The organism is Kitasatospora sp. NPDC101447, from assembly GCF_044767225.1.
Classification (GTDB): Bacteria; Actinomycetota; Actinomycetes; order Streptomycetales; family Streptomycetaceae; genus Kitasatospora.
The window spans coordinates 402,762-452,995 of sequence record NZ_JBIWNL010000003.1 but is presented as its reverse complement, the minus strand read 5'-3'; the positions used below and the strand labels follow the sequence as shown (position 1 = coordinate 452,995).

51 protein-coding genes are annotated in these 50,234 nt (G+C 73.3%); 39 read left to right on the top strand and 12 right to left on the bottom strand.

Annotated elements, in window-relative coordinates; translation table 11 throughout:
- The 21 genes from ACIRST_RS07060 to ACIRST_RS06960 form a co-directional block, all read left to right on the top strand.
- Positions 1 to 94, top strand: a 94-nt coding sequence (locus tag ACIRST_RS07060) for a ubiquitin-like protein Pup (protein ID WP_402800643.1), incomplete at its 5' end; no start/stop codon positions are given.
- Between the two features lie 161 nt (positions 95 to 255).
- Positions 256 to 1,098, top strand: a complete 843-nt coding sequence (prcB, locus tag ACIRST_RS07055; RefSeq protein WP_402800618.1) for a proteasome subunit beta — start codon at positions 256 to 258, stop codon at positions 1,096 to 1,098.
- Positions 1,099 to 1,129: 31 nt separating this feature from the next.
- A complete protein-coding gene (prcA, locus tag ACIRST_RS07050; RefSeq protein ID WP_350523845.1) occupies positions 1,130 to 1,885 on the top strand; it encodes a proteasome subunit alpha in 756 nt (251 codons plus the stop codon).
- A 120-nt stretch (positions 1,886 to 2,005) separates the two neighbouring features.
- On the top strand, positions 2,006 to 3,367 hold the full coding sequence (gene pafA, locus ACIRST_RS07045) for a Pup--protein ligase (RefSeq protein WP_350523844.1): 1,362 nt from the start codon (positions 2,006 to 2,008) through the stop codon (positions 3,365 to 3,367).
- Positions 3,368 to 3,503: 136 nt separating this feature from the next.
- The gene (locus tag ACIRST_RS07040; protein WP_402800616.1) at positions 3,504 to 4,490 is read left to right on the top strand and encodes an FKBP-type peptidyl-prolyl cis-trans isomerase; all 987 of its coding nucleotides are present in this window, start codon (positions 3,504 to 3,506) and stop codon (positions 4,488 to 4,490) included.
- A 203-nt stretch (positions 4,491 to 4,693) separates the two neighbouring features.
- A complete protein-coding gene (locus ACIRST_RS07035) occupies positions 4,694 to 6,007 on the top strand; it encodes an FKBP-type peptidyl-prolyl cis-trans isomerase (protein WP_396548293.1) in 1,314 nt (437 codons plus the stop codon).
- A 173-nt stretch (positions 6,008 to 6,180) separates the two neighbouring features.
- A complete protein-coding gene (locus ACIRST_RS07030) occupies positions 6,181 to 6,564 on the top strand; it encodes an FKBP-type peptidyl-prolyl cis-trans isomerase (protein WP_350523841.1) in 384 nt (127 codons plus the stop codon).
- A gap of 199 nt (positions 6,565 to 6,763) precedes the next feature.
- Positions 6,764 to 7,744 (top strand): WYL domain-containing protein, encoded by a 981-nt coding sequence (locus ACIRST_RS07025; protein ID WP_350523840.1) that lies wholly within the window; start codon positions 6,764 to 6,766, stop codon positions 7,742 to 7,744.
- The gene (locus ACIRST_RS07020) at positions 7,741 to 8,697 is read left to right on the top strand and encodes a WYL domain-containing protein (RefSeq protein ID WP_316520336.1); all 957 of its coding nucleotides are present in this window, start codon (positions 7,741 to 7,743) and stop codon (positions 8,695 to 8,697) included. Before ACIRST_RS07025 ends, ACIRST_RS07020 begins: the two co-directional genes overlap by 4 nt.
- Before the next feature lie 3 nt (positions 8,698 to 8,700).
- Complete coding sequence (locus ACIRST_RS07015) at positions 8,701 to 8,931, top strand: hypothetical protein (protein ID WP_196946782.1); 231 nt, start codon at positions 8,701 to 8,703, stop codon at positions 8,929 to 8,931.
- 30 nt (positions 8,932 to 8,961) lie between these two features.
- On the top strand, positions 8,962 to 9,138 hold the full coding sequence (locus tag ACIRST_RS07010) for a hypothetical protein (RefSeq protein WP_350523838.1): 177 nt from the start codon (positions 8,962 to 8,964) through the stop codon (positions 9,136 to 9,138).
- A gap of 192 nt (positions 9,139 to 9,330) precedes the next feature.
- Positions 9,331 to 9,609 (top strand): Sec-independent protein translocase subunit TatA, encoded by a 279-nt coding sequence (gene tatA, locus ACIRST_RS07005; protein WP_396548296.1) that lies wholly within the window; start codon positions 9,331 to 9,333, stop codon positions 9,607 to 9,609.
- A gap of 168 nt (positions 9,610 to 9,777) precedes the next feature.
- On the top strand, positions 9,778 to 10,722 hold the full coding sequence (gene tatC, locus ACIRST_RS07000) for a twin-arginine translocase subunit TatC (RefSeq protein ID WP_350523836.1): 945 nt from the start codon (positions 9,778 to 9,780) through the stop codon (positions 10,720 to 10,722).
- Positions 10,723 to 10,855: 133 nt separating this feature from the next.
- The gene (locus ACIRST_RS06995; protein WP_350523835.1) at positions 10,856 to 12,016 is read left to right on the top strand and encodes an FAD-binding oxidoreductase; all 1,161 of its coding nucleotides are present in this window, start codon (positions 10,856 to 10,858) and stop codon (positions 12,014 to 12,016) included.
- A gap of 134 nt (positions 12,017 to 12,150) precedes the next feature.
- The gene (locus tag ACIRST_RS06990) at positions 12,151 to 12,468 is read left to right on the top strand and encodes a (2Fe-2S)-binding protein (RefSeq protein ID WP_402800614.1); all 318 of its coding nucleotides are present in this window, start codon (positions 12,151 to 12,153) and stop codon (positions 12,466 to 12,468) included.
- Positions 12,449 to 13,867, top strand: coding sequence for an NAD(P)/FAD-dependent oxidoreductase (locus ACIRST_RS06985; protein ID WP_350523833.1), 1,419 nt, complete (start codon positions 12,449 to 12,451; stop codon positions 13,865 to 13,867). The genes ACIRST_RS06990 and ACIRST_RS06985 overlap by 20 nt, the downstream gene beginning before the upstream one ends.
- 187 nt (positions 13,868 to 14,054) lie before the next feature.
- Positions 14,055 to 14,918: a dihydrodipicolinate synthase family protein gene (locus ACIRST_RS06980; RefSeq protein ID WP_396548465.1), complete on the top strand. Its 864-nt coding sequence runs from the start codon at positions 14,055 to 14,057 to the stop codon at positions 14,916 to 14,918.
- Between the two features lie 81 nt (positions 14,919 to 14,999).
- Positions 15,000 to 16,004, top strand: a complete 1,005-nt coding sequence (locus ACIRST_RS06975; RefSeq protein ID WP_350523831.1) for a proline racemase family protein — start codon at positions 15,000 to 15,002, stop codon at positions 16,002 to 16,004.
- Between the two features lie 156 nt (positions 16,005 to 16,160).
- The gene (locus ACIRST_RS06970; RefSeq protein ID WP_402800612.1) at positions 16,161 to 17,525 is read left to right on the top strand and encodes an aldehyde dehydrogenase family protein; all 1,365 of its coding nucleotides are present in this window, start codon (positions 16,161 to 16,163) and stop codon (positions 17,523 to 17,525) included.
- The gene (locus ACIRST_RS06965) at positions 17,525 to 18,553 is read left to right on the top strand and encodes a proline racemase family protein (RefSeq protein ID WP_350523829.1); all 1,029 of its coding nucleotides are present in this window, start codon (positions 17,525 to 17,527) and stop codon (positions 18,551 to 18,553) included. The genes ACIRST_RS06970 and ACIRST_RS06965 overlap by 1 nt, the downstream gene beginning before the upstream one ends.
- On the top strand, positions 18,550 to 19,494 hold the full coding sequence (locus ACIRST_RS06960; RefSeq protein WP_402800609.1) for an ornithine cyclodeaminase family protein: 945 nt from the start codon (positions 18,550 to 18,552) through the stop codon (positions 19,492 to 19,494). The genes ACIRST_RS06965 and ACIRST_RS06960 overlap by 4 nt, the downstream gene beginning before the upstream one ends.
- 4 nt (positions 19,495 to 19,498) lie before the next feature.
- On the opposite strand, the gene ACIRST_RS06955 is transcribed toward ACIRST_RS06960, so the two are convergent.
- The gene (locus ACIRST_RS06955; RefSeq protein ID WP_402800607.1) at positions 19,499 to 19,825 is read right to left on the bottom strand and encodes a hypothetical protein; all 327 of its coding nucleotides are present in this window, start codon (positions 19,823 to 19,825) and stop codon (positions 19,499 to 19,501) included.
- Positions 19,826 to 19,926: 101 nt separating this feature from the next.
- Entirely contained in the window at positions 19,927 to 20,541 is a 615-nt protein-coding gene (locus ACIRST_RS06950; protein ID WP_402800604.1) for a TetR/AcrR family transcriptional regulator, read from the bottom strand.
- Between the two features lie 197 nt (positions 20,542 to 20,738).
- On the opposite strand from ACIRST_RS06950, the gene ACIRST_RS06945 reads away from it, so the two are divergent.
- The 4 genes from ACIRST_RS06945 to ACIRST_RS06930 all read left to right on the top strand — a co-directional run bounded on the left by ACIRST_RS06945 (position 20,739) and on the right by ACIRST_RS06930 (position 23,724).
- Positions 20,739 to 21,590, top strand: coding sequence for an NAD(P)-dependent oxidoreductase (locus ACIRST_RS06945; RefSeq protein WP_402800601.1), 852 nt, complete (start codon positions 20,739 to 20,741; stop codon positions 21,588 to 21,590).
- Positions 21,591 to 21,758: 168 nt separating this feature from the next.
- Positions 21,759 to 22,469 carry a GntR family transcriptional regulator gene (locus tag ACIRST_RS06940; RefSeq protein WP_402800599.1) on the top strand — a complete coding sequence of 237 codons (711 nt, stop codon included), beginning with the start codon at positions 21,759 to 21,761 and terminating at the stop codon, positions 22,467 to 22,469.
- A 101-nt stretch (positions 22,470 to 22,570) separates the two neighbouring features.
- Positions 22,571 to 23,167 carry a Uma2 family endonuclease gene (locus ACIRST_RS06935; protein WP_402800597.1) on the top strand — a complete coding sequence of 199 codons (597 nt, stop codon included), beginning with the start codon at positions 22,571 to 22,573 and terminating at the stop codon, positions 23,165 to 23,167.
- Positions 23,164 to 23,724 (top strand): Uma2 family endonuclease, encoded by a 561-nt coding sequence (locus tag ACIRST_RS06930; protein ID WP_402800595.1) that lies wholly within the window; start codon positions 23,164 to 23,166, stop codon positions 23,722 to 23,724. Before ACIRST_RS06935 ends, ACIRST_RS06930 begins: the two co-directional genes overlap by 4 nt.
- Here the strand turns inward: ACIRST_RS06930 and ACIRST_RS06925 are convergent.
- Complete coding sequence (locus ACIRST_RS06925; RefSeq protein WP_402800593.1) at positions 23,721 to 24,404, bottom strand: ABC transporter ATP-binding protein; 684 nt, start codon at positions 24,402 to 24,404, stop codon at positions 23,721 to 23,723. The genes ACIRST_RS06930 and ACIRST_RS06925 overlap by 4 nt on opposite strands.
- On the bottom strand, positions 24,401 to 25,477 hold the full coding sequence (locus ACIRST_RS06920) for an ABC transporter permease (protein WP_402800591.1): 1,077 nt from the start codon (positions 25,475 to 25,477) through the stop codon (positions 24,401 to 24,403). Before ACIRST_RS06920 ends, ACIRST_RS06925 begins: the two co-directional genes overlap by 4 nt.
- A gap of 165 nt (positions 25,478 to 25,642) precedes the next feature.
- Between ACIRST_RS06920 and ACIRST_RS06915 the strand changes: the two genes are divergently transcribed.
- From ACIRST_RS06915 to ACIRST_RS06890, 6 genes are all read left to right on the top strand, one after another.
- The gene (locus tag ACIRST_RS06915) at positions 25,643 to 26,872 is read left to right on the top strand and encodes a sensor histidine kinase (protein ID WP_402800590.1); all 1,230 of its coding nucleotides are present in this window, start codon (positions 25,643 to 25,645) and stop codon (positions 26,870 to 26,872) included.
- Positions 26,869 to 27,495 carry a response regulator transcription factor gene (locus ACIRST_RS06910; protein ID WP_350523818.1) on the top strand — a complete coding sequence of 209 codons (627 nt, stop codon included), beginning with the start codon at positions 26,869 to 26,871 and terminating at the stop codon, positions 27,493 to 27,495. Before ACIRST_RS06915 ends, ACIRST_RS06910 begins: the two co-directional genes overlap by 4 nt.
- 120 nt (positions 27,496 to 27,615) lie before the next feature.
- Positions 27,616 to 28,641: a nitronate monooxygenase gene (locus ACIRST_RS06905; RefSeq protein ID WP_402800586.1), complete on the top strand. Its 1,026-nt coding sequence runs from the start codon at positions 27,616 to 27,618 to the stop codon at positions 28,639 to 28,641.
- Positions 28,642 to 28,742: 101 nt separating this feature from the next.
- Positions 28,743 to 28,913, top strand: a complete 171-nt coding sequence (locus ACIRST_RS06900) for a hypothetical protein (RefSeq protein ID WP_402800584.1) — start codon at positions 28,743 to 28,745, stop codon at positions 28,911 to 28,913.
- Entirely contained in the window at positions 28,901 to 29,110 is a 210-nt protein-coding gene (locus ACIRST_RS06895; protein WP_402800641.1) for a type II toxin-antitoxin system RelE/ParE family toxin, read from the top strand. The genes ACIRST_RS06900 and ACIRST_RS06895 overlap by 13 nt, the downstream gene beginning before the upstream one ends.
- The gene (locus ACIRST_RS06890) at positions 29,107 to 29,436 is read left to right on the top strand and encodes a helix-turn-helix transcriptional regulator (protein WP_350523815.1); all 330 of its coding nucleotides are present in this window, start codon (positions 29,107 to 29,109) and stop codon (positions 29,434 to 29,436) included. The genes ACIRST_RS06895 and ACIRST_RS06890 overlap by 4 nt, the downstream gene beginning before the upstream one ends.
- A 28-nt stretch (positions 29,437 to 29,464) precedes the next feature.
- On the opposite strand, the gene ACIRST_RS06885 is transcribed toward ACIRST_RS06890, so the two are convergent.
- Complete coding sequence (locus ACIRST_RS06885; RefSeq protein WP_402800582.1) at positions 29,465 to 30,919, bottom strand: aminopeptidase P family protein; 1,455 nt, start codon at positions 30,917 to 30,919, stop codon at positions 29,465 to 29,467.
- 176 nt (positions 30,920 to 31,095) lie between these two features.
- On the opposite strand from ACIRST_RS06885, the gene ACIRST_RS06880 reads away from it, so the two are divergent.
- From ACIRST_RS06880 to ACIRST_RS06860, 5 genes are read left to right on the top strand one after another with little or no spacing between them, the layout of a single operon-like run.
- Positions 31,096 to 32,847, top strand: a complete 1,752-nt coding sequence (locus ACIRST_RS06880) for an ABC transporter substrate-binding protein (protein WP_350523813.1) — start codon at positions 31,096 to 31,098, stop codon at positions 32,845 to 32,847.
- A 13-nt stretch (positions 32,848 to 32,860) separates the two neighbouring features.
- Positions 32,861 to 33,823 (top strand): ABC transporter permease, encoded by a 963-nt coding sequence (locus ACIRST_RS06875; protein ID WP_402800580.1) that lies wholly within the window; start codon positions 32,861 to 32,863, stop codon positions 33,821 to 33,823.
- Positions 33,820 to 34,806, top strand: coding sequence for an ABC transporter permease (locus ACIRST_RS06870; protein WP_350523811.1), 987 nt, complete (start codon positions 33,820 to 33,822; stop codon positions 34,804 to 34,806). Before ACIRST_RS06875 ends, ACIRST_RS06870 begins: the two co-directional genes overlap by 4 nt.
- Positions 34,806 to 35,804 carry an ABC transporter ATP-binding protein gene (locus tag ACIRST_RS06865; protein WP_402800577.1) on the top strand — a complete coding sequence of 333 codons (999 nt, stop codon included), beginning with the start codon at positions 34,806 to 34,808 and terminating at the stop codon, positions 35,802 to 35,804. Before ACIRST_RS06870 ends, ACIRST_RS06865 begins: the two co-directional genes overlap by 1 nt.
- Positions 35,804 to 36,871, top strand: a complete 1,068-nt coding sequence (locus ACIRST_RS06860; RefSeq protein ID WP_402800576.1) for an ABC transporter ATP-binding protein — start codon at positions 35,804 to 35,806, stop codon at positions 36,869 to 36,871. Before ACIRST_RS06865 ends, ACIRST_RS06860 begins: the two co-directional genes overlap by 1 nt.
- Positions 36,872 to 37,050: 179 nt before the next feature.
- Here the strand turns inward: ACIRST_RS06860 and soxR are convergent, their stop codons facing one another.
- Positions 37,051 to 37,503 carry a redox-sensitive transcriptional activator SoxR gene (gene soxR / locus ACIRST_RS06855; protein ID WP_350523808.1) on the bottom strand — a complete coding sequence of 151 codons (453 nt, stop codon included), beginning with the start codon at positions 37,501 to 37,503 and terminating at the stop codon, positions 37,051 to 37,053.
- A gap of 47 nt (positions 37,504 to 37,550) precedes the next feature.
- Here soxR and ACIRST_RS06850 point away from each other — a divergent pair, with 47 nt between their 5' ends.
- Entirely contained in the window at positions 37,551 to 39,020 is a 1,470-nt protein-coding gene (locus ACIRST_RS06850; RefSeq protein WP_402800574.1) for an MFS transporter, read from the top strand.
- 67 nt (positions 39,021 to 39,087) lie between these two features.
- Here ACIRST_RS06850 and ACIRST_RS06845 read toward each other — a convergent pair whose 3' ends face one another.
- The 4 genes from ACIRST_RS06845 to ACIRST_RS06830 all read right to left on the bottom strand — a co-directional run bounded on the left by ACIRST_RS06845 (position 39,088) and on the right by ACIRST_RS06830 (position 44,838).
- Positions 39,088 to 41,460: an immune inhibitor A domain-containing protein gene (locus ACIRST_RS06845; protein ID WP_402800572.1), complete on the bottom strand. Its 2,373-nt coding sequence runs from the start codon at positions 41,458 to 41,460 to the stop codon at positions 39,088 to 39,090.
- 165 nt (positions 41,461 to 41,625) lie between these two features.
- Entirely contained in the window at positions 41,626 to 42,003 is a 378-nt protein-coding gene (locus ACIRST_RS06840) for a YrdB family protein (RefSeq protein WP_350523805.1), read from the bottom strand.
- 274 nt (positions 42,004 to 42,277) lie between these two features.
- Complete coding sequence (locus tag ACIRST_RS06835) at positions 42,278 to 42,655, bottom strand: YrdB family protein (RefSeq protein WP_350523804.1); 378 nt, start codon at positions 42,653 to 42,655, stop codon at positions 42,278 to 42,280.
- A 104-nt stretch (positions 42,656 to 42,759) separates the two neighbouring features.
- Positions 42,760 to 44,838, bottom strand: coding sequence for a prolyl oligopeptidase family serine peptidase (locus ACIRST_RS06830; RefSeq protein WP_402800569.1), 2,079 nt, complete (start codon positions 44,836 to 44,838; stop codon positions 42,760 to 42,762).
- Positions 44,839 to 44,934: 96 nt separating this feature from the next.
- On the opposite strand from ACIRST_RS06830, the gene ACIRST_RS06825 reads away from it, so the two are divergent.
- Positions 44,935 to 46,107 (top strand): aminotransferase class V-fold PLP-dependent enzyme, encoded by a 1,173-nt coding sequence (locus tag ACIRST_RS06825; RefSeq protein ID WP_402800567.1) that lies wholly within the window; start codon positions 44,935 to 44,937, stop codon positions 46,105 to 46,107.
- Positions 46,108 to 46,156: 49 nt separating this feature from the next.
- On the opposite strand, the gene ACIRST_RS06820 is transcribed toward ACIRST_RS06825, so the two are convergent.
- Positions 46,157 to 46,531 (bottom strand): ArsR/SmtB family transcription factor, encoded by a 375-nt coding sequence (locus ACIRST_RS06820; RefSeq protein WP_402800566.1) that lies wholly within the window; start codon positions 46,529 to 46,531, stop codon positions 46,157 to 46,159.
- Positions 46,532 to 46,562: 31 nt separating this feature from the next.
- Entirely contained in the window at positions 46,563 to 46,937 is a 375-nt protein-coding gene (locus ACIRST_RS06815; protein WP_350523800.1) for a hypothetical protein, read from the bottom strand.
- 310 nt (positions 46,938 to 47,247) lie between these two features.
- On the opposite strand from ACIRST_RS06815, the gene ACIRST_RS06810 reads away from it, so the two are divergent.
- On the top strand, positions 47,248 to 50,103 hold the full coding sequence (locus tag ACIRST_RS06810) for a DEAD/DEAH box helicase (protein WP_402800639.1): 2,856 nt from the start codon (positions 47,248 to 47,250) through the stop codon (positions 50,101 to 50,103).
- Positions 50,104 to 50,234: the final 131 nt, after the last annotated feature.

The following is a 50,234-nucleotide window of genomic DNA, read 5'->3' as shown; positions in this document are numbered from 1 at the left end:
CGACGTCGCCGCGGTGCTGTACGAAATCGACGAGGTCCTGGAGTCGCACGCGGAGGATTTCGTGAGGGGCTTCGTCCAAAAGGGCGGGCAATAGTCCGTCCCCGGTATTCGGGAATTCACGGTCGCGACCGTCGAGGGCGGTCGGGCGGCGTTCGCCGCCCGGCCGCCCGGCACCTCCCCTCCTCGCTCCGCCGGTGATCGTCGGGCGGGTAGGGTGCGGGCAGCGCGCGCTTCAAGCTACCTGGAAGGAATCGTGTGGAAGCCAACTTTCGTGGCACCGGGCGTCTACCGGCTGCCTTCCTGACCCCGGGATCGTCCTCGTTCCTCGACTTCCTGGCGGAGCACCAGCCGGAGCTGATCCCCGGTCGCCGCGGGCTCCCCGAGGGCGCCGTCGTCGAGGCCCCGCACGGGACGACGATCGTGGCCGCGGTCTTCGACGGCGGTGTGGTGATCGCCGGTGACCGCCGGGCGACGATGGGCAACGTGATCGCCCAGCGCGACATCGAGAAGGTGTTCCCGGCCGACGAGTACAGCGCGGTCGGCATCGCCGGCACCGCCGGCCTCGCGGTCGAGATGGTCCGGCTGTTCCAGCTGGAGCTGGAGCACTACGAGAAGATCGAGGGCACCACGCTCTCCCTGGAGGGCAAGGCGAACCGCCTCACCACCATGATCCGGGGCAACCTGGGCATGGCGATGCAGGGGCTGGCGGTCGTGCCGATCTTCGCCGGCTACGACCTGGACCGCGGCCGCGGCCGGATCTTCAACTACGACGTCACCGGCGGGCGTTCCGAGGAGCGCGGCTTCGCCGCCACCGGTTCGGGGTCGGTCTTCGCCCGCGGCTCGATGAAGAAGCTGTACCGCGAGGACCTGACGGCCGACCAGGCCGTGACCCTGGTCGTCCAGGCGCTCTACGACGCGGCGGACGACGACTCCGCCACCGGCGGCCCGGACCTCGCCCGCAAGATCTTCCCGATCGTCTCGCTGATCACCGAGGACGGCTTCCGCCGGCTCACCGAGGCGGAGGTCACGGAGGTCGCCGTCGCCATCACCGACGAGCGCCTGACCCGCCCCAACGGTCCGCAGGCCCCGCTGATCTAGCCATCACCTCACAGGAAAGGGACGACCGCCGGTGTCGACACCGTTCTACGTCTCGCCCCAGCAGGCCATGGCGGACCGCGCGGAGTACGCCCGCAAGGGCATCGCGCGCGGCCGCAGCGTGGTCGTGCTCACCTACGCCGACGGCATCGTCTTCGTCGCGGAGAACACCTCCAGAGCGCTGCACAAGGTCTCCGAGATCTACGACAAGATCGCCTTCGCGGCGGTCGGGCGCTACAACGAGTTCGAGAACCTGCGCATCGGCGGCGTCCGCTACGCCGACCTGCGCGGCTACTCCTACGACCGGGCCGACGTCACCGCCCGCGGCCTGGCCAACGTGTACGCCCAGACCCTGGGCACCATCTTCTCCTCGGTCGGGGACAAGCCGTACGAGGTCGAGCTGATCGTGGCCGAGGTCGGCCGCACCAGCGACAACGACCAGATCTACCGGCTCACGCCGGACGGCTCGGTCGTCGACGAGAAGAACTACGTGGTGGTCGGCGGCAACGCCGACTCGATCGGCAACTACCTGGGCCAGCGCCACCGCGTCGGCCTGAGCCTCACCGAGGCGGTGAAGGTCGCGGTCGACTCGCTCGCCCGCGACCCCAACGGCGGCAGCCCGCGCAGCCTCACCCCGGAGCAGCTGGAGGTCGCGGTCCTCGACCGCCAGCGGTTCCAGCAGCGCAAGTTCAAGCGGATCCTGGGCAACCAGCTCGGCCGGCTGCTCGACGGGGACCAGTCCGCCGAGGCGGACGACGAGGACAACCCGGCGGACACCGCGCCGGAGTAGCAGTGCCTGCGGAGTCCCGTACGGCGGCCGGACCGCCGACGTGCGGGACTCCGGTGCCCCTGCGGCGGCCCAGTCGTCGTGGAGGCGGTTTCGGACAGCTCCGACCAGAATGGAGTGCTCATGGACCGCCGGATTTTCGGGCTGGAGAACGAGTACGGCGTGACCTGCACGTTCCGCGGGCAGCGACGGCTGTCGCCGGACGAGGTCGCGCGGTACCTGTTCCGCCGGGTCGTCTCCTGGGGCCGCAGCAGCAACGTCTTCCTGCGCAACGGCGCCCGGCTCTACCTCGACGTCGGATCCCACCCCGAGTACGCCACGCCCGAGTGCGACGACGTGGTCGAGCTGGTGACGCACGACAAGGCGGGCGAGCGCATCCTCGAAGGCCTCCTGGTGGACGCCGAGCGGCGGCTGCACGAGGAGGGCATCGCGGGGGACGTCTACCTCTTCAAGAACAACACCGACTCCGCCGGGAACTCCTACGGCTGCCACGAGAACTACCTGGTGGCCCGGCACGGCGAGTTCTCCCGGCTGGCCGACGTGCTGATCCCCTTCCTGGTGACCCGGCAGCTGATCTGCGGCGCGGGCAAGGTGCTGCAGACCCCGCGCGGTGCGGTGTACTGCGTCAGCCAGCGGGCCGAGCACATCTGGGAGGGCGTCAGCTCCGCCACCACCCGCTCGCGGCCGATCATCAACACCCGGGACGAGCCGCACGCGGACGCCGAGCGCTACCGCCGGCTGCACGTGATCGTCGGCGACTCCAACATGTCGGAGACGACGACGCTGCTCAAGGTCGGCGCCACCGACCTGGTGCTGCGGCTGATCGAGGCCGGTGTGGTGATGCGCGACCTCACCCTGGAGAACCCGATCCGGGCGATCCGCGAGGTGAGTCACGACCTCACCGGCACCCACCAGGTGCGGCTCGCCAACGGCCGCGAGGCCAGCGCGCTCGACATCCAGGAGGAGTACTACAGCAAGGCTCTGGAGTTCGCCGACCGCAAGGGCATCAACACCGGCACGATCGCGCGGGTCCTCGACCTGTGGGGCCGCACCCTGGAGGCCGTCCGCTCCGAGCGGCTGGACGGGGTGGCCACCGAGATCGACTGGATCATGAAGTACAAGCTCATCGAGCGCTACCGCGAGAAGCACCAGATGAGCATGTCCAACCCGCGGGTGGCGCAGATCGACCTCGCGTACCACGACATCCACCGCCGCCGGGGCCTGTTCTACCTGCTCCAGGGCAAGGGCCAGGCGCAGCGGGTGACCACCGACCTCAAGACCTTCGAGGCCAAGTCGATCCCGCCGCAGACCACCCGGGCCCGGCTGCGCGGGGACTTCATCCGCCGGGCGCAGGAGCAGCGCCGGGACTTCACCGTGGACTGGGTGCACCTGAAGCTGAACGACCAGGCGCAGCGCACGGTGCTGTGCAAGGACCCGTTCCGTTCGGTGGACGAGCGGGTGGAGAAGCTCATCGCGGGCATGTAGTCCACGGTTCGTGAGCGAGGTGCCCTGATCACGGCACCGTCCGGCCCCGGTGGTGTCTACCGGGGCCGGACGCGTGCCGGGCATACGCTGTCCGTCGAGTCAGGAGAGCCGACTTCGACCGACAGTTAGGACCACCGTGCGCCGCACCGCCGGTTTGCTTCTCACCCTGCCGCTGCTGCTGGTGGTCGCCTGCAGCAGTTCCACCAAGGCGGCCGGACCGGCGACGCCGTCCGCGGCGAGCGCTGCCCCGACGGTGCCGGCGCCGGTCAGCGAGGCGCCGCCGATGCCCACTCTTTCGGGTGGCGGATTCGGCAGCAAGGCGACCATCACCATCCCCGAGGGCCAGCCCAGCGGTCAGTTCGTGGTGAACACGGTCACCGAGGGCGAGCGCCAGACCGTCAACAAGGGCGACTGGGTGACGGTGAACTACACCGCGAAGGACTGGACGACGGGGAAGGACCTGCCCAGCTCGTACGACCCGAACGGCAAGCCGCAGCTCTACCAGGCGGGCAGCGGGCAGCTGGTGCCGGCGCTGGACCAGAGCGTGATCGGCAAGAAGGTGGGCAGCCGGCTGCTGGTGGTGGCCCCGCCGGCGGCGGCCTTCGGCGAGCAGGGCTCCACCCAGCTGGGCGTCGAGAAGAACGACACCGTGGTGTTCGTGCTGGACATCATGGAGAGCCTGGCGCCGGACTCCACGCTGACCGGGACCATGACGCAGCCGCCCCCGACGCTGCCGCAGGTCAAGGACAACGGCAAGGCGCCGGTGACGATCACGATCCCGGCCGGGCAGCCCGCACCCACCGACCTGCAGCAGGCGGTGCTGATCAAGGGCGAGGGCAAGCAGGTCAAGAGCGGGCAGACCCTGGTGGTGCAGTACACCGGGGTGCTGTGGAGCAACGGCCAGCAGTTCGACTCCTCGTGGTCGCACGGCGGGGCGCAGGCGGTGCAGATCGGCACCGGCAGCGTGATCGAGGGGTGGGACAAGGGCCTGGTGGGGCAGAACGTCGGCAGCCGGGTGATGCTCGTGGTGCCGCCCGCGCTCGGCTACCAGGACAAGGCGCAGGGCGCCGTCCCCGCGAACTCCACGCTGGTCTTCGTGATCGACATTCTGGAAGCGGTCTAGGAAGTCACCCGGGGGATTCCGTACGCTTGGGCGGACGCTCGTACAACGAAGCGTCCGCCCTCATCCTGAGCTGTCATACTGCCCTCGCGCTGTGGCAGGTGCCGTCCGGCGCCGAGGTCCGGGGCGGGCGGTGCGACGGCAGGCCGGCGTTCAGCACGCCGGGCGCAGACCTGGAAGACCTGTGGCGAGATGGATGGGGAGTCATGACTGAGAAGACGCCGAGCCCGGGCGGGGCCGGCACCGCGGCGAACGACAGCTCTGCGGGTGACCCGGCCGCCTCCCGTCCCGGCGGCCCGCTTCCGGGGGACGGCGAGTCGATCGTCGTCCCGCCGTCGATCCTGAAGCAGCAGGCCGGCTGGGCGCAGCCCGGCGAGGCGCCGCGTGCCCCGGGCGGGACGACGACCGACGACACGCCGCAGATCTTCGCCTCCACCGTCCGCCGGGCCGACACCTCCGAGGCCGGGTACGACGAGAACCCGCCGAGCGTCGGCCGGCTCGGTGTGATCCTCGGCACGGTGCTGGCCGTGCTGCTGGCGGGCAGCGCCGTGACGCTGTACCTGGTCAACAAGGACGGTGGCGGCAAGGACGCGAGCGCCGCGAAGCCGGACGCCGCGACCGCGCCGCCCAAGCCGACCGCCGACCCGGTGCCGCCGATCAAGGACAGCGCCAAGGTGCTGCCGACCGTCACCGGCGACTTCGGCAAGAAGGCCGACATCCAGGTGCCGGGCGAGGCGTCGGACGGCTCCTTCGTGGTCAAGGTGCTCTCCGAGGGCTCCGGCGCCAAGGTGGACAAGAACTCCTGGACCTCGGTGGACTACACCGCCAAGGACTGGAACACCGGCAAGGACATCCCGAGCTCGTACGACGCCAACGGCAAGCCGCAGATCTTCCAGGCCGGCACGGACTCGCTGATCCCGGCGCTGGACCAGGCCGTGATCGGGAAGAAGGCCGGCAGCCGGATCCTGGTGGTGGCCCCGCCGGCCGCCGCGTTCGGCTCCCAGGGCAAGGCCGACATGTCGATCGGGCCCAAGGACGACCTGATCTTCGTGATCGACGTCCGCAACGCCAACGCGCCGGACGCGGTGGTCAGCGGCACGGTCACCCCGCCGCCGGCGGACTTCCCGCAGGTCAAGGACAACGGCAAGAAGCCGGCCGAGATCACCCCGGTGGCCGGCGCCAAGGACCCGACCGAGCTGAAGTCCCACGTCCTGATCAAGGGCAACGGGCCGAAGGTGGAGAAGGGCGAGAAGGTCGTCGTCCAGTACACCGGCGCGCTGTTCAAGGACGGCAAGGTGTTCGACTCCTCGCTCAGCAAGGGCCAGGCGTTCACCTTCCCGGTCGGCGGCGGCCAGGTCATCCAGGGCTGGGACCAGGGCCTGGAGGGCCAGACCGTGGGCAGCCGGGTCGAGCTGGTGATCCCGGCGGCGCTGGGCTACGGCGACAAGGGCCAGGGCGACATCCCGCCCGGCGCGACGCTGGTCTTCGTGGTGGACATCCTGGACGCCGGTCAGGGCTGATCCACTTTCGGGTGACAATAGTGTCTGTGTGACCTTCGGGCCCGGCCGCGTGGCCGGACCCGTACGGGCGGCGGGCGCGCGTACCGTGGTCCGTCCCCGCTGTCGGGGCGGACCGGGTGCGGGCGCCCGCCGCTTGGTCGTGTACGGAACCGCCAAATGTGAGAAGAGGGACTGTGAGCGTCAACCTCAACGAGAAGCCCGAGATCGACTTCCCGATCGGCGACGCCCCGACGGAGCTGCAGATCCGCGACATCGTCGTCGGTGACGGCGCGGAGGCCAAGAAGGGCCAGAACGTCAGCGTCCGCTACGTCGGCGTGACCTTCGAGACGGGCGAGGAGTTCGACGCCAGCTGGAACCGGAGCCCGAACGAGTTCCGTTTCCCGCTGGGCGGCGGCCGCGTCATCAAGGGCTGGGACCAGGGCGTCGTCGGCATGAAGGTCGGCGGCCGCCGCGAGCTGACCATCCCGTCGCACCTGGCCTACGGCAACCAGTCGCCGACCCCGGCCATCCCGGCGGGCTCGACCCTGATCTTCGTGGTCGACCTGCTGGCCGTCTGAGCCTGCTCGCACCGTGGGCCGGACCCCTCCGGGGGCCCGGCCCACGGGCTTGTCCGGGTGCGGAGGACACCGCGCGGGAACCGGGTGCGGGAGGCCGCTTTTGCCGTGCGTACCGCTACCGGTACGGTCGGTCCCGCCGGGTGGTGATCGCCCGGTTGGCGCACCCCGCGCGCGGCGCGGCACACCGGAAGGGTCAGCGATGGCGATCGCCAAGGCAGAGCGGCTGATGAATCTCGCCCTGTGCCTGATGAACACCAGACGTCCGCTCTCCAAGAAGGAGCTGCGGGAATCCATCGAGGCGTACCGCGAGGCCTGGCAGGGCAGCAGCGAGGACGCCTTCAACCGGATGTTCGAGCGGGACAAGGACGACCTGCGCGAGCTCGGCCTGGTGATCGACGTCGACGAGAGCGCCCTGGACGGCGAGCTGGGCTACCTGGCCCGCGCCGACCGCAACCGGCTGCCCGAGATCGCGCTGGACGCCGAGGAGGCCGCCGCGCTGACGCTGGCGGCCCGGGTCTGGCAGCAGGCCAAGATGTCCGGCGCGGCCAGCGGCGCGCTGCAGAAGCTGCGCGCGGCCGGGGTGCCGTTCGCCGAGGCCGAGGGCCGTTCCGCCCTGGAGCCGCGCATCCCCGCCCGGGAGGCCGCGTTCGAGCCGCTGCTCACCGCCGCCCGGGACCGCCGCCCGGTCACCTTCGAGTACCGCAAGGCCGGCGCCGCCGCCGTCGAGCAGCGCAGCGTGGAGCCGTGGGCGCTGGAGTGCTGGCGCGGCCACTGGTACCTGGCCGGCTACGACCGCGACCGCGGGGACGCCCGGGTGTTCCGGCTCAGCCGGATCACCGGCAGGGTGAAGGCGCGGAGCGGGGCGTTCCTGGGCACCGTGCCCGAGCACGTGGACGTCCGGGCCACCGTGGCGAAGTTCGCGGGGGAGGGGGCCACCGCCACCGCGACCGTCCGGGTCCGCCGGGGCGCCGGCTTCCCGCTGCGCACCAAGGCGCTGAACAGCACCCGGGTGGACGAGGCCTGGGACGAGCTGGAGATCCCGTACGGCAACGGGCTGGGCGCCGATCTGGCCGAGTTCGGGCCGGACGTGGTGGTGCTCGGGCCGGAGGAGCTGCGGGCGGATGTGGTCGACCGGCTGCGGGCGGTCGCGGGGCTGGACTCGGAGGACGTACGGGCATGAGCAACGCCATTGACCAGACCAGGCGGATGCTGTCGCTGGTCACCTACCTGCGCGAGCGGCCGGGGGCCGAGGTCGCCGAGGTGGCCCGCGCCTTCGGGATCAGCGAGCGCGAGCTGATCGGGGACCTCAACGTGCTGCCGATGTGCGGCACCAGCTTCCGCGGCGGCGACCTGCTCGACATCGACACCGACGGCGAGCGGATCTGGTGGCACAACGTCGACGACGTGGCCCAGCCGCTGCGGCTGGCCGCGGACGAGGCGACCGCGCTGCTGGTGGCCGCCCGTGCGGTGGCCGGCCTGCCCGGACTGCGGGCCGGGGATCGGGAGGCGCTCACCCGGGCCGTCGCCAAGATCGAGAACGCGGCGGGCGAGAGCGCCGAGGGCAGCGCCCGGGTCGGCGTGACCTTCGAGGCGGAGAGCCACGTCTTCGCGGACATCGACCGCGCGCTCAGCGAGGGCCGCCGGCTCTGGCTGCGCTACTACTCGCACGGGCGCGGCGGGATGACCGAGCGCGAGGTCGACCCGATCCGGCTGCTCACCGAGGGCCACACCTACCTCGAAGCCTGGTGCCGCACCTCCGAGGACCACCGGATGTTCCGGCTGGACCGGGTCGCCGAGATCCGTGTGCTGGACGTCCCGGCCGACCCGCCCCGGCGCGAGCCGCGCGACCTGAGCGGCGGGCTGGTCAACCCGGCGGCGGACGACCCGGAGGTGGTGGTCGAGGTCTCCTCCGGCGGCCGCTGGGTGGCCGAGTACTACACCCACGACCGGGCCGAGGAACTGCCCGACGGCGGGCTGCGGATCACCCTGCGCAGCGCCGACCCCTCCCAGCTGCGCCCGCTGGCGCTGCGGCTGGGCCGGGACGGCCGGATCGTCTCGCCGCCCGAACTGGCCGAGCAGGCGCGCTCGGCCGCGCGGGAAGCGCTGGCCGCCTACGGGGAGGGGCAGGTCTGAGCGGTGGAACCCGGGACCAGATTCAAGGTGTACTGCTCGGAGTGCCGGGAGAAGGTCGAGCTCCCGGCCGAGGAGTTCCGCCTGACCCTCGGTCGCACCCCGGCCCAGGCGCACTACAGCTTCGGATGCCCGCTCTGCGGGGCCGCGGTGCGCAAGCCGGCCGGGGAGAAGATCGTCGAGGCGCTCACCGGGGCCGGGGTCCGCACCATGCGGCTCGTCCCGGTCGAGGGATAGTGCCCGTGGTGCCCGTATAGGGTGGGGCGCATGTCCTGGATGCTCGTCGCCGCCGTCCTGCTCGCCACCGCGGGCCTGCTGGTCCTGGGGGTCCTCGCGATCCGGCTCTGGCTGGACGTGCGGGCGCTGGCCAAGGGCGTGGACACGGCCTCGCGGGCACTGGCCACGGCGGCCGAGGAGCTGGCCGCGGCGGTGCCGGGCCGGTAGCACACCGCGGACGTGGACGGTACGGGGGCTGCTGCGCGGACGTAGGGCCGGGTTACGCTCTCAGATGGCTCCCGAATCCGTGTGCCGGGGGCCGCTGTCCTGTTCGGGCGGCCGTCGTCGTGGCGTCACCCGCAGCGGTTACCATCCGCAGCGGGCGGCCCGGCGGGCCGCCATGACTGAAGGTGGTCGCGCATGCGCATCTCGATGACCGCGATCGTGGTGATCGTGGTACTCGCCATCGTGCTGTTCGGAGCCAAGCGGCTGCCGGAGGTCGCGCGGTCGCTGGGGAAGTCGCTGCGGATCCTGAAGAGCGAGGCCAGGGCGATGCGGACGGACGGCGAGTCCGAGCAGTCCGCGCGGCCCGCTCCGGCGCCGCTGGACGGCGCCGCGGGCCGGGCCGTCCCGGGAGCTCCGGGCGCGTCGGACACGGCCCGCCCGGTGGCGGAGCCGGACGGCGAACGCCCGCACTGAGCGCGGCGCGCACGTGACACACGTGACGTACGCGGTGAGCGCGACACACGCGACGCACGCGAGGCACGCGACGCACGCGACGCACGCGACACACGCGACGCACGCGAGGCACGCGACCATGGAGGCCCGTCGACCGGCGGGCCTCGACGCACGAGTTGAGGACCGGGGTTGAGCAAGCTCTCCAAGGCGCCGAAGGCGTCAAAGGATCCTGAGGGGCGGATGGCCCTCGCCGACCACCTGCGGGAACTGCGCAACCGCGTGGTCAAGTCGGTCCTGGCGATCGTGCTGATCACCATCGTGGCCCTGATCTACCACAAGCAGCTCGAAAGCCTCCTCCTCAAGCCGCTTCCGCAGTGCACCGAGGCGACCGCGGGCCAGTACCACGGCAAGTGCGCCCAGGTCTCCACCATCGGTCTGACCTCGGGTTTCACCTGGATGCTCAAGGTCGCGCTGACGGCCGGCGTGGTCGGTTCGGTGCCGATCTGGCTGTGGCAGGTGTGGGCGTTCGTGGCGCCGGGCCTGCACCGGCACGAGAAGAAGTACACCGTCATCTTCATGGTGTGCGGGGCGCCGCTGTTCCTGGCCGGTGTGGGTGTCGCGTTCCTGGTGCTGCCCGCCACGGTCGAGGTGTTGATCTCGTTCACGCCGGACAAGACCACGCCGATCCTGCCGCCGGACGACTACTTCGACATCGCCACCCGGATGGTGCTGGTCTTCGGCCTCGCCTTCGAGTTCCCGCTGCTGCTCGTGATGATGAACCTGGTCGGCATGGTCAGCGGCAAGCGGCTGCTCGGCTGGTGGCGCGGCATGGTCATGGGCATCACGGTGTTCGCGGCCTTCGCCACGCCGAGCGCCGACCCGCTGACCATGCTCGCGCTGGCCGCGCCGATCTGGGGCCTGTACTTCATCGCGGTGATCATCGCGCTGGCCTTCGACAAGCGCAAGGCGCGCCGCAACCCGGACGCCCTGCTGGACGACGAGGAGGCCTCGCACGTGGACCTCTCCGTGCAGCCGGTGGCCGGTGCGGAGAGCGTCCACGCCTCCGCGGCCCCGGCGGCGAGCAGCGCTCCGGTGCCGGCCGCGCGGCACGAGCAGATGGACGACATCACCTGAGCCGGTGGGTCCTGAGGGAGCCCCGGCCCGTCGCCAGCGAGCGACGGGCCGGGGCTTTCCGCTGGTCGGGGGCTTTTCCGGGTTTCGGCCGGGCGGTCTTGGCAGGGTGGATGGCATGTGACATATTACTGACGTGCTGAAGACCGAGAGACCTCCCCTGGACGTCGTCGTGGTCGGCGCCGGTGTGGTCGGCGCCGCCTGCGCCTACTACGCCGCCCGCGCCGGGCTCGCCGTCGCCGTCGTGGACCGCGGGCCGGTGGCCGGCGGCACCACCGGCGCGGGCGAGGGCAACCTGCTGGTCTCCGACAAGGAGCCCGGGCCCGAGCTCGACCTCGCGCTGCTCAGCACCCGGCTCTGGCGCGAACTCGCCGAGGACCTCGGCGCCGCCGTCGAGTACGAACCCAAGGGCGGCGTGGTGGTCGCCTCCACCGGCGCCGGCCAGGAGGCGCTGCGGGCCTTCGCCGCCGGTCAGCGCGCCGTCGGGGTGGTCGCCGAGGAGGTGCCCGGCGAACGGCTGCGGGAGCTGGAGCCGCACCTCGCCCCCGGCCTGGCCGGCGGCTTCCACTACCCGCAGGACGCCCAGGTCCAGCCCGCCCTGGCCGCCGCCCACCTGCTGCGCGCCGCCCGCCGGATGGGCACCGAGCTGATCACCGGGGAGACCGTGACCGCCGTCGACCGGGGGCCGGACGGCGCCGTGCGCGGCGTGCGGACCGACCGCCGGCGACTGGCCGCGCCCGCCGTGGTCAATGCGGCCGGCACCTGGGGCGGCGAGCTCGCCGCCCTGGCCGGGGTGCACCTGCCGGTGATGCCCCGGCGCGGCTTCGTCCTGGTCACCGAACCGCTGCCGCGGGTCGTCCGGCACAAGGTCTACGCCGCCGACTACGTGGCCAACGTGGCCAGCGGCTCGGCCGGGCTGGAGACCTCCGCCGTGATCGAGGGCACCCCCGGCGGGCCGGTGCTGATCGGCGCCAGCCGGGAGCGCGTCGGCTTCGACCGCACGCTCTCCCAGGAGGTGCTGCGCCGGCTGGCCGGCCAGGCCGCGGAGCTCTTCCCGGTGCTCGCGGACGTCACCGTGCTGCGCGCCTACCGGGGCTTCCGCCCGTACCTGCCGGACCACCTGCCGGCCGTCGGGGCCGACCCGCGAGTCCCCGGGCTGTATCACGCCTGCGGGCACGAGGGGGCCGGGATCGGGCTCGCTCCGGCGACCGGGCTGCTGATCAGCGAACAGCTCACCGGGAAGCAGCCGGAGCAGGACCTGGCGCCGTTCCGCCCGGACCGGTTCCCCGCGCCGTGACGCCCGGCCACCGGGTGCCGTGACGCCCGGCCACCGGGCCGCCGTGAGGCCCGGTGGGGTGGGACCCACCACCGCGCGGGGTCGCGCCGCGATCGTTCCGCATGAGATTCCGTCCTGGATTGGAGACGCCGCCGATGCGCCGCCGCACCCCCGCCGGGCTGGTCGAGGCCGAGCCCGGGCCCGCCCACCACATCGAGTTCGACGGGCGGCCCGTCCCCGCGCTGCCCGGGCAGTCGATCGCCGCCGCCCTCTGGGCCGACGGCGTGCTCGCCTGGCGCACCACCCGGGTCGGCGGCAAGCCGCGCGGGGCGTTCTGCGGGATCGGCAGCTGCTTCGACTGCCTGGCCACCGTGGACGGCCGGCCCAACCAGCGCACCTGCCTGCTCCCCGCCGAGCCCGGCACCACCGTCACCACCCAGGAGGGCCACGGCCGTGCCGACCTCGCCATCTGACCCCTCGTCCTTCGACCTCGCGGTGATCGGGGCCGGCCCGGCCGGGCTCGCCGCCGCCGTCACCGCCGCCGACCTCGGTCTGCGCTGCGTCCTGCTGGACGGCGGACAGCACACCGGCGGGCAGTACTACCGTCACCCGGCGCCCGGCCTCGGCGCGGCCCGGCCGGACCGGCTGCACCACCACTGGTCCGCCTACACCGGCCTGGCCGACCGGCTCGACGCCCACGAACGGGCCGGGCGGGCCGCCTTCCGGGCCGGGCACCAGGTCTGGGCGCTGGAGCGCGCCGCGGACGGCTTCGCGGTGCACGCCACCCGCGGGCCCGAAAGCACCGACCGGGCCACCGTCCGGGCCCGGTCGGTCCTGCTCGCCACCGGCGCGTACGAGCGCCAGCTGCCGTTCCCCGGGTGGACCCTGCCCGGGGTGGTCACCGCGGGCGGCGCCCAGGCGATGCTCAAGGCCGGGCTGGTCCTGCCCGGACGCCGGATCGTCGTCGCCGGGAGCGGACCGCTGCTGCTCGCCGCGGCGTCCTCGCTGGTCACCGCGGGCGCCGAGGTGCCCGCCGTGGTCGAGGCCACCGCCTACCTCGGGTACGCGCGGCGCCCGGGCGTGCTGGCGGGCGTCCCCGGCAAGCTGGTCGAGGGCGCCGGGCACGGCGGTGCGCTGCTGCGGCACGGCGTCCGGCTGCGCCCGCGCAGCGCGGTGGTCGAGGCGCACGGCACGGACCGGGTCACCGGTGTCACGGTGGCCCGCCTGGACGCCGACTGGCGGCCCGTGCCCGGCAGCGAGCGGCGGATCGACTGCGACGCCCTCGCGGTGGGCCACGGCCTGCTGCCGCAGATCGACCTGGCCACCGAGCTGGGCGCGCGGACCACGGCCGGACCGGACGGCGCGGTCGCGCTGGCGGTCGACGCCCGGCTGCGCACCAGCGTCCCCGGCCTCTGGTCGGCGGGGGAGACCAACGGCGTCGGCGGCGCCGACCTCGCGCTCGCCGAGGGCGAGCTGGCCGCGCACGCGGTGGCCGGGGCGCTGCCGACGGCCGCGCTGCTGCGCCGGCGCTCCCGGCTGCGGGCCTTCGCCGAGCTGATGGCCGCCGCCCACCGGCCGGGGCCGGGCTGGACCGGCTGGCTGCGCCCGGACACCGACGTCTGCCGGTGCGAGGAGGTGCCGGTCTCGGCGATCCGGGAGGCCGTGGACGAGCTGGGCGCGGGCGATCCGCGCACCGTCAAGCTGCTCACCCGGGCCGGGATGGGCTGGTGCCAGGGGCGGATGTGCGGTCCGGCCGTGGCGTGTCTGGCCGGCCCGGCCGGGGATCCGGGCGGTCCGGGGCCCGACCGGCGGCCGCTGGGCTGTCCGGTGCCGCTCTCGCAGCTGGCGGCGGGGCCCACCCCGGAGTCGTGACGGGCGCGCCGTCGAACCGGCGTCCGCCGGCGAAGCGGCGCCCGCCGTGGAACCGATGCCCGCCGGCGAACGGACGGGCCGGGGACCTTGTCTCCGGCCTGTCCGTGCTTATAAAATGTCACACCTCACCAAGGAGTTCATCGTGTCCATCACCCCCCACGACACCGCCCGTCCCTGGCGCGGCATCATGGTCGCCACCACGATCCCGCTGCGCCCGGACCACTCCGTCGACTACGACGCCTACGCCGAGCACGTCCGCTGGCTGATCGACTCCGGCTGCGAGGGCGTCGTCCCCAACGGCTCGCTGGGCGAGTACCAGACGCTCACCGCCGAGGAGCGCGCCCGGGTCGTCGAGGTGGCCGTCGAGGCGGCCGGCGACGGCGCCCGGGTCATGCCCGGCGTGGCCGCGTACGGCAGCGCCGAGTCCCGCCGCTGGGCCGACCAGGCCGCCGAGGCCGGCGCCGGCTCCGTGCTGCTGCTGCCGCCGAACGCCTACCGGGCGGACCACGCCTCGGTGCGCGCGCACTACGCCGAGGTCGCCAAGGCGGGCCTGCCGATCGTCGCGTACAACAACCCGATCGACACCAAGGTGGACCTCGTCCCCGCGCTGCTCGCCCAGCTGCACGGCGAGGGCTCGATCGTCGCCGTCAAGGAGTTCAGCGGGGACGTCCGCCGGGCGTACGAGATCGCCGAGCTGGCCCCCGGGCTGGACCTGCTGATCGGTGCCGACGACGTGCTGCTGGAGCTGGCGCTGGCCGGTGCGGTCGGCTGGATCGCCGGCTACCCGAACGCGCTGCCGGAGGCCTCGGTGGCGCTCTACGACGCTGCGGTCAAGCACGACCTGGAGACGGCGCTGCCGCTCTACAAGTCGCTGCACTCGCTGCTGCGCTGGGACTCCAAGACCGAGTTCGTCCAGGCCATCAAGCTCTCCATGGACCTCGCCGGGCGCCCCGGCGGTCCGGTCCGGGCCCCGCGTCAGCCGCTCACCCCGGAGATCGAGGCGGCCGTGCGGGCCGCCACCGAGAAGGCCCTGGCCGAAGGCCTCGCCTAGCCGTGCCGCCTCCCGGCCGGCTGCCCGCGCAGCCGGCCAGGCCCCCATCAACCACCAGAACCTGTACGGGAGTTGTGACCCATGCGCAGCCGTCACGTGTTCCACGCCGTCGACTCGCACACCGAGGGCATGCCGACCCGGGTGATCACCGGCGGCTTCGGCGTCATCCCCGGCGCCACCATGGCCGAGCGCCGGGTGCACTTCCAGCAGCACCTGGACCACTTCCGCACCCTGCTGATGTACGAGCCGCGCGGCCACGCGGCGATGAGCGGCGCCATCCTGCAGCCGCCCACCCGGCCGGACGCCGACTTCGGCGTGCTCTACATCGAGGTCTCCGGACTGCTGCCGATGTGCGGGCACGGCACCATCGGGGTCGCCACCGTGCTGGTGGAGACCGGGATGGTGCCGGTGGTCGAGCCGGTCACCACCGTACGGCTGGACACCCCGGCCGGGCTGGTGGTCGCCGAGGTGCACGTCGAGGACGGCGCCGCCAAGGCGGTGACCATCCGCAACGTACCCTCCTACTCCGTCGCCCTGGACAGCAAGATCGAGGTGCCCGGCTACGGCACGGTGACCTACGACCTCGCCTACGGCGGCAACTTCTACGCCATCCTGCCGCTCGCCGAGTTCGGGCTGCCCTTCGAGCGCGAGCGCAAGCAGGAGATCCTGGACGCGGGCCTCGCGATGATGGACGCGATCAACGCGAGCCCCGACCGGCCGGTCCACCCCGAGGACCCGTCCATCCACAGCTGCCACCACGTCCAGCTGCTCGCCCCCGGCTCCACCGCCGAACACTCCCGGCACGCGATGGCCATCCACCCCGGCTGGTTCGACCGCTCGCCCTGCGGGACGGGCACCTCGGCGCGCATGGCGCAGCTGCACGCGCGCGGGGAACTGCCGCTCGGGCAGGACTTCCGCAACGACTCCTTCATCGGCACGACCTTCATCGGGCGGCTGGTCGAGGGGACCGAGGTGGCCGGGCGGCCCGCCGTGGTGCCCACCGTCACCGGGCGCGCCTGGGTCACCGGCACCGCCCAGTACTTCCTCGACCCCAGTGACCCGTTCCCGGCGGGCTTCCTGCTCTGAACCGGTGGGCCGCCTGATCCGGCCGGGCCTCCTGCCGCTGCGGCCGGGCGGGCCTGCCGTTCCGGCCGGGCGGGCTCCCGGCTCCGAACCCGGCGGGCTCCCGGCTCCGAACCCGGCGGTCTCCTGCTCCGCACCTCCCCTGAAGGGCTGCAAGTCGTGACCATCACCTCGTACAACCCCGCCGATCCGGACGACCTCGTGGTCGCCGTCGAGGAACCCGGCGCCGAGGCCGTGCGGGCCGCCGTCGGGCGGGCGCGCACCGCGCAGGTCGGCTGGCTCGCGGCCGGCGCGGGCGCCCGGTCGGCGGCGCTCGGCCGGATCGCCGACGCGGTCGAGGCGCACGCGGAGGAGCTGACCGCGCTGATCGTGCGCGAGGTCGGCAAGCCGCTCGCCGAGGCGCGCGGCGAGGTCGCCCGGACCGCGGCGATCTGGCGCTACTACGCGCAGGCGCCGTACGCCGCCTCCGGGGCGGTGCACGAGACCGCCGCCGGGCCCGGACTGCTGCTCACCCGGCGCCGCCCCTACGGGGTGGCCGGGCTGATCGCGCCGTGGAACTTCCCGCTGGCGATCCCGACCTGGAAGGCCGCGCCGGCGCTGGCGACGGGCAACACGGCGGTCCTCAAGCCCGCGCCCGAGGCGACGGCGTGCGCGCTGCGGCTGGCGGAGCTGGCCCTCGGGGCCGGCCTGCCCGAGGACGTGCTCACCGTGCTGCCCGGTGGCGCGCAGGAGGGCGCGGCGCTGGTCGAGGCGGCGGACGTGGTCTCCTTCACCGGCTCGACCGGCGTCGGCCGGGCCGTGGTGCGCGCCGCGACCGAGCGAGGGGTGCCGGTGCAGGCCGAACTCGGCGGGCTGAACGCCGCGTTGGTGCTGCCGGACGCCGACATCGCGCAGGCCGCCGGCCACATCGCGGCCGCCATCGCCGGGTACGCCGGCCAGAAGTGCACCGCCACCAGCCGGGTGATCGCGGTCGGCGCCGCGTACGAGCCGCTGCGCGAGGCGCTGGTCAAGGCGCTGGCGGCGGTGGACGACTCGGTGTGCGGGCCGGTGGTCAACTCCGCCGCCCGGGAGCGGCTGACCCTCGCCGTCGGCTCGGCCGTGGCGGCCGGCGCCGAGGTGCTCACCGGCGGCGGGGTGCCCGAGCGGGCCGGCTGGTACGTCGAGCCGACCCTGCTCGCCGGCGTACCGGCCGAACACCCGCTGGCCCGCGAGGAGTTCTTCGGCCCGGTCGCCGTGCTGCACGCGGCCGCCGACCTGGACGAGGCGATCGCGCTCGCCAACGACACCCCGCACAGCCTCTCCACCTCGGTGCACACCCGCAGCCTGGACGTGGCGCTGGCCGCCGCCGACCGGCTGGACGCGGGCATGATCCGGGTCAACGCGCCGTCCAGCGGTGTCGACTTCCACCTGCCCTTCGGCGGGGCCAAGGGCGCGAGCCACGGCGAGCGCGAACAGGGCCAGGCCGCACTGGACTTCTACACCGTCAGCCGGACCGTCAGTGTGCTGCCGGGCGGAGGCGCCTGATGTACGTCCGCACCGTCGACTACCACACCGCCGGCGAGCCGTTCCGGATCGTGCTGGACGGCGCACCGGCGATCCCCGGCGAGACCGTCGCCGAACGGCGGGCCATCGCGCTCGGCGCGGGCGGCAGCGCCACCGCGCCCCGGCCCAGCGCGCTGGACGACGTCCGGCAGCTGCTCACCCGGGAGCCGCGCGGCCACGCCGGGATGTACGGCGGGTTCCTGGTGCCGCCGGACGACGACGGGGCGCACCTCGGCGTGCTGTTCTGGCACAAGGACGGCTACTCGACGGCCTGCGGGCACGGCACCATCGCGCTCGGCGCCTGGGCGGTGGACTCCGGACTGGTCGCGTCCCCCGAGGACGGCGTGGCGCCGGTGCGGATCGACGTGCCCTCCGGCCGGGTCACCGCGCTGGTCCACCGGGCCGGCGGGCGCACCACCGGGGTCACCTTCCGCAACGTGCCCACCCGGGTGAGCGCGCTGAAGCTGCCGGTGCGGACCTCGCGCGGCACGGTCGAGGTCGCCGTCGCGCACTCCGGCGCCTGCTACGCCTCCGTGCCGGCCGCCGCGCTGGGGCTGGCCGTGGAGCCGGCGCAGCTGGCCGAACTCACCGCCGCGGGGCGGGAGATCAGGGCGGCCCTGGCTGACTCGGAGGCGGTGGCGCACCCGATCGACCCCCGGCTGTCCGGGGTGTACGGCGTGATCCTCCACGACGAACTCCCCTCGGAGGGAGGGGTGTTGAACCAGCGGAACGTCACCGTCTTCGCGGACGGGCAGATCGACCGCTCGCCCTGCGGCTCCGGAACCTCCGCCCGGCTCGCGGTGCTCGCCGCCGAGGGCCGGCTGGCCCCGGGCGAGCCGCTGCGGCACGAGTCGGTCATCGGCACGGTGTTCACCGGCCGGGTGCTCCCGGGCGGCGACCCCCTGGGCGAGGGCGTCGTCACCGAGGTCGGCGGGACGGCCTGCCGCACCGGCGAGCACGGCTTCGTGCTGACGCCGGACGACGAACTGGGGACGGGGTTCCTCCTGTGAAGCCGACTGCCCGGCCCGGTACGGCGGTTGTGCCGCTCCAGTACGCCGTGAAGGGCACCGGCGGCGTCGGGCCCGCCGGGGCAGTGGGGGCGATCGAGCGGGTGCTGCTGGACGGGTTCGACCCGGAAGCGGCACCCGCCCGGTCGGCCGTGCCGGTACCGGCCGGCGAGCTGCTGATGATGCCGGCCGCCGCCGGGCCGTACGCGGGCGTGAAGATCGCCGGGGTGGCGCCGGACAACCCGCGGCACGGGCTGCCCCGGATCACCGGCAGCTACCTGCTGCTGGACGGGCCCACCCTGCAGCCGATCGCCCTGCTGGACGGTGCCGCGCTCACCGCGCTGCGCACGCCCGCCGTCACCGCCGCCGCACTGCGCCGGCTGGCGGTGCCGGAGGCCGCGCACCTGGTGCTGTTCGGCTCCGGACCGCAGGCGTACGGGCACCTCGACGCGCTGCTGGCCGTCCGGCCGCTGACCCGGCTCACGGTGGTCGCTCGCGACGCCGGGCGGGCCGGGGCGCTGGTGGCGTACGGGCAGCGGCTCGGGCTGGCGGCCGCCGTCGGCGGGCCGGAGGCGGTCGCGGAGGCGGACCTGGTGGTCTGCTGCACCACCGCGCGCACACCGCTGTTCGACGGGGCGCTGGTGCCCGCGCACGCGGCGGTGGCGGCGGTCGGCTCGCACGAGCCGGACGCGCGGGAGGTGGACGAGGCGCTGGTCGAGCGGGCCGAACTCTACGTGGAGGCGCGCTCGGTCGCGGCCCGGGAGGCCGGGGACCTGCTGATGGCGGGCGTGGCCGGGCGGCAGCTGTGGAACCTGGCCGAGCTGGTGCGCGGCGACGCGCTGCTGCCGACCGGGCGGCCGCGGTTCTTCAAGAGCGTCGGGATGGCCTGGGAGGACCTGGCGGTCGCGGCCGAGGTGCACAAGGCGGGTGCTGCGTTGCCGTAGCGGCTCAGTCGCCGATGAAGCAGATCCGACTCCCCGGTGTCGCGGCGCAGTTGGCGAGCAGGTTGCGCAGGTCGCGGACGGCCGCCCGCTGCGCCTCGGTGGTGCAGCGGGCGAGCAGCGCGGTGGCTTCCTCGAAGGCGGCCGCCGCGTCCTGCTCGCCGAGGTGGGTGTCGCGGTACGGGGCGATCCGGCCGAGCCGGTGGTCGGCCGGGCCGGTGTGCGCGGCCAGGGCTTCGGCGAGCGCGCCGCCGTGGTCGACCGACAGGTGCAGCAGGCCGGTGGCCCGGCCGCTGTTCGGGCGGCCGTCGTACAGGGCGATCTCGATGCCCAAGTCCGTTGCTCCTGGCGGTGGTCGGGAGTCGTGGGGCCGGAGCCGGCCCGGTGGGAAGGGATCCCCCGCCGGGCCGGCTCCTTTTGCGTGCCGCGGTGCGGTCAGCAGTAGGTCGCGAGCAGCCGGGCCAGGTGCCTGCCGCTGACCAGCAGCGGCTCCTCGCTGCGGGCGATCTGGGCGGCGAGCTCGGCGCCCTCCAGGGTGCTGATGACCGTGCCGGCCAGTTCGCCGGCGTCCTGCCCGTCGATGCCCGCCGCGACCAGGTGTTCCACCACGACGGCCCGCCAGTTGGCGAAGGCCTCGGCCACGGCCTGCTCGATCCCCGGCGCGCGGCCGACCGTTTCCAGGGCGGTGCTGCTGATCGGGCAGCCGTCCTGCCAGTCGGAGGCGCGCAGCTCCCGCGCGAGCATCGTGGTGCAGGCGACGATCGCCTCGCCGAGGTCCGCCGAGGAGCCGAGCCCGGCGCGCAGCAGGACGGCGAACTCCTCGTCCCCGTGCCGGATCGCCTCGGCGGCCAACTCCTTCTTCCCGCCGGGGAAGAAGTGGTAGACGGAGCCGAGGGTGGCCCCGGCCTCGCGGGAGATCTGCTTGATCCCGGTGCCCTCGTACCCCTGGCGCTGCAGCAGCCGGGAGGTGGCCCGGACGATCCGCTCGCGGGTGCCGACGGGGGCGGCGGTGGTCTTCGCGGGGGTCTCGGGCGCATCGGGCGTCTTCACGGCGTGATCCTAGCCGATGAAATGAATAGAGCGTTCGTTCCAGAGCTGTGTTAGCGTCGGCCCGGCGTTCTGGATAGAGCGTTCGTTCTAGCAGAGGGGGTAGCTGCATGTCCGTCGAGCGGCAGCAGAAGTCGAACCGGTCGGAGCCGTCGGGGCGGTCGGGGCCGTCGAACCGGTCGGAGCCGTCGGGGCGGTCGGTGACGGTGATCGGGCTCGGCCCGATGGGGCGGGCCATGGCCGGGGCGTACCTGGACGCCGGGTACGCCGTCACGGTGTGGAACCGCACGGCCGGGCGGGACGGTGAACTGGTGGCCCGGGGCGCGGAGTCGGCGCCGAGCGCGCGGGTGGCGGTGGCGGCGAACGAACTGGTCGTGCTCAGCCTCACCGACTACGACGCGGTGTTCGCGGTCCTGGACGCCGTGGCACCGGTCCTCAAGGGCAAGGCCGTCGTGAACCTCAGCTCGGACACCCCCGAGCGGGCCCGCGAGGCCGCCCGTCGGCTCGCCGGGCTCGGCGCCGGGCACTTGACCGGCGGTGTGCAGGTGCCGCCCTCGGGCATCGGCAGCCCCGGGTCGTCCACCTTCTACAGCGGGCCGGTCGAGCTGTTCCAGCGGCACCGGGCCGCCCTGGAGGTTCTCACCGGCGCCGACTACCGGGGCGACGACCCCGGACTGGCGCAGCTGTACTACCAGATCCAGATGGACCTGTTCTGGACCTCCCTGGTCGGCTACCTGCACGCCACGGCGATCGCCGAGGCCAACGGGATCACGGCCGAGCAGTTCCTGCCGTACCTGAGCTCGACGGCCGCCTCGCTGCCCGGCTTCCAGGCGTTCTACGCGCCGCGGATCGCCGCCGGCGACCACCGCGGGGACGTCGACCGGGTGACGATGGCGCTCGCGAGCATCGAGCACGTCCGGCACACCGCGGAGGCCTCCGGGGTCGACGGCGCGCTGCCCGCCCTCCTGGCGGACGCGTTCCGGCGGGGCGCGGAGTCCGGGAACGGCGCGGCGAGCCTGACCACGCTGGTCGGGCAGTTCCGTCGGGCATAGCCCCGACCGCAGTGGCAGATCGTGTGCCGTCGGCCGTTGTCACGGCCGACGGCCGCTGCCACCATGAGCGTCGGCGGGCTTGACGGGCCGTTCGAACCACGGACAGTTGCGCACGCAACGTAACGTGACATTGTACGCTGGTGTTCTGCACCCATCCGGAGGAACACCATGGCCGACCTCAAATCCCGCACCCTGATCTCCGTCCAGGAGCGGCTTCGCGACCAGGTCGCCCACGCACTCCGGGCGGCCCTGATCTCCGGCGAACTGCGCCCCGGCGTCGTCTACTCGGCGCCCGCCCTCGCCGCCGACTTCGGCGTCTCCGCGACCCCGGTCCGCGAGGCCATGCTCGACCTCGCCCGCGAAGGCCTGGTCGAGGCCGTCCGCAACAAGGGCTTCCGGGTCACCGAACTCACCGAGCGCGACCTGGACGACTACACCGAGATCCGCGCCCTGATCGAGGTCCCGACGGTCGGCCGGGTGACGCGCTCCGCGACCAAGGACCAGCTGGAGCGGCTGCGCCCGCAGGCCGAGGCGATCGTCGCGGCGGCGCGCAAGCACGACCTGATCGGCTACCTGGAGGCCGACCGGCAGTTCCACCTCGACCTGCTCGGCCTGGCCGGCAACGCGCGGCTGGTCGACGTCGTCGGCGACCTGCGCAAGCGCTCGCGCCTGTACGGCCTCAACCGCCTCGACGAGCGCGGCGAGCTGGTGTCCTCGGCGGAGGAGCACCTGGAGCTGCTGGACCTGATGATCTCCGGCGACGCCGAGGCGGCCGAGGCCTGCATGACGCGGCACCTCAGCCACGTCCGCTCGCTGTGGGCGGGCCAGGACGAGGCGGCCGAGCCGGAGCGCCCCGCGCTGCGCCTGCGGGCCCGGTAAGGGGCCAAACCACTCGTCCGGGTGAAGGCCGACGATCGGGCGTGGGAGGGCGCCCGGGTTCTACGATGATGCTCTCGACATCGGCAGTCAGGAGGAATTCCATGTCCGCCGCAGCTGTGGAAGAGCCCATGGAGCAGCCGACGCTGCTGCAGGCCGCCGAGCTGATCTCTCAGCAGCTGGTGGGCCACAGGGTCGAGATCATCGGAGGCCAGATCACCGTGACACCGCCTCCCGACGGGCCGCACGCGGAAACGCTCACCGACCTCATGATCCCGCTGTGGGCTGCGGGACTTCACGGTGAGACATCCCGACTGGTTCAGGGAATGGGAATGTGGCTCCCCGGAGGCGCGTCCGACTACGCGATTCCCGACCTGTCTCTTGTCGATGCCGATTACCAGGATCACCTGATCGAGCACAACTGCTATGACCCGGTGACCTTTCGGCTGGTTGCGGAGGTCACGTCGTCCAACCATCTGTCCGACGTCAAGATCAAGCCCGGGATCTATGCCGAAGCGGGAGTTCCCGTTTACGTCATCATCGATCGCAAGAACCAGAAGGTCATGGTCCTGACTGAGCCACGAGGCGGCGAGTACCGGGTGCACGCCGTCCACCACCCGGGGCAGACGTTCACCTTGCCGGAGTCGATCGGGGCCGGTGTGACGCTTGCCGTGGACGATTTGCTCATCGCCAAGAAATGACGATCCCTGTGCAGAGCAGTGCGCTCTTCATGGCCGAGGCTCTTTTCGAGCGCTTTCCCGGACACCGGGTGGAGGTGCTCGGCGGTGAGGTGTCCGTCGAGCCCGCCCCGGACATGCGGCATGCCCGAATCCTGAAGCGCGTGGTGCGCGCCTGCCACGACGCCGGCCTGGACGACGGGATCGTAGAAGTCTTCCAGCGGCTCGCGATCCGCCTGCCCACCGGCCCGGACGACTTCGCCATGCCCGATCTGTCGATCGTCGACGCCTCAAGCGACGACCACGTGGTCGCGTACGACTGTTACGACCCGAAGGTCTTCCGCCTGGTGCTGGAGGTGACGTCGGCCGCGCTGTGCAGCGACCTCACCAGGAAGCCCGCCGCGTACGCGCTGGCAGGTGTGCCGGCCTACGTGATCGTGGACCGGACCGATCGGCGGGTGGTGGTGCTGACCGAGCCCGAGGGCGGCGGGTACCGGCAGCGGGTCGTCCGTCGGCCCGGGCAGGTGTTCACGCTGCCCGGGACGGCGGTGACCTTGGACGTCGGCGGTCTGCTGTCCTAGCCGACCGCGGTCGGCAGGGTCAGCTTCCCGTCGTGGACCTCGGCGATCCGGTCGACGGCGGTCAGGTGCGTCCGGTCGTGGGTGACCAGGACGGTGGCCGTCGCCCGGCGGTGGGTGAGCTCGGTGATCAGGTCCAGGACGGCGGCGCCCCGTTCGTGGTCGAGGGCGCTGGTGGGCTCGTCCACCAGCAGCACCGTGGGGTCGTTCATCAGGGCGCGGGCGATGTTGACGCGCTGGCGCTGGCCGCCGGAGAGCTGGTGCGGGCGGCGCCCCGCCTGGTCGCGCAGGCCCACGGCGTCCAGCAGTTCCAGGGCGCGGGGGAGGGCTTCGCGGGGGGCGCGGCCGTCGAGGTGGGCCATCACCTGGAGCTGCTCGACGGCGGTGAGCGAGGGCAGCAGGTTGGCCTGCTGGAACACGATGCCGATCTTCGTACGACGCAGTGCGGTGAGGTCCGCCCGGCTGAGGCCCGCGGTGTCGGTGCCGTCGATGACGACCCGCCCCGAGTCCGGGGTGATCAGGGTGGCGGCCACCGCCAGCAGAGTGGACTTGCCGGAGCCGGACGGGCCGACGACGGCGGTGATCGAGCCCTCGGGGACGGTCAGCGAGACGTCGTCCAGGGCGGTGAGGCGGCCGTCGCCGTCCGGGTAGGTGAGGGTGATGCGGTCGAGGGCCAGGGTCATCGGGCGCTCCCCAGGGCGGTCAGCGGGTCGACGGAGGTGATCCGGCGGATGGACAGGGCCGCGCCGATCGCACCGAGGGCGATCATGACGGCGGCGGGCAGCAGGACGGTCGGGGCGTCCAGGACGAAGGGGACGGCGGAGCCGATCAGCGCGCCGAAACCGGCCGCGACCGCGGTGCCCAGCAGGGTGCCGAGTACCAGCAGCAGGACGGCCTGGCCGAGCGCGTCGCGCAGCAGGTAGCGGGTGGAGGCGCCGAGGGCCTTGAGTACGGCGACGTCGCCGCTGCGCTGGATCGTCCAGACGGTGAAGAACGCGCCGATCACCAGCGCCGAGATGGCGAACAGGAAGCCGCGCATCAGCTGCAGGGAACCGTTCTCCGAGGTGTACGAGCCGATCGCGGCGAGGGCGTCGTCGCGGGTGCGGGTCTCGGTGCCGTGGCGGGCGTCGGCGCCGGCGAGGTCGGCGCCCTTCGCGGTGGTGAGCGCGATGACGGTGGCGTGGCCGGCGCCGCCCGGGGCGAACTGCTGCCAGTCGGTGAGGCCGGTCCAGATCACCGGGGTGTGGCTGTAGGCGGCATCGCCCTCGACCGCCGCGACCCGCAGCGGGTGCCCGGCCATCGTGAAGTCGGCGCCGGGGGCGAGGCCGCCCAGGTTCTCGGCGGCGGTCTTCGACAGCACCGCCTGGCCGGGGGCGATCCGGGAGCCCTGCGGGGCGAGCCCGGAGCCGTCCGGGACGCCGAAGGCGGAGAGCGCGGCGGTGCGCTGCCCCGCGGCGGCCTTGGTGGTGGTGATGCCGAGCGGCTGGGCGGAGGTGACGCCGGGCTCGCGGGCCCAGGCCTGCCACTGCTCGGGGGAGACCTGGGAGTCCGTGAAGGACAGCTCCTGCCCGTCGGCCGGCTTGGAGAACACCAGGTGGTCGGCGGGCAGGCCGGTGATCGCGGAGATGTTCTGGCGGCCGAGGCCGGCGGTCAGACCGGACAACAGGCCGACCAGGACGGTGATCAGGACGATGACGGTTCCCATCAGGGCGAACCGCCCCTTGGCGAACCTCAGGTCCCTCCAGGCGACGAACACGGTGGGCCTTCCTCTGCACGGGTGTTTTCCGACGCTTCCACCGTCGTGGACCGGGGGGCCCGAAGGCATCGAGCCGGGGATTGCATCCTGGGCATCAAAGGGCAGAAGCGGAGCTCAACCTTTTGATTGATGCCGGGCCCGGCGGGTGGAACTTAGGCTGGAGGGATGGCGACCGAACGAACCAGAACCACCCCCGTCGCCCGCGTCCTCCAGGTCTGCCTGCACCTGCTCGTGGCGGGCCTCCTCGCACTCGCCGTCGCCCGGGCCGTCTTCGCCGACCGCGGCGGCGACCCGGCGGCGGTCGCCGCCGCGGCCACCGCGATGGCCGCCGTCTACGCCGTCGGGCCGCAGCTGGCCGCCGTCCGCCGCTCGCGCCGGGCCGCCGCGCTCTGGCTGGTCCTGCTCGGCGTCACCTGGGCGGGCGTCCTGGTCGCCACCCAGGACGGCGTCTGGCTGGCCTTCCCGCTGTACTTCCTGGAACTGCACCTGCTCGGGCGGCGCGGCGGGCTGGTGGCCGTCGCCCTGACCGCCGCCGCGGCCATCGCCGCGTGGTCCTGGCACCAGCACAGCTTCAGCCTCGCCGCCTCGATCGGGCCCGCCCTCGGCGCGGCCGTCGCCACCGCCACCGTGCTCGGCTACCAGGCGCTCTACCGGGAGAGCGAGGAACGGCGCCGACTGATCGACGAACTCACCGCCGCCCGCGCCGACCTCGCCGCCGCCCACCATGCCGCCGGAGTGACGGCCGAACGCGAGCGCCTCGCCCGGGAGATCCACGACACCCTCGCGCAGAGCCTCAGCTCCATCCAGCTGCTGCTGCGGGCGGCCCAGCGGGCCCTGCCCGAGCGCACCGAGGCCGCCGCCGGCTACGTCGAACAGGCGCGGCAGGCCGCCCAGGACAACCTCGACGAGGCCCGGCGCTTCGTCCGCGCGCTCACCCCGCCCGCGCTGGACGGCGATCCGCTGCCGGTCGCGCTGGAGCGGCTGTGCGCGACGACGACGGCGCAGACCGGCCTGGCGGTGAAACTGCACGTCTCCGGCGACCCGGTCCGGCTGCCGGCCGCCCACGAGGTCGCGCTGCTGCGGATCGCGCAGTCGGCGCTCGGCAACACCGTCCGGCACGCGAAGGCCTCGTGCGCCGAGGTGACACTCAGCTACATGGAGGGCGAGGTGGCGTTGGACGTGTTCGACGACGGGGCCGGGTTCGAACCGGCGGCGGTCGCCGGCCGCACCGGCGGGGACGGCGGGTTCGGACTGCCCTCGATGCGGGCCCGGGCCCGGGCCCTCGGCGGCACCTTCACGGTGGAGTCCGCGCCGGGGGAGGGCACGGCGGTGGCCGTGCAGCTGCCCGCCGGGCCGGCCGGGCCCGCCGTGCCGGGGCCGGAGGCGGCGTCGTGATCCGGCTGCTGATCGCGGACGACCACCCGGTGGTGCGCGCCGGACTGCGGGCCGTGCTGGAGAGCGAACCGGACTTCGCGATCGTGGCGGAGGCGGCGACCGCCGAACGGGCCGTCGAACTGGCCGCGGAGGCGGGCGTCGACGTGGTGCTGATGGACCTGCAGTTCGGGCCCGGCTCGGCCATGAACGGCGCACAGGCCACGGCGGCGATCACCGCCCGGGCGGGCGCGCCGCGGGTCCTGGTCGTCACCACGTACGACACCGACGCGGACACCCTGCCCGCCCTGGAGGCGGGCGCCACCGGGTACCTGCTGAAGGACGCGCCGCCGGAGCAACTGGCCCAGGCCGTACGGGCGGCCGCGGCCGGGCGCTCCGCGCTGGCGCCCAGCGTCGCCGACCGGCTGCTGGAACGCATGCGGACGCCGGCGGCGGCACTCAGCGCCCGGGAGACCGAAGTGCTCGGGCTGGTCGCCGACGGGCTCACCAACCAGCAGGTCAGCCAGCGGCTGCACCTGAGCCAGGCCACGGTGAAGTCGCACCTGGTGCACGTCTACACCAAGTTGGGCGTCGACTCGCGCACGGCCGCGGTGCGGGAGGCACGGGGGCGGGGACTGATCCGGTAGCGGGCGGGCGCGGCAGCTGCTTCCGGGGGCAGGCTGCTTCCGTTGGCGGGGGCCGGAGTTGAACGGGCGGGCGTAGGGTGGGAGGTCGGTCCGTACCCGCAGCAGTGTGAGGAGCCCCTGATGGCCGTGCGTCTCGACGAGCTTGCCGTGCCGGTGATCGCCGCGCCGATGGCGGGCGGGGCCTCGACCCCCGAGCTGGTGGCCGCGGTGAACCGGGCCGGCGGACTGGGCTTCCTCGCGGCGGGGTACCGGAGCGCCCCGGCGATGGCCGAACAGATCGCGCTGGTACGGAAGTCGAGCGACCGGCCGTACGGGGTGAACCTCTTCGTCCCCTCGCCTCCCGGGGACCGGGCGGCCGTCGCCGCCTACCGGGAGCGGCTGCAGCCCGAGGCCGAGCGGTGGGGAGTGACGCTGCCGGAGGAGAGCGGACAGCCGGACCGGGACGACTGGGAGGCCAAGCTCGCCGTGCTGCTCGCGGACCCGGTGCCGGTGGTCTCGTACACCTTCGGCCTGCCGACGGCGGAGGAGGCCTCGGCGCTCCGGGCCGCCGGGACACTGCAGGTCGGCACGGTCACCACACCGGAGGAGGCGCGGGCGGCGCAGGCCGTCGGGATGGACGCGCTGTGCGTGCAGGGCCCGGAGGCGGGCGGGCACCGGGGCACCCACCGGGTCGCGGACGTGCCGGGGGAGGTGCCGCTGCTCCGCCTGCTGCCCGCGGTGCGGGAGGTGACGGGGCTGCCGCTGGTCGCCGCCGGCGGGCTCGGCGACGGCGCGGCCGTCGCGGCGGCGCTGCGGGCCGGGGCGGTCGCGGTGCAGCTGGGGACGGCCCTGCTGCGCTCCGACGAGTCGGGCGCCTCGGCGGCACACCGGGCGGCGCTCACCGAACTCCCGGAGACGACCGTCACCCGCGCCTTCACCGGCCGCCCGGCCCGGGGCCTGCGCAACGCCTTCATCGACCGCCACGGCCCCTACGCCCCGCCCGCCTACCCCGAGGTCCACCACCTCACCGCCCCGCTGCGCGCCGCCGCCACCCGCCGTGAGGACACGGAAGCCATGCACCTCTGGGCCGGCACGGCCCACCACCTGGCCCGTTCCGGCCCGGCGGAGGCGATCGTCACCGACCTCTGGCGCTCCGCACAGGGGTAGTGCGCCCGGCGCACGCCGGACGGGGAGTGTCGTCCCTCGCAGGGGTGGATTGGGCGGGAAAGCACGCGGTAACGTATAAGGGACGCCTTAATTTTTCATCCATGTGGGAGATCACGCTCTTCGATGCGGTGAATGACTGGTTCCTGGACATCTGTCGCAAGGATCCGGATACGGCGAACCAGATTGCCGACGCGATCATGATGCTGGCGCGGCGAGGACCGCTGCTGGGGCGTCCGCTGGTGGACCGTATTCACGGAAGCTGCACAACCTGAAAGAACTGAGGCCTGGCTCGGCTGGGCGTACGGAGATTCGGATGCTCTTCGTCTTCGACGCCGAGCGGGCGGCGATCATCCTCGTCGCGGGAGACAAGGGCGGGGAATGGTCCCGATGGTATGACGTCAACATCCCGCTGGCGGAAGCCCGCTATGAGCAGTACGTCGACGAGAAGGACAAGGGAGAGAGCGCGTGAAGGGTCGTAGTTGGACCGAGGTGTGGGCTGAGGCTCAGCGCATCAACCCGTGGCTGGCCTCGCCCGAAGCGGAGGCCGATCGGGTGCGGATCCGGCAGGAGACGCTGGCGCGGATTCGCGGCCACGAGCTGGCTGAGCTGCGGAAGGCGGCTGGACTGACCCAGAAGCAGGTAGCAGGACTGATGGGGGTGAGCCAGGCGCGGGTGTCGCAGATCGAACACGGCCAGGTGGACAGCCTGGACAACCTGCGCGCGTACGCCGCCGCGATCGGCGGTGAGGTCGAGGTGGCGGTTCGCCAGGGCGAGCGGACGATCAAGGTGGCCTGATCGTCCGCTCCGGCCCCGGCCTGCGGCCTCACGCCAGCAGGGTGGCCATCCAGGCCTCGATGTCCCTGACCGTCCTCGGGAGGGCGCCCGACATCAGGTGGGCGCCGTCCTCCGTGATCACGAGGTCGTCCTCGATGCGGATGCCGAGGCCGCGGAGCTCGACGGGGAGGGTCTCGTCGTCGGGTTGGAGGTAGAGGCCGGGTTCGACGGTGAGGACCATGCCCGCCTCCAGGACGCCGTCGAGGTAGCGGTCGGCGCGGGACGCGGCGCAGTCGTGGTAGTCGAGGCCGAGCATGTGGCCGCTGCCGCAGAGGGTGTAGCGGCGGTACAGGCCGTTGTCCTCGGCGAGGGCCTGGTCGGCGGGGACGCGCAGGATGCCCCAGTCGGCGAGGCCCTCGGCGATGACCCGCATCGCCGCGCGGTGGAAGTCGCGGAAGCGGGCGCCGGGGCGCAGGGCGGCGATGCCGGCGCTCTGGGCGGCGAGGACGAGCTCGTAGGCCTGGCGCTGGACGGGGGTGAAGGTGCCGCCGAGCGGGAGGGTGCGGGTGATGTCGGCGGCGTAGAGGGTGTCGGTCTCGACGCCGGCGTCCAGCAGGAGCAGGGAGTTCGGGTCGAGGGCGCCGTCGTTGCGGATCCAGTGCAGGACGCAGGCGTGGGCGCCGGAGGCGGCGATGGTGGTGTAGGCGGTGCCGTTGCCCTCGGCGCGGGCGCGCAGGTCGAAGACGCCTTCGATCCAGCGTTCGCCGCGGTGGTGGCGCAGTGCGGTGGGCAGGGCGCGGACGACGTCCTCGAAGCCGGTGACGGTGTGGTCGACGGCGAGCTGTAGCTGGCCGACCTCCCACTCGTCCTTGACCAGGCGCAACTCGGAGAGCACGGCGGCCAGTTCGCCGTCCGGGTGGGCGTAGGGGCCGGGACGCCCGGTGGCCTCGTCGACCAGGGCGTCGGTGCCGGCCAGGACCCGGGTGGGCGGCTGGGGGCCGGCGAGCAGGGTGTCCAGGTCGTCGAGGTGTCGGGTGCGCACCCCGGTGAGCCGGGCGGCTTCGCCGAGGTCGGGTCGGGGGCCGACCCAGAACTCGCCGTAGCGGCGGTCGCGGTAGAACTCGCCGCCGTCGCGGGGGGAGCGGGGGCGCAGGTAGAGGACCGGCTCGTGGCTCTCGGGGCCGGCCGGTTCGAGGACGAGGACGTGGTCGGCCTGGTCCTCGCCGGTGAGTCCGGTGAGCCAGACGTAGGCGCTGTGCGGGCGGAAGCGGTGGTCGAGGTCGTTGCAGCGGACCTTGAGCCGGCCGGCCGGGACGATCAGCCGTTCGCCGGGGAAGGCGGCGGAGAGGCGGGCTCGGCGGCCGGGGAAGCGGTCGTGTCCGGGGACGCGGCGGTCGGCGGGGAGCGGGGTGGCGGCCCATCGGGTGCCCATGAAGGCGGCGAGGGCGGGGGTGACCGGGAGGTCGTGGCTCCCGGTGGCGAGGCCGGTCTGGCGGAGGGTCACCGGTGAACTCCTAGGCGGGGCTGGGGAGATGTGTGGCGCGGGCACGGGCGGGGTGCGAGCACGGACACAGCTCGGTAACGGGCGGCGTCACCTCTTGTGCAGTGCAATTTCACATTACTATGTTACGGGTCACACAGCGGAGCGGCCGGATCAGGCCCCCCACAGCGGAGTTGCACATGACCAGGCGCACCCACGCCGCCCTCGCGGCGGCCCTCGCGGCGACCCTCACCCTCGGCCTCGGGGCCTGCACGAACGACAAGAGCGACAGCGGCGGTGACGCGGCCCCGTCGAGCACCAAGGGCCCGGGCGCGGAGAGCGGCTCGATCATCGGCGGGACGCCGGCCAAGGGCGGCACCCTCACCGTCCTGACCAACCAGGACTTCGCCCACCTCGACCCGGCCCGCAACTGGACCGTCCCGCACATGGACTTCGGGACCCGGCTGCTCTACCGCACCCTGACCACCTTCAAGTCCGAACCGGGTGCCGCCGGCAGCGAGATCGTCCCGGACCTCGCCACCGACCTGGGCAAGTCCTCCGAGGGCGGCAAGGTGTGGACCTTCACCCTCAAGGAGGGCCTCAAGTACGAGGACGGCAGCCCGATCAAGTCCGCCGACATCAAGTACAACGTCGAGCGGTCCTTCTCCCCGGACCTCACCGGCGGCCCCGACTACGCGATCCAGTACCTGGCGGGCGGCGAGAACTACAAGGGCCCGCTGACGGGCGAGCACCTGGCGAGCATCGAGACGCCGGACGACAGGACCATCGTCTTCCACCTGAAGCGCCCGGTCGCCGAGTTCTCGGACACCGTCACCCTGCCGACCTTCTCCCCGGTGCCGCAGTCACAGGAGAAGGGCACCCAGTACGACTCCCGGCCGTTCTCCTCCGGCCCGTACAAGATCGAGAGCTACGACCGCGGCAAGCAGCTGGTGCTGGTCCGCAACACCAACTGGGACCAGGCCACCGACACCGTCCGCAAGGCCTACCCGGACAAGGTCGTGGTCACCCAGGGCATCAAGGGCGGCCAGGCCGACGACCGGATCATCGCCAGCGACGGCGCCGACGCCAACGCCATCAACATGCCCTGGATGCAGCACGAGACCGTCGCCAAGGTGATGCCCAAGGCGGACGTCAGGGCCCGCATGGCGGCCGAGCGCACCGGCTGCACCGACATGCTGTTCATGAACACCGCCAAGGCGCCCTTCGACGACCCGAAGGTGCGCGAGGCGATGATGTGGGCGGTCGACCGCGAGGCGCAGGTGACGGCCTTCGGCGGCCCGGCGGTGACCGACGTGGCGACCTCCTACCTGCCGCCGTCGCTGACCGGCGGCGTCAAGGCCGACCCGCTGAAGATCCCGGCGGCCGGCGACCCGGAGAAGGCTAAGGCGCTGCTCAAGGAGGCGGGCAAGACCGACCTGAAGGTCACGCTCACCGTCTCGCTCGGCGACAAGACCCGCGCCGAGGCGATCCAGCAGTCGCTGGCCAAGGTCGGCGTGCAGGTCACCGTCAACACCACGGACCCGTCGGCCTTCACCGACACCGTCGGCGACATCAAGAACGCCCCCGATCTGATCATCCAGGGCTGGTGTCCGGACTACCCGTCCGCCGCCACCTTCTTCCCGTTCCTGTTCGACGGACGGACCATCAAGGAGAAGGGCAACCAGGGCAACTGGAGCCAGTTCCGCGACCAGGCCACGATGGACCGGATGGACCAGATCGCGGCCATGACGGACGTCAACGAGGCCAACAAGGCCTGGCAGCAGCTGGACGAGGACCTGATGAAGAAGGCCCCGGCCGTGCCGCTGATGTGGCAGCGCCGCCCCCTGCTGGTGGGCACCAACGTGGCCGGTGCGTTCGGCAACTCCGGCTACGCCGGCATGATCGACCTCGCCGTGGTCGGCCTCAAGGACCCCGCCAAGGGCAAGGGCTGAGGGGCCGGCAGCGATGAGTACCACCACTGAGCCCGTCGCCGTGGCGGACGCCACGGCGACGGGCGCCGCGAAGAGCGCCGGGCGCGGGCCGTGGCGGCAGGTCGGGGACCAGCTGTGGGCCAGGGGCTCGGCCCGGTTCGGGCTGATCACGGTCGGCGTGCTGGTCCTGGCCGCCGCCCTGGCCGGGCCGCTGGGCTCGCTCGGCGGCTGGTCCCCCGAGGAGTTCGACAAACGCGCCGTGGACCCGTACCTGGGCGGCCTGCCCCGGGGCGACTTCGGCGGCATCAGCACCCGGCACTGGCTGGGCGTCGAGCCGATCACCGGGCGCGACCTGTTCGCCCGGGTGCTGCACGGCGGGCAGGTGTCCCTGCTGATCGCCTTCACCGCGACCGCGGTCGTCGTGGTCGCCGGCACCCTGGCCGGGATCGCGGCCGGCTACTTCGGCGGCCGCACCGACGCGCTGCTGTCCCGGCTGATGGACCTCACGATGTCCTTCCCGTCGCTGATCTTCATGATCGCGATGATGTCGGTGGCGAAGGACGTCAACCGGATCCTGCTGATCACCCTGGTGATCGGCCTGTTCACCTGGCCCGGCATCGCCCGCGTGGTCCGCGGCCAGACGCTGTCGCTCAAGCACCGCGAGTACGTCGAGGCCGCCAAGGTCGGCGGCGCCCGGTCCTGGCGGATCCTCACCCGGGAGATCCTGCCGAACGTCTCCGGCCCGATCATCGCCTACACCACGCTGCTCGTCCCCGGCATGATCGCCACCGAGGCCGCGCTCAGCTACCTCGGCGTGGGCGTCCGCCCGCCGACCCCGTCCTGGGGCCAGATGATCGCCGAGAGCATCGTGCACTACGAGACCGACCCGACGTACTTCCTGATCCCGACCGCTTTCCTGTTCCTCGCCGTGCTCGCCTTCACCCTGCTCGGGGACGCGCTGCGCGACATCCTCGACCCCCGGGGAGGCCGGTCGTGATCCTCTACCTCGGCCGCCGGCTGCTCGGCGTGGCGGGCATCCTGCTCGCCATCTGCGCCATCACCTTCACCATCTTCTACCTGCTGCCCAACGACCCGGCCGCGGCGGCCTGCGGCAAGACCTGCAGCCCCGAGCGGCTGGCCGACGTCAAGGCCGCGATGGGCCTGGACAAACCGGTCTGGGACCAGTTCCTCGCCTACCTCGGCGGCATCTTCGCCGGCCGCGACTACGGCTCCGGGCCCAGCGCCGTGCACTGCGGCTTCCCCTGCCTCGGCTACTCCTACGAGTACGGGCTCCCGGTGTGGGACCTGCTGACCGACCGTCTGCCGGTCTCCGTCTCGCTGGCCCTCGGCGCGGCCGTGCTCTGGCTGGTCCTCGGCCTCGGCGCGGGCGTCACCTCGGCGCTGCGCAAGGGCCGGCCGGTCGACCGGACGCTGATGGTGCTCTCCGTCGGCACCGCCTCGCTGCCGGTCTACTTCACCTCGATCATGCTGATCTGGGGCGTCGTCAGGACGGCCGGGCTGCTGCCCTACCCCTCCTACCACCAGTTCACCGAGAACCCCTTCACCTGGGCCTCCAACCTGCTGCTGCCGTGGACCGCCCTGGCCCTGCTGTACGCGGCGATGTACGCCCGGCAGAGCCGCAACTCGATGATCGAGGCGATGGCCGAGCCGTACATCCGCACCGCCCGGGCCAAGGGCCTGCCGGCGCGGACGGTCACCGTCAAGCACGGGCTGCGCGCCGGGATGACGCCGATCCTCACCCTCTTCGGCATGGACCTCGGCGGCCTGCTGGCCGGTGCCGTCATCACCGAGTCCATCTTCGGCCTGCCGGGTGTCGGCCGGCTGTTCTACGACGGCCTGGGCCGTTCCGACCAGCCCGTCATCCTCGGCGTCACCCTGCTCGCGGCCTTCTTCATCGTCGCGGCGAACCTGCTGGTCGACCTGCTCTACGCGTTCGTCGACCCGAGAGTGAGGTACTGATGACCGCATTGCTGGAGGTCGAGGACCTCAAGGTCGCCTTCGCCACGCCCCGGGGGACGGTCCGGGCGGTGGACGGCATCTCCTTCGCCGTCGAGGCCGGGCGCACCCTCGGCCTGGTCGGCGAGTCGGGCAGCGGGAAGTCCGTCACCTCGCTCGCCGTCATGGGCCTGCACCGCGGCGCCGCCGTCACCGGCTCGATCCGGCTGCACGGGCAGGAGCTGAACGGGCTCGGGGAGAAGGAACTCGGCGCCGTCCGGGGCCGCCGGATCGCGATGATCTTCCAGGATCCGCTGTCCAGCCTGCACCCCTTCTACACCGTCGGCGAGCAGATCGCCGAGCACTACCGGGTGCACTTCAGGGCCAACCGCAAGGCGGGCCGGGCCCGCGCGGTGGAGATGCTGGCCGAGGTCGGCATCCCCGAGCCGGCCCGCCGGGTCGACGAGTACCCGCACCAGTTCTCCGGGGGCATGCGCCAGCGCGTCATGATCGCCATGGCACTGGCCTGCGAACCCGACCTGCTGATCGCCGACGAGCCCACCACGGCGCTCGACGTCACCGTCCAGGCGCAGATCCTCGACCTGATCGCCCGGATCCAGCAGGAGCGCGGCCTCGGCGTCGTGATGATCACCCACGACCTCGGCGTGGTCGCCCGGGTCGCCCACGAGGTGCTGGTCATGTACGGCGGCCGGGCGGCCGAACAGGCCCCGGTGGACCGGCTGTTCGCGCAGCCCGCGCACCCGTACACCCGCGGCCTGCTGGACTCGCTGCCGCGCCTGGACGACACCGACGACGCCCCGCTGCGGGCCATCCCCGGCAGCCCGCCGTCGCTGATCGCCCCCGCCCCCGGCTGCTCCTTCGCCCCGCGCTGCGCCCGCACCACCGCCGCGTCCGCCGAGGAGCACGCCCGCTGCCTGGCCGAGCGCCCCGCGCTCGGCCCGCTCGCCCCCGGCCACCAGGCCGCCTGCCACCTGCCGCTGGTGCCGGAAGGGGTGCTGTGATGACCGGATCCGCCGGGACGACCGGAACCGGAGGGACGACCGGACCCGCCGGCACGACCGGAGCGAGGGGGACGACCGGAGCCGCCGGGACGAAGGAACCGCTGCTGTCCGTACGGGACCTGGTGAAGACCTTCCCCGGCCGGCGCAGCCGCACCGGGCGGCCCGGAGCGCCGGTCCGGGCCGTGGACGGCGTCAGCTTCGACGTCGGCGCGGGGGAGACGCTCGGCCTGGTCGGCGAGTCCGGCTGCGGCAAGTCCACCACCGGCCGGATGATCGTCCGGCTGCTCGACCCGACCTCGGGCACCGTCACCTTCGACGGCACCGAGATCGGCGGGCTCTCCCAGGCCCGGCTGCGCCCGCACCGGCGCGACCTGCAGATGGTCTTCCAGGACCCGTACTCCTCGCTCAACCCCCGGCAGACGGTGTCCCGGATCATCTCCGAGCCGCTGCTCGTCCAGGGCGAGAGCGCGGCGGCCGCGCGCAAGCGGGCCGCCGAGCTGATGGAGCTGGTCGGGCTGATCCCCGAGCACCTGGACCGCTACCCGCACGAGTTCTCGGGCGGTCAGGCACAGCGCATCGGGATCGCCCGCTCGCTGGCCACCTCGCCGCGGCTGGTGATCGCCGACGAGCCGGTCTCCGCGCTGGACGTGTCCATCCAGGCCCAGGTGGTCAACCTGATGGAGCGGCTCCAGCAGGAGCTCGGCCTGGCGTACGTGTTCATCGCGCACGACCTCTCGGTGGTCAAGCGGGTCTGTGACCGGGTCGCGGTGATGTACCTGGGCCGGATCGTGGAGATCGGCGACAAGGCCGAGGTCTACGGCAGCCCCGCGCACCCGTACACCAGGGCGCTGCTCTCCGCGGTGCCGCTGCCGGACCCGGAGGCGGAGCGGACCCGGGAGCGGATCGTGCTGCTCGGCGACCCGCCGAGCCCGGCCGCCCCGCCGCCCGGGTGCACCTTCCACCCGCGCTGCCCCAAGGCGCAGGAGCTGTGCCGGACGGAGCGGCCGCTGCTGCGGATCGCCGGCCCGGGCACCCGGGAGGCGGCCTGCCACTTCCCGGAGGTGTGAGCCGGGGCCGCCCGGCGGTGTGAGCCGGGCACCGAGACCCCCGGTCGGGCGCGGCGGGGAACCCTACGAGGGCCGCGTCCGACCGGGTTCCAACCGGTCCCGCCCGCTCGCCCGCTCACGCGCCCGCTCGCCCGCTCGCTTGCCCGACCGCTCACGCACGTGCTCACCAGCCCGGTCCCTCACTCCTCCGGCAGCAGGAGGCGCGGGCCGGGCCCCTCGGCGGCCAGTTCGTCGCCGGGGTTGAGCACCCGGCAGCGGCGCAGCGACACGCAGCCGCAGCCGATGCAGCCGGTCAGCTCGCCCTCCAGCCGCTCCAGCTCCAGCCGGCGGGCGCGCAGCTGCTCGGCCCAGCGGAGCGAGATGCGCTCCCAGTCGTGCTTGCCGGGCATCCGGTCCTCGGGGAGGCCGGTGAAGACCTCGGCGACCTCGCTGAGCGGGATGCCGAGCCGCTTGGCGACCAGGATGAGCGAGATCCGGCGCAGCACGTGCCGCCGGTAGCGGCGCTGGTTGCCGGCCGACCGCTCGGAGGAGATCAGCCCCTGGTCCTCGTAGAAGCGCACCGCCGAGGTGGCGATCCCGGCCCGCCGGGCCACCTCCCCGACGCTCAGCAGGTCGACCGGTGCGGTGGTCATGGCGACTCCTTGACTTCAAGTTCTCTTGAAGTTCTACGGTACCGGACATGACCCGATCATCTGCCGTGAAGACTGACACGACCGTTGCTCAGCTGGACAGTTACCCAGCGGAGTCGCCGTCCGAGGGGACCTCCGGCGGATGGCGCGAACTGTTCTCCCGACGGTACGCCGCCCCCGCCTCGATCCTCGCGGGCGGTGTCGCGCTGTACGCGATGAACCTCTACTTCACCGCGGCGCTGATGCCCTCGATCGTGGCCGACATCGGTGGCGGCCGTTACTACGCGTGGGTGGCCACCGGCTTCCTGATGGCCGCCGTCATCGCCTCGATGCTGGTCAGCCGGCTGCTGGACCGGCTGGGCGCCGCCCGGGCGTACGTCCTGGGCTTCCTGGTGTTCGGCGCGGGCGCGGTGCTCAACGCGCTCAGCCCCTCGATGCCGGCGCTGATCCTCGGCCGGGTGGTGCAGGGCCTCGGCGGTGGTCTGGTCGCCGGGCTCGGCTACGCCGTGATTCGCAGCGCCCTGCCGGAGCGGCTGTGGACCAGGGCCGCCGGGCTGGTCTCCGCGATGTGGGGCGTCGGCACCCTGGTCGGGCCGTCGCTGGGCGGGCTGTTCGCCCAGCTCGGGGCCTGGCGCGGGGCGTACGTCCTGCTGCTGGTCGCCGCACTGGTGCTGGCCGTGCTGGCCCGCCGGGTGCTGCCCGGCCGCTCCGAGCGGTCCGGGGAGGGGGCGGGGAGCGGCCCGGTGCCGCTGCCCTCGCTGCTGCTGCTCACCCTGGCGGCGGCCGCGTTCAGCGTCAGCTCGACCGTCCCGAGCGGCGGCCCGACGGCGGTCTGCATCCTCGCCGGTCTGGCGCTGCTGGTGGGCTTCGTGGCGGCCGAGCGGCGCGGCGGCGCGGCGACGGTCCTGCCCGGGCAGACCTATCGGGCCGGGAACCCCCTGAAGTGGCTCTACCTGACCGTCGCGGTGCTGTGCGCCGGCGTGGTGGCGGAGAACTTCATCCCGCTGTTCGGCCAGGAGCTGGGCGGCCTCGGCCCGCTGGTGGCCGGTTTCCTCGGCGCCGCGGTGTCGGCGGGCTGGACGACGGCCCAGCTGTTCAGTGTCGGCATCGAGTCGGTGCACGGCCGGGCCCGGGCGATCCGGACCGCCCCGCTGGTGCTGGTCGCCGGTCTGCTGGCCTACGGGCTGCTGCAGACCGGGCACGCCTCCGGCCTGCGGGTGGTGCTGTGGGCGGTGGCGCTGTTCGTCGCCGGCACCGGGATCGGGCTGGCCTTCCCGCACCTGAGCGTGGCCGCGATGCGCAGCAGCAGCGACCCGGCCGAGGGCGGCAAGGCCGCCGCGGCGATCAACACCACCCAGCTGATCGCCTTCTCGGTGACGTCCGCGCTGGCGGGCACCCTGGTCAACCTGGGCGCGGACAGCCCGGTCGACTCGGCCCGGTACATGACCTTCGGGATCGCCGCGATCACCGTGTTCGGCGTGGCCACGGCCGCGCTCACCGCCCGCCGCTCCGGGCGGTGAGCGGACGAGGACCGGCCCCGGATCCCTTTCGTCGGGGGGATCCGGGGCCGACTCGCGTCCGTCCGACTCAGGAGGCCGGGCCCACCCGGACGGTGGTGATCCGTCCGCCCTGGGACTCCCGGACGACCTCGATCCGCGTGTTGGTGTCCGGCACCTTCACGGTCAGTTGCGGCGTGGCGGGGTCGGCGTACACCCCGCTGTGGTCGTCGAACGCCGGGACGGCCGGCTCGGCCGGGATCCGCACCGCGACCCCGCCCTTGTGCAGGGTGAACGGCGTGGTCGGCTTGAGCGAGAAGGTGGCGTCGAAGGTCTGCGCCCGCCCGTTGACCAGCGTCCCGTCGGCGAAGCGGATCGCCGCCGGGTGGGCGTCGATCGGCAGGATGAGCCCGCCGCCGGGGTGGTCCTTGGTGTTGTTGTCACCGTAGGAGGTGTCCCAGAGCCACAGCAGGACGCCCTCCTGGTACGGGTAGTTGTCGACCACGTTGGCCTTGCCGGTGACGCCGGTGTAGCCGAAGTTGTACGGGCCGGTCTTCAGGAACGCCCCGTAGCCGGTGTAGCGGCGGTTCTCGGCGAGGTAGGCGCGCGGGTGCTGCTTGACGGCGGTGCGGCCGGTGATGACCGAGAAGCCGCTGACCGTCCAGCCGCCGGTGCCGTTCTCGGCGCCGTCGGAGAACAGCTCGCTGCCGCCGGCGGTGAGCTTCACGGCGTCGACGAGCACGCCGCGGCCGTGGGTGTTGCCGTCCGAGGTGGCGTGGATGCGCAGCCGGACCTGCCGGCCGAGGTAGCCGTCCAGCGGGATGTGCAGCTTCCGGTAGCTGCCCGAACTGCCGCTGAGCCCCGGGGTGTTGGCGCTGGTGTTGCCGATCGGTGCGCCGTCCACGGTGCCGCCGAGGGCGGTCCAGTGCTTGCCCTGGTCGGTGGACGCCTCGACGGTGAGGAAGTCGTAGTCCTGCTCGGTGTCGTACCAGACCGCCGCGTCGAGGGCGGCCGGTCCGGCGGCGGTGCGCAGGTCGACGTCCCGGGCGAGGGAGTTGTCGAGGTTGTCGCCGGTGTCGCTCCACCACTGCTTGCCGCCCTCGTACGGGTCGGCGAGGTCGGTGCTGGTGGTGCCGTCGGGCAGGTGGACGAGGACGGCCTGCGCCTGGTCGGTGTTGTAGCTGCTCACCCCGAGGGCGTGGCTGGAGCGGGTGGCGGCCTGCGCCTCGTCGTAGTTGAGCCAGCCGAACTGCAGCTTGCTCCAGGCGTCGAGGTCGCCCGGGTAGCCGCCGGTGGTGTTGGGGCCCTTGCCGAGGTAGGAGCCGGAGGACATCAGCGACCAGAAGTTGACGCTGTTGTCGCCGCCCGTGGTGCCGTACAGGTCGGGCAGGCCCAGATTGTGGCCGTACTCGTGGGCGAACAGGCCGACGCCGCTGTTCTCGCCGCCCTGGACGTAGTCGTAGACGTACAGGCCGGTGTCGCCGACGGGAGCGCCGCCGATCCTGTCGCCCTCCGGACCGGTCTGCCCGGTCGCGTCGGGGAAGGCCCAACTGCGGTGCGCCCACAGCGCGTCGGCGCCCTGGGCGCCGCCGCCCCAGGTCTCGTCCACGCCGGCGTGCACCACGATGACGTTGTCGAGGTAGCCGTCGGGCTGGTCGAACTCGCCGTCCTTGTCGTGGTCGTAGCGGTCGTAGACGTCGTACTGGGCGAGCTGGGCCTTGATGTCCGCCACGCTGCGGCCCTTGGCGACCTCGCCGTCGTACCAGGCCTTGACGGCGTCCCGGACGAACTCCTGGGCCTGGGTCCAGGCGCCGGAGCCCTGCGGGCCCTTGTTGCTGCCGTAGCGGGCCTCGTTGTACGGGACGGTGACCCAGTCGCTGACGGTGCCCTCGACGTCGTACCGGCCCGAGGACTGGGTGCGGTAGTAGTTGCGCATCGACACGGAGCCGGGCGTGTCGTCGAAGAACATCTTCTGGTAGTACGCGCGGTCGAAGTCCGGTGACCACAGGGTGTGGTTGTCGTCCTTGCCCGGCTTCGGGATCTGGTCGTGGCGCGGGCCGGGGGTGCCGCCGTAGCGCGGCTGGCCGTTCCACTGGGTCGTGTCGTCGACCTGGTCGCCGAACTGGGCGAGGATCACGAAGACCTTGTCGGTGCGCTGGTGCGCCAGTTGGACGTAGTCGTTGCCGATCCTCACCTTGGCCGGGGCCCGCTTGTCGGCGCTCTTGGCGACGGTGCCCTTGTTGAGCTGCTCAAGGGCCTTGCTGCGGAGCGCCTGGCGCTCGCGTTCCTGTGGGACGAGGGGCGCGGGCGGGGCCTCGGCGCCCTGCGGGGCGGCGTCGGCGGCCGCGGCGGCGGTGACGGTGAGGGGCGGCGGGGGAGCGGCCTGGGCGGGGGTGCCCAGCAGGGTGGCCGCTATCGCGCTCGTGGTGAGCGCGGCAGCGAGGGCCGCGGACAGTCTGCGCAACTGACCGGTCCTTTCCGGGGGATTGGGGTGTTCCGGGTGTCGGTCGGTGAAGCGCAGGTAATATTTCACATGTCACGGGTCACGTGGAAGGGGTCCGGGGCAAGCGGAAGGGGCGCCGCACCCGCAGGTGCGACGCCCCTTCTCCGTACGGCCCGTGCCGCCGGGTCAGCCGTTGCCGAAGTCCAGGGCCAGGCTGAAGACCACCAGCGCGGCGAACACCGCCGCCAGGGTGGTCAGTCCGGTGGCGTGCAGCGCGACGGCCGCCGCGCCCAGCAGCACCAGCTTGAGCACCAGCCGTGCGGCGAGCGGCAGTTCGACCTTCGCCCGGCGCTCGGCCAGGAACACGTCCCAGACCGCGCGGGCCGCGGCCGGCACGCCGAGGCCCAGCAGCAGCCGGAGGCCCAGGCCGTCGCCGGTCCGGAAGCCCCAGTAGCAGAGCGCCGCCAGGCTCGCGAGCTGCACCCCGAAGCCGAGTTCGGTGCCGGCCGTGGCCAGCGACCTGCGCAGTCGGCGCTCCGCCGGGCCGGGTCCGTCGATCGTCATCCGCGCGCTCTCCCCGCCGTGGTGCCCCGACGCGTGCCGCCGAGACCCCTCGACTCCTGCGCCGTCCGGGGGCCGGACGGCCGTCAAGCGGAGTGTTCCAGCCCGGTCGGCCGAACTCAACGGATCGCCCCGCGGCTGCCGGTCCGCTGCCTCCCACCTGCCGGTTCGTCAGCCGTCTTGCCGTCGAAGGCCCTTCTTGTCACGGCCCTTCTTGCCGCGGCCCTTCCCGTCGGGGCCGCTGTCGTCGGGGCCGCTCCCGGCAACGGCCCCGCCGTCAGCGGACGGTGTACTCGACGGCCACGCTGACCACCACCAGCACGCCGTACACCAGTGCCAGGGTGGTCCGCCCGGTGGCGTACAGGGCGGCGGCCGCCGTGCCCAGCGTCACCAGCTTGAGCACGATCTCCGCGCCGACCGGCAGCGGGAACTTCGGCCCGCCCGCGGCCAGGAACAGGCCCCAGACGGTGGCCGCCAGCGCCGGCGCGCCGAGCCCCAGCAGCAGCCGGGTGCCCAGCGTGGAGCCGGTCCTGAACCCCCAGTAGCAGAGCGCTGCCAGCATGGCGAGCTCCAGCCCGAAGGCGATGCCGGCGTTGCCCGCGGTCAGCGGCGTCCACTGCCGCCGACCGACCGGGCCGGGTCTGTCGATCCTCATCCGTGCACTCTCCCCGTTCGCTGCGCCGCCCGGGCGGGGCGGCGGTCACGCGGAGTGTGACAGTCCGGCCCGGGCGGCGCAACGGATCGGCCGGGAGCGCCCGGTCAGCCCAGGGACGCCCGGAGGAAGGCGAGTTCGGCCAGGGTCAGCTGCTCGTTCGTCCCGTCCGGCGTCATGTGGGTGACGCCCGGCAGCGGCAGCACCGCGTGCGCGCGACCGGCCCTGGTGAGCGCCTGGGAGAGCAGCAGGGTGTGCGAGGGGTGGACGTTGTCGTCGGCCAGGCCGTGGATCAGCAGCAGCGGCCTGGTCAGCCCGGGCGCGTCGGTGAGCAGGCAGTCGTCGGCGTAGCCCTCGGGGTTGTCCTGCGGCAGGCCGAGGTAGCGCTCGGTGTACGCGGTGTCGTACTGCCGGAAGTCGGTGGGCGGGGCGCCCGCGCACGCGGCGTGGAAGACGTCCGGGCGGCGCAGCACGGCGAGTGCGGCGAAGTAGCCGCCGTAGGACCAGCCGCGCACGCCGACCCGGCCGAGGTCGAGGTCCGGGTGGTGCGCGGCGAGTGCGCGCAGGGCGTCGACCTGGTCGTCCAGGGCCGCCTGGGAGAAGCGGCGGAAGATCGCCCGGGTGAAGTCCGGGGAGACGAACGGGGTGCCGCGGTTGTCGGTGGTGACCACGGCGAAGCCCTGGTCGGCCCACCACTGGCGGAGCTGCCAGCGGCGCGGCTCGTTGGCCACCGCCTGGTAGCCGGGGCCGCCGTAGACGTCCAGCAGGACGGGCAGCCGGCGGCCGGGCACGTGGTCGCGCGGGTGGACGACGGCGGTCGGCAGGCCGCGTTCGGTGACCCGCGCGAGCCGGGGGCGGACCGGGTACGGCAGCGTGGCGCTCAGGTCGGCGAGCGGCAGCTCGCGGCCGTCGGGCAGGCCGTCGAGCAGGACGCGGCGGCGGATCCCGTCGGCGGAGGCCGAGGTGAGCAGCAGGGTGCCGGCGGCGGCGAGGGCGGAGTGCACGCCGGGGCCGGCGGTGAGGAGTTCGGGTGCGCCGCCGTCCGGGTCGATCAGGTGGACGTACTGGTCGGCGGGGTCGCCCTGGCCGGTCTCGCAGAGCAGTCGGCCGCGCAGCCGTCCGACCACCCGGCGGATCTGCAGACCGGTGGTGTCCAGCGGCTCGCCGTCCAGGGCGAGGCCGCGGGCCTGCGGGGTGTCGTGGACGGTGAGCAGCCGGCCGTCGGGCAGCCGGTCGGGGGTGCCGGGGAGGTCGTCCACCCAGAACTCGTCGGTGGTGCGGGAGAGTTCGCGGGTCTCGCCGGTGGCGGGGTCGGCGCCGAGCAGCAGCACGTTCTGCTGCAGGCGGTCGGCGACGGTGAGCAGCACCTCGTGGTCGGAGGCCCAGGAGGCGGCGCAGAGGTAGGGGTGGGTGTCGGCGTCCCAGTGCAGCCGGACCCGCCCGCCGTCGAGGCCGAGGACCCAGAGCTGGACGTCGGCGTTGGGGCCGCCGGCCTGCGGGTAGGCGAAGTCCTCGGGCGCCTCGGCGGGGCGGGCCGGGTCGGCGAAGTGACGCCGGGGGAGGGCGGATTCGTCCACCCGGGCGGTCAGCAGCGCGCCGCCGTCCGGGCGCCACCAGTGGCCCCGGGCGCGGCCGAGCTCCTCGGCGGCGGCGAACTCGGCGACGCCCCAGCGGGCGCCGTCGGCGGGGGAGAGCGGTTCGAGGCCGGGGGTGACGTACAGCGCGTCGTCGGCGACGTAGGCGACGCGCTGGCCGGTGGCGTCCGGCCTGGGGTCGAACGCGGGCCCGGCGACCGGGAGTTCGTCGCTGGTGCCGTCGGCGGTGTCGGTGCGGAAGAGCCGGCCGTCGAGGGTGAAGACGGCGACCGAGAGGTCGGCGGTGGCCGCGTACGTGCCGATCCCGGCGGCGACCAGCCGGGTGCGCTCGCGCAGCCGGCGCTCGACGACGGGCAGGTCGTCGCGGCGGCCGGTGCGGCCGGGCAGCAGTGCGGCCGGGTCCGCGACCGTGCGCTCCTCGCCGGTGGCGGTGTCCAGCAGGTGGAGGCGGTCGACCGGGTCCTCGGGACCGCTGGAGCGGAGCAGTAGCAGCCGGGTACCGTCCTCGGCGAGCGTGTACGCGCGCGGCGCGCCGAAGGTGAACCGGCCGGTACGGGCACTGAGGGCAAGGAAGGCGTCGGTGATGGTCACGGCCCGATCGTGGTCGCGCGGTGCGTGCCCCGACCAGTAGTCTGTCATGTGAAATGTCACACATCAGTCGCCGGTGGGCGACCAGGGAGGGACGCCGTGATCGAGGACCTGTGGACCGCCGAACCCCCCGCCCCGCTGCCCGCCGCCGACGGCCTGTTCAGCGTGTCGGCGGGCACGGCGCACCTCAACCACGGCTCGTACGGCGCGGTCCCGGTGCCGGTGCAGCGGGCCCAGGAGGAACTGCGCACGGAGCACGAGCTGGACCCGGACGGCTTCTTCGCCGACCTGCCCGCCCGGATCGGCCGGGCCCGGACGGCGCTCGCGGCCGACCTCGCCACCGACCCGCGGCGCCTCGCCCTGGTCACCAACGTCACCGAGGCCGTGGCGATCGCCCTGGACAGCATCCCCTTCGCCCCCGGCGACCGGATCCTGGTCACCGACCACGGCTACGGCGCCGTCACCGAGGCCGTGGCACGCAAGGCCGCCGAGACCGGCGCCGAACTCCACGTCGCGGAGCTGCCCCTGGACGCCCCGGACGAGGCGGCCGTCCGCGACGCGGTGCTGGCCGCCGTCGACGGCCGCACCACCGTCGCCGTCCTCGACCAGCTCACCTCGCCCAGCGCCCGCCTGGTGGCCGGCCCGGGGCTGCTCGCCGAACTCCGCGCGCTCGGCGTGGTCACGGTCGTGGACGGCGCCCACGCGCCCGGCATGCTGCCCGCCCCGGCCGACCCGAACGCCGACTTCTGGTTCGGCAACCTGCACAAGTGGGCCTTCGCCCCGCGCGCCACCGGCGTGCTCGCCGTCCGCCCCGAGTGGACGGCGCGGGTGCGCCCGCTGGCCCTCTCCTGGGAGCACGACAAGGGCTTCCCGGGCAGCGTCGAGTGGCGCGGCACCTGCGACTACACGCCCTGGCTGGCCGCCCCGGCCGGCTTCGAGCTGCTGCGCGCGCTCGGCCCGGAGGCGGTGGCCGGCCACAACACCGCGCTCGCCGCGTACGGGCAGCGGGTGCTGGTCGAGCGGGCCGGGCTGCGCCCGCTGCCGGCCACCCCCGGGGTGTGGATGCGCACCGTCCGGCTGCCGGTCGGCCGGTGCGAGAGCGAGGCGGCGGCGAAGGCGCTGATGGCCGAGGTGTGGCGGCGGCTCGGCACCCGGATCGCCGTCCGCCCGTGGGACGGCGGCGGGCTGCTGCGGATCAGTGCGCAGCTGTACAACCGGCCGCAGGAGTACGAGCGGCTGGCGGACGGGCTCGCCGCGCTGCTCAAGGGGTAGCGGACGGCTCACGGTCGACTCCTGACCGGCTCCTGACCGGCGGACCGGCTCAGTGCCCGGCGGACCGGCTCAGGGGCCGGTCCGCGTCCTCGCCCCCGTCGTCCCCCCGCAACTCCGCGAGCAGCAGGTTCCGGTCGGCGAGCATCCCGGTGAGGATCCGCCGGGCGGTCCGCAGCAGCTCGGCGACCTCCCCGCCGGCCAGCGCGTAGACCACCGTGCTGCCCTCCCGGGTGGCCGTGACGATGCCGGACCGGCGCAGCACCGCGAGCTGTTGGGAGAGGCTGGAGGGTTCGACGTCCAGCTCGGCGAGCAGGGCGCGGACGGGCGTCGGTCCGGCCTGCAGCAGTTCCAGCACCCGGATCCGGACGGGATGGCCGAGCATCCGGAAGAACTCGGCCTTCGCCTGGTAGAGCGCCACCGTCACGAGGCCCCCCTTCCTGGTGTCGGTCCGGGTGTCAGATCTCCAGCGAGACCTCGATCCGCTTGAGCTTGTGGCGGGCCATCGCCAGGTTGGAGCGGCTGCGGTTGAGCGCGAGGAACAGGAACAGGCCGCGGCCGCTCGGCGTCGTGATCGGCCGGACCATGTGGTACTGGTTGGTCAGGCTGATCAGGATGTCCTCGATCTCGTTGTCGTGCAGGTTGAGCATCTCCATCGCCCGCATCTTGGCGCGGACCACGTCGGTGTTCCCGGCCGCGGCGACGTTGAGGTCCAGCTCCCCGCCGTCGCCGAGGCTGCCGAGCGCCATGCCGCTGCCGTAGTCGACCAGGGCGACGCCGATCGCGCCGTCGATCGACATGGCCTCCTTGAGGGACGTCTCCAGGTTCGCCATCGTCGTTGTCCTCCCGCGTGTTGGTGGCTGTGACGACGAAGGTACGGAGTGTGGACGGCGTTTCACCGCCGATGATCGAAGACGACCGAAGACGGCCGATCCGTGATCACTTGAAGACATTTGCAACTATGGATCTGAGAGAGAACTGATCCCGTGATGATCCCGCGGGCACTCCGGGCGTGCTCCCGGAGCCCGTCCCGTCGTGATCCCGCGGGCGATCGCACCGCGAAAAAACGGTGCTATCGATGTCGGTCCTCCCGGGTAACCTCTCGCTGAGATGCGAGATCACACCAACCACACCCGGACGGCGATGAACACCCCCGATCCAGAGCTCCAGGACGACCGGGAGCTCAGCCCTGCCGAGGCGTACGCGGCCAGCCGTCGCCGGGCCAAGGAGCAGGCCACCGCCCTGCACGGCTTCCAGCAGCTGTACGACTTCCCGCTGGACGAGTTCCAGCTGGAGGCCTGCGAGACGCTGGAGGCCGGCTCGGGCGTCCTGGTCGCCGCTCCCACCGGCTCCGGGAAGACCATCGTCGGCGAGTTCGCCGTGCACCTGGCCCTGGCCGCCGGGCGCAAGTGCTTCTACACCACGCCGATCAAGGCGCTGTCGAACCAGAAGTACGGGGACCTGGTCAAGCGCTACGGCGCCGCCAAGGTCGGCCTGCTCACCGGCGACAACACCGTCAACGGCGACGCCCCCGTGGTGGTCATGACCACCGAGGTGCTGCGCAACATGCTCTACGCGGGCTCCAGCACCCTCGACGGCCTCGGCTACGTCGTGATGGACGAGGTCCACTACCTCGCCGACCGCTTCCGCGGCGCCGTCTGGGAGGAGGTCATCATCCACCTCCCCGAGTCGGTCACCCTCGTCTCGCTCTCCGCGACCGTCTCCAACGCCGAGGAGTTCGGCGACTGGCTGGACACCGTGCGCGGCGGCACCAAGGTGATCGTCTCCGAGACCCGCCCGGTGCCGCTGTGGCAGCACGTGATGGCCGGCAACCGGATGTACGACCTGTTCGCCGATCCCGACCGCGACGGCCGGCCCAAGCACAACCTGAAGAACCCCGGCAAGGCCGTCAACCCCGAGCTGGTCCGGCTGGCCCGCTCCGAACTCGACCGCAACCCCCGCGACCGCTTCGGACGCGGCCGCGGCCGCTCGATGCCCAACGGCCGCCCCGGCCGGGTCTGGACGCCGGGCCGGGTGGACGTCATCGACCGGCTCGACGCCGAGGGCCTGCTGCCCGCGATCACCTTCATCTTCAGCCGGGCCGGCTGCGAGGCCGCCGTCCAGCAGTGCCTCAGCTCCGGGCTGCGGCTCAACAAGGACGCCGACCGCGCCCGGGTCCGCGCGATCGTCGAGGAGCGCTGCGCCGACATCCCCGACGAGGACCTGCACGTCCTCGGCTACTTCGAGTGGCTGGACGGGCTGGAGCGCGGCATCGCCGCCCACCACGCCGGGATGCTGCCCCGGTTCAAGGAGGTCGTCGAGGAGCTCTTCGTGAAGGGCCTGGTCAAGGCCGTCTTCGCGACCGAGACCCTGGCGCTCGGCATCAACATGCCCGCCCGCTCGGTGGTCATGGAGAAGCTGGTCAAGTGGAACGGCGAGACCCACGCCGACATCACCCCCGGCGAGTACACCCAGCTCACCGGCCGGGCCGGGCGGCGCGGCATCGACGTCGAGGGCCACGCCGTGGTGCTCTGGCAGCGCGGCCTGGACCCGGAGGCGCTGGCCGGCCTGGCCGGCACCCGCACCTACCCGCTGAAGTCCTCCTTCCGGCCCTCCTACAACATGGCCGTCAACCTGGTCTCCCAGTTCGGCCGGCACCGCTCGCGCGAGCTGCTGGAGACCTCCTTCGCCCAGTTCCAGGCGGACCGCTCGGTCGTCGGCATCGCCCGCCAGGTGCAGCGCAACGAGGAGGGCCTGGAGGGCTACCGCGAGTCCATGACCTGCCACCTCGGCGACTTCGACGAGTACATGGACCTGCGCCGCCGGCTCAAGGACCGCGAGAACGAGCTGGCCCGCGAGGGCAGCAGCCAGCGCCGTGCGGCCGCCGTCGAGTCCATCGAGCAGCTCAAGCCGGGCGACGTCATCCACGTCCCCACCGGCAAGTTCGCCGGCCTCGCCCTGGTCCTCGACCCGGGCCTGCCGCCGGTCGACCGCTCCGGCCGGGGCAGCCGGCGCCACCCCGACTTCCAGGACGGCCCGCGCCCGGTGGTGCTCACCGCCGAGCGCCAGGTCAAGCGGCTCGCCATGATCGACTTCCCGCACCCGGTCGCCGCGATCGAGCGCGTCCGCATCCCCAAGTCCTTCAACCCGCGCAGCCCGCAGTCCCGCCGCGACCTCGCCTCGGCCCTGCGCACCAAGGCCGGCCACCTGGAGCCCGAGCGGTTCCGCCGCGGCCGCGCGGCCGCCGCCGACGACCCGGAGATCACCCGGCTGCGGACCGAGCTGCGCCAGCACCCCGTCCACGGCTGCTCCGACCGCGAGGACCACGCCCGCTGGGCCGAGCGCTACCACCGGCTGCACCGCGACACCGAGTTGCTGGAACGCCGGATGCGCTCGCGCACCCACACCATCGCCCGCACCTTCGACCGGGTCTGCGCCCTGCTCACCGACCTCGGCTACCTGAGCGGCGACACCGTCACCGACGACGGCAAGCGGCTCGGCCGCCTCTACGGCGAACTCGACCTGCTCGCCTCCGAATGCATCCGCGAGGGCGTCTGGAGCGGCCTGGCCGCCGCCGAACTCGCCGCCTGCGCCTCGGCGTTGGTGTACGAGGCCCGCCAGTCCGACGACGCCGGCGCCCCCCGGGTGCCGGAGGGCGCGGCCAAGGAGGCGCTCGGCCAGATGGTCCGGATCTGGGGCCACCTGGACGCCCTGGAGGAGCAGCACCGGATCAACACCGCCGAGGGCGTCGGCCAGCGCGAACCCGACCTGGGCTTCGCCTGGGCCGCCTACCGCTGGGCGCTCGGCCACAGCCTGGACCAGGTGCTGCGCGACGCCGACATGCCGGCCGGCGACTTCGTCCGCTGGACGAAGCAGCTGATCGACGTCCTCGGTCAGATCCAGGACGCCGCCGGCTCGGACGCCGAACTGCGCAAGACCGCCCGCAAGGCCGTCGACGGCCTGCGCCGCGGCATCATCGCCTACTCCTCGGTGAGCTAGCCGGCCGACCGGCCCGAGGGCCCCGCCCGTTCGTCTCCACGAACGAGCGGGGCCCTTCGTACGCCCGGCCCTTCGCGGGCTTGGCCCGCTTGCCCGGCCCTTCGCACACCGGGCCCGGCCCGTGCGGGCTC

Coding starts and splice junctions, on each gene's coding strand:
- pafA (WP_350523844.1), top strand. CDS start 2,006: ATGGACCGCCGGATTTTCGGGCTGGAGAACGAGTACGGCGTGACCTGC.
- ACIRST_RS07035 (WP_396548293.1), top strand. CDS start 4,694: ATGACTGAGAAGACGCCGAGCCCGGGCGGGGCCGGCACCGCGGCGAAC.
- ACIRST_RS07025 (WP_350523840.1), top strand. CDS start 6,764: ATGGCGATCGCCAAGGCAGAGCGGCTGATGAATCTCGCCCTGTGCCTG.
- ACIRST_RS07020 (WP_316520336.1), top strand. CDS start 7,741: ATGAGCAACGCCATTGACCAGACCAGGCGGATGCTGTCGCTGGTCACC.
- ACIRST_RS07010 (WP_350523838.1), top strand. CDS start 8,962: ATGTCCTGGATGCTCGTCGCCGCCGTCCTGCTCGCCACCGCGGGCCTG.
- tatA (WP_396548296.1), top strand. CDS start 9,331: ATGCGCATCTCGATGACCGCGATCGTGGTGATCGTGGTACTCGCCATC.
- ACIRST_RS06990 (WP_402800614.1), top strand. CDS start 12,151: ATGCGCCGCCGCACCCCCGCCGGGCTGGTCGAGGCCGAGCCCGGGCCC.
- ACIRST_RS06980 (WP_396548465.1), top strand. CDS start 14,055: ATGGTCGCCACCACGATCCCGCTGCGCCCGGACCACTCCGTCGACTAC.
- ACIRST_RS06975 (WP_350523831.1), top strand. CDS start 15,000: ATGCGCAGCCGTCACGTGTTCCACGCCGTCGACTCGCACACCGAGGGC.
- ACIRST_RS06965 (WP_350523829.1), top strand. CDS start 17,525: ATGTACGTCCGCACCGTCGACTACCACACCGCCGGCGAGCCGTTCCGG.
- ACIRST_RS06940 (WP_402800599.1), top strand. CDS start 21,759: ATGGCCGACCTCAAATCCCGCACCCTGATCTCCGTCCAGGAGCGGCTT.
- ACIRST_RS06935 (WP_402800597.1), top strand. CDS start 22,571: ATGTCCGCCGCAGCTGTGGAAGAGCCCATGGAGCAGCCGACGCTGCTG.
- ACIRST_RS06930 (WP_402800595.1), top strand. CDS start 23,164: ATGACGATCCCTGTGCAGAGCAGTGCGCTCTTCATGGCCGAGGCTCTT.
- ACIRST_RS06925 (WP_402800593.1), bottom strand. CDS start 24,404: ATGACCCTGGCCCTCGACCGCATCACCCTCACCTACCCGGACGGCGAC.
- ACIRST_RS06915 (WP_402800590.1), top strand. CDS start 25,643: ATGGCGACCGAACGAACCAGAACCACCCCCGTCGCCCGCGTCCTCCAG.
- ACIRST_RS06905 (WP_402800586.1), top strand. CDS start 27,616: ATGGCCGTGCGTCTCGACGAGCTTGCCGTGCCGGTGATCGCCGCGCCG.
- ACIRST_RS06900 (WP_402800584.1), top strand. CDS start 28,743: ATGTGGGAGATCACGCTCTTCGATGCGGTGAATGACTGGTTCCTGGAC.
- ACIRST_RS06880 (WP_350523813.1), top strand. CDS start 31,096: ATGACCAGGCGCACCCACGCCGCCCTCGCGGCGGCCCTCGCGGCGACC.
- ACIRST_RS06875 (WP_402800580.1), top strand. CDS start 32,861: ATGAGTACCACCACTGAGCCCGTCGCCGTGGCGGACGCCACGGCGACG.
- ACIRST_RS06865 (WP_402800577.1), top strand. CDS start 34,806: ATGACCGCATTGCTGGAGGTCGAGGACCTCAAGGTCGCCTTCGCCACG.
- ACIRST_RS06860 (WP_402800576.1), top strand. CDS start 35,804: ATGACCGGATCCGCCGGGACGACCGGAACCGGAGGGACGACCGGACCC.
- soxR (WP_350523808.1), bottom strand. CDS start 37,503: ATGACCACCGCACCGGTCGACCTGCTGAGCGTCGGGGAGGTGGCCCGG.
- ACIRST_RS06850 (WP_402800574.1), top strand. CDS start 37,551: ATGACCCGATCATCTGCCGTGAAGACTGACACGACCGTTGCTCAGCTG.
- ACIRST_RS06840 (WP_350523805.1), bottom strand. CDS start 42,003: ATGACGATCGACGGACCCGGCCCGGCGGAGCGCCGACTGCGCAGGTCG.
- ACIRST_RS06835 (WP_350523804.1), bottom strand. CDS start 42,655: ATGAGGATCGACAGACCCGGCCCGGTCGGTCGGCGGCAGTGGACGCCG.
- ACIRST_RS06815 (WP_350523800.1), bottom strand. CDS start 46,937: ATGGCGAACCTGGAGACGTCCCTCAAGGAGGCCATGTCGATCGACGGC.
- ACIRST_RS06810 (WP_402800639.1), top strand. CDS start 47,248: ATGAACACCCCCGATCCAGAGCTCCAGGACGACCGGGAGCTCAGCCCT.